Annotated in this window: 40 protein-coding genes; 18 read left to right on the forward strand and 22 right to left on the reverse strand. The window is 70.5% G+C overall.

The features are described from left to right. Positions 1-109: 109 nt before the first annotated feature. Positions 110-811: an arylmalonate decarboxylase gene (locus AC07PU_RS41335; protein ID WP_495323559.1), complete on the forward strand. Its 702-nt coding sequence runs from the start codon at positions 110-112 to the stop codon at positions 809-811. Between the two features lie 23 nt (positions 812-834). Here AC07PU_RS41335 and AC07PU_RS41340 read toward each other — a convergent pair whose 3' ends face one another. Continuing rightward, positions 835-1,995, reverse strand: a complete 1,161-nt coding sequence (locus AC07PU_RS41340; RefSeq protein ID WP_177239582.1) for an acyl-CoA dehydrogenase family protein — start codon at positions 1,993-1,995, stop codon at positions 835-837. Between the two features lie 214 nt (positions 1,996-2,209). Here AC07PU_RS41340 and AC07PU_RS41345 point away from each other — a divergent pair, with 214 nt between their 5' ends. After that, positions 2,210-2,389: a DUF3606 domain-containing protein gene (locus AC07PU_RS41345; RefSeq protein WP_057592921.1), complete on the forward strand. Its 180-nt coding sequence runs from the start codon at positions 2,210-2,212 to the stop codon at positions 2,387-2,389. A gap of 189 nt (positions 2,390-2,578) precedes the next feature. Continuing rightward, a complete protein-coding gene (locus AC07PU_RS41350) occupies positions 2,579-3,256 on the forward strand; it encodes a hypothetical protein (RefSeq protein ID WP_398499858.1) in 678 nt (225 codons plus the stop codon). On the opposite strand, the gene AC07PU_RS41355 is transcribed toward AC07PU_RS41350, so the two are convergent. Continuing rightward, entirely contained in the window at positions 3,202-4,506 is a 1,305-nt protein-coding gene (locus tag AC07PU_RS41355; RefSeq protein WP_495323560.1) for a DNA topoisomerase IB, read from the reverse strand. The two genes, AC07PU_RS41350 and AC07PU_RS41355, sit on opposite strands and share 55 nt — an antisense overlap. 133 nt (positions 4,507-4,639) lie before the next feature. On the opposite strand from AC07PU_RS41355, the gene AC07PU_RS41360 reads away from it, so the two are divergent. Continuing rightward, on the forward strand, positions 4,640-5,692 hold the full coding sequence (locus AC07PU_RS41360; protein ID WP_093356134.1) for a purine-nucleoside phosphorylase: 1,053 nt from the start codon (positions 4,640-4,642) through the stop codon (positions 5,690-5,692). A 15-nt stretch (positions 5,693-5,707) separates the two neighbouring features. Here AC07PU_RS41360 and AC07PU_RS41365 read toward each other — a convergent pair whose 3' ends face one another. Together AC07PU_RS41365 and AC07PU_RS41370 are read right to left on the reverse strand one after the other, a co-directional pair. Further along, positions 5,708-6,394, reverse strand: a complete 687-nt coding sequence (locus tag AC07PU_RS41365) for a TIGR02117 family protein (RefSeq protein WP_495323561.1) — start codon at positions 6,392-6,394, stop codon at positions 5,708-5,710. Between the two features lie 4 nt (positions 6,395-6,398). After that, positions 6,399-7,589, reverse strand: a complete 1,191-nt coding sequence (locus AC07PU_RS41370; RefSeq protein WP_495323584.1) for a Y-family DNA polymerase — start codon at positions 7,587-7,589, stop codon at positions 6,399-6,401. 420 nt (positions 7,590-8,009) lie between these two features. Between AC07PU_RS41370 and AC07PU_RS41375 the strand changes: the two genes are divergently transcribed. After that, positions 8,010-8,858, forward strand: a complete 849-nt coding sequence (locus tag AC07PU_RS41375; protein ID WP_495323562.1) for an RNase A-like domain-containing protein — start codon at positions 8,010-8,012, stop codon at positions 8,856-8,858. 23 nt (positions 8,859-8,881) lie between these two features. After that, complete coding sequence (locus tag AC07PU_RS41380) at positions 8,882-9,160, forward strand: contact-dependent growth inhibition system immunity protein (protein ID WP_495323563.1); 279 nt, start codon at positions 8,882-8,884, stop codon at positions 9,158-9,160. 15 nt (positions 9,161-9,175) lie between these two features. Here the strand turns inward: AC07PU_RS41380 and AC07PU_RS41385 are convergent, their stop codons facing one another. Together AC07PU_RS41385 and AC07PU_RS41390 are read right to left on the reverse strand one after the other, a co-directional pair. After that, positions 9,176-10,687, reverse strand: coding sequence for a TRAP transporter large permease subunit (locus AC07PU_RS41385; protein ID WP_495323564.1), 1,512 nt, complete (start codon positions 10,685-10,687; stop codon positions 9,176-9,178). Next, on the reverse strand, positions 10,684-11,178 hold the full coding sequence (locus tag AC07PU_RS41390; RefSeq protein WP_093356123.1) for a C4-dicarboxylate ABC transporter substrate-binding protein: 495 nt from the start codon (positions 11,176-11,178) through the stop codon (positions 10,684-10,686). Before AC07PU_RS41390 ends, AC07PU_RS41385 begins: the two co-directional genes overlap by 4 nt. Positions 11,179-11,271: 93 nt before the next feature. Between AC07PU_RS41390 and AC07PU_RS41395 the strand changes: the two genes are divergently transcribed. After that, positions 11,272-11,832: a putative glycolipid-binding domain-containing protein gene (locus AC07PU_RS41395; RefSeq protein ID WP_495323565.1), complete on the forward strand. Its 561-nt coding sequence runs from the start codon at positions 11,272-11,274 to the stop codon at positions 11,830-11,832. 151 nt (positions 11,833-11,983) lie between these two features. On the opposite strand, the gene AC07PU_RS41400 is transcribed toward AC07PU_RS41395, so the two are convergent. Then, positions 11,984-12,979: a Bug family tripartite tricarboxylate transporter substrate binding protein gene (locus AC07PU_RS41400; protein WP_495323566.1), complete on the reverse strand. Its 996-nt coding sequence runs from the start codon at positions 12,977-12,979 to the stop codon at positions 11,984-11,986. Beyond that, positions 12,976-13,908, reverse strand: coding sequence for a LysR substrate-binding domain-containing protein (locus AC07PU_RS41405; protein WP_431511875.1), 933 nt, complete (start codon positions 13,906-13,908; stop codon positions 12,976-12,978). Before AC07PU_RS41405 ends, AC07PU_RS41400 begins: the two co-directional genes overlap by 4 nt. A gap of 176 nt (positions 13,909-14,084) precedes the next feature. Here AC07PU_RS41405 and AC07PU_RS41410 point away from each other — a divergent pair, with 176 nt between their 5' ends. From AC07PU_RS41410 to AC07PU_RS41420, 3 genes are read left to right on the forward strand one after another with little or no spacing between them, the layout of a single operon-like run. Further along, the gene (locus tag AC07PU_RS41410) at positions 14,085-16,778 is read left to right on the forward strand and encodes a tannase/feruloyl esterase family alpha/beta hydrolase (RefSeq protein WP_495323585.1); all 2,694 of its coding nucleotides are present in this window, start codon (positions 14,085-14,087) and stop codon (positions 16,776-16,778) included. A 2-nt stretch (positions 16,779-16,780) separates the two neighbouring features. After that, on the forward strand, positions 16,781-18,151 hold the full coding sequence (locus AC07PU_RS41415) for an alpha/beta hydrolase family protein (protein ID WP_495323586.1): 1,371 nt from the start codon (positions 16,781-16,783) through the stop codon (positions 18,149-18,151). 40 nt (positions 18,152-18,191) lie between these two features. Further along, on the forward strand, positions 18,192-19,184 hold the full coding sequence (locus tag AC07PU_RS41420; protein ID WP_495323567.1) for a tripartite tricarboxylate transporter substrate-binding protein: 993 nt from the start codon (positions 18,192-18,194) through the stop codon (positions 19,182-19,184). A 201-nt stretch (positions 19,185-19,385) separates the two neighbouring features. Here the strand turns inward: AC07PU_RS41420 and AC07PU_RS41425 are convergent, their stop codons facing one another. The 3 genes from AC07PU_RS41425 to AC07PU_RS41435 all read right to left on the reverse strand — a co-directional run bounded on the left by AC07PU_RS41425 (position 19,386) and on the right by AC07PU_RS41435 (position 23,121). Further along, positions 19,386-20,726 carry an MFS family transporter gene (locus AC07PU_RS41425; protein ID WP_093348443.1) on the reverse strand — a complete coding sequence of 447 codons (1,341 nt, stop codon included), beginning with the start codon at positions 20,724-20,726 and terminating at the stop codon, positions 19,386-19,388. Between the two features lie 161 nt (positions 20,727-20,887). Then, positions 20,888-22,045, reverse strand: coding sequence for an alpha-hydroxy acid oxidase (locus AC07PU_RS41430; protein ID WP_208513188.1), 1,158 nt, complete (start codon positions 22,043-22,045; stop codon positions 20,888-20,890). Between the two features lie 191 nt (positions 22,046-22,236). Continuing rightward, on the reverse strand, positions 22,237-23,121 hold the full coding sequence (locus AC07PU_RS41435; protein WP_296784151.1) for a LysR substrate-binding domain-containing protein: 885 nt from the start codon (positions 23,119-23,121) through the stop codon (positions 22,237-22,239). Positions 23,122-23,383: 262 nt separating this feature from the next. On the opposite strand from AC07PU_RS41435, the gene AC07PU_RS41440 reads away from it, so the two are divergent. Continuing rightward, on the forward strand, positions 23,384-25,045 hold the full coding sequence (locus AC07PU_RS41440) for an L-lactate permease (RefSeq protein ID WP_495323568.1): 1,662 nt from the start codon (positions 23,384-23,386) through the stop codon (positions 25,043-25,045). Here the strand turns inward: AC07PU_RS41440 and AC07PU_RS41445 are convergent. Further along, positions 25,023-25,631: a TetR/AcrR family transcriptional regulator gene (locus tag AC07PU_RS41445; RefSeq protein ID WP_093349248.1), complete on the reverse strand. Its 609-nt coding sequence runs from the start codon at positions 25,629-25,631 to the stop codon at positions 25,023-25,025. The two genes, AC07PU_RS41440 and AC07PU_RS41445, sit on opposite strands and share 23 nt — an antisense overlap. 136 nt (positions 25,632-25,767) lie before the next feature. Here AC07PU_RS41445 and AC07PU_RS41450 point away from each other — a divergent pair, with 136 nt between their 5' ends. Both AC07PU_RS41450 and cynS read left to right on the forward strand, forming a co-directional pair. Next, complete coding sequence (locus AC07PU_RS41450) at positions 25,768-26,199, forward strand: nuclear transport factor 2 family protein (RefSeq protein WP_057595284.1); 432 nt, start codon at positions 25,768-25,770, stop codon at positions 26,197-26,199. A gap of 64 nt (positions 26,200-26,263) precedes the next feature. Then, on the forward strand, positions 26,264-26,707 hold the full coding sequence (gene cynS, locus AC07PU_RS41455; RefSeq protein WP_093348453.1) for a cyanase: 444 nt from the start codon (positions 26,264-26,266) through the stop codon (positions 26,705-26,707). A 1-nt stretch (position 26,708) separates the two neighbouring features. Here the strand turns inward: cynS and AC07PU_RS41460 are convergent, their stop codons facing one another. Beyond that, positions 26,709-27,491 carry an SDR family oxidoreductase gene (locus tag AC07PU_RS41460; protein ID WP_093348456.1) on the reverse strand — a complete coding sequence of 261 codons (783 nt, stop codon included), beginning with the start codon at positions 27,489-27,491 and terminating at the stop codon, positions 26,709-26,711. Positions 27,492-27,859: 368 nt separating this feature from the next. Between AC07PU_RS41460 and AC07PU_RS41465 the strand changes: the two genes are divergently transcribed. Next, entirely contained in the window at positions 27,860-28,555 is a 696-nt protein-coding gene (locus tag AC07PU_RS41465; RefSeq protein ID WP_495323569.1) for a TetR/AcrR family transcriptional regulator, read from the forward strand. Here AC07PU_RS41465 and AC07PU_RS41470 read toward each other — a convergent pair whose 3' ends face one another. From AC07PU_RS41470 to AC07PU_RS41485, 4 genes are read right to left on the reverse strand one after another with little or no spacing between them, the layout of a single operon-like run. Continuing rightward, a complete protein-coding gene (locus AC07PU_RS41470; protein ID WP_495323570.1) occupies positions 28,556-29,953 on the reverse strand; it encodes a coniferyl aldehyde dehydrogenase in 1,398 nt (465 codons plus the stop codon). It abuts the gene before it with no gap. Between the two features lie 52 nt (positions 29,954-30,005). Beyond that, entirely contained in the window at positions 30,006-31,301 is a 1,296-nt protein-coding gene (locus AC07PU_RS41475) for a DSD1 family PLP-dependent enzyme (RefSeq protein WP_495323571.1), read from the reverse strand. Continuing rightward, positions 31,298-32,737 (reverse strand): D-arabinono-1,4-lactone oxidase, encoded by a 1,440-nt coding sequence (locus AC07PU_RS41480; protein ID WP_495323572.1) that lies wholly within the window; start codon positions 32,735-32,737, stop codon positions 31,298-31,300. The genes AC07PU_RS41475 and AC07PU_RS41480 overlap by 4 nt, the downstream gene beginning before the upstream one ends. Positions 32,738-32,751: 14 nt before the next feature. Further along, positions 32,752-33,933: a porin gene (locus AC07PU_RS41485; RefSeq protein ID WP_495323573.1), complete on the reverse strand. Its 1,182-nt coding sequence runs from the start codon at positions 33,931-33,933 to the stop codon at positions 32,752-32,754. Positions 33,934-34,370: 437 nt separating this feature from the next. Between AC07PU_RS41485 and AC07PU_RS41490 the strand changes: the two genes are divergently transcribed. Continuing rightward, positions 34,371-35,162: a hypothetical protein gene (locus AC07PU_RS41490; protein WP_495323574.1), complete on the forward strand. Its 792-nt coding sequence runs from the start codon at positions 34,371-34,373 to the stop codon at positions 35,160-35,162. Between the two features lie 9 nt (positions 35,163-35,171). On the opposite strand, the gene AC07PU_RS41495 is transcribed toward AC07PU_RS41490, so the two are convergent. Both AC07PU_RS41495 and AC07PU_RS41500 read right to left on the reverse strand, forming a co-directional pair. Beyond that, the gene (locus AC07PU_RS41495; protein WP_093348473.1) at positions 35,172-35,882 is read right to left on the reverse strand and encodes a response regulator; all 711 of its coding nucleotides are present in this window, start codon (positions 35,880-35,882) and stop codon (positions 35,172-35,174) included. An 18-nt stretch (positions 35,883-35,900) separates the two neighbouring features. Next, entirely contained in the window at positions 35,901-37,478 is a 1,578-nt protein-coding gene (locus tag AC07PU_RS41500) for an ATP-binding protein (protein WP_490879146.1), read from the reverse strand. A gap of 179 nt (positions 37,479-37,657) precedes the next feature. On the opposite strand from AC07PU_RS41500, the gene AC07PU_RS41505 reads away from it, so the two are divergent. Genes AC07PU_RS41505 through AC07PU_RS41515 form a run of 3 tightly spaced genes read left to right on the forward strand, consistent with a single transcriptional unit; the run spans position 37,658 to position 38,352 of the window. Continuing rightward, on the forward strand, positions 37,658-37,810 hold the full coding sequence (locus AC07PU_RS41505) for a hypothetical protein (RefSeq protein ID WP_177239448.1): 153 nt from the start codon (positions 37,658-37,660) through the stop codon (positions 37,808-37,810). Continuing rightward, positions 37,807-38,022, forward strand: coding sequence for a hypothetical protein (locus AC07PU_RS41510; RefSeq protein WP_495323575.1), 216 nt, complete (start codon positions 37,807-37,809; stop codon positions 38,020-38,022). Before AC07PU_RS41505 ends, AC07PU_RS41510 begins: the two co-directional genes overlap by 4 nt. 3 nt (positions 38,023-38,025) lie before the next feature. After that, positions 38,026-38,352, forward strand: coding sequence for a hypothetical protein (locus AC07PU_RS41515; RefSeq protein WP_495323576.1), 327 nt, complete (start codon positions 38,026-38,028; stop codon positions 38,350-38,352). Between the two features lie 3 nt (positions 38,353-38,355). Here AC07PU_RS41515 and AC07PU_RS41520 read toward each other — a convergent pair whose 3' ends face one another. The 3 genes from AC07PU_RS41520 to AC07PU_RS41530 all read right to left on the reverse strand — a co-directional run bounded on the left by AC07PU_RS41520 (position 38,356) and on the right by AC07PU_RS41530 (position 42,181). Next, positions 38,356-39,039, reverse strand: coding sequence for a response regulator (locus tag AC07PU_RS41520; protein WP_093348480.1), 684 nt, complete (start codon positions 39,037-39,039; stop codon positions 38,356-38,358). Positions 39,040-39,044: 5 nt separating this feature from the next. Further along, on the reverse strand, positions 39,045-41,444 hold the full coding sequence (gene bamA / locus AC07PU_RS41525) for an outer membrane protein assembly factor BamA (RefSeq protein ID WP_495323577.1): 2,400 nt from the start codon (positions 41,442-41,444) through the stop codon (positions 39,045-39,047). A gap of 65 nt (positions 41,445-41,509) precedes the next feature. Further along, on the reverse strand, positions 41,510-42,181 hold the full coding sequence (locus tag AC07PU_RS41530; RefSeq protein ID WP_093348486.1) for a nuclease-related domain-containing protein: 672 nt from the start codon (positions 42,179-42,181) through the stop codon (positions 41,510-41,512). Positions 42,182-42,243 lie beyond the last annotated feature (62 nt).

The following is a 42,243-nucleotide window of genomic DNA, read 5'->3' on the forward strand; positions in this document are numbered from 1 at the left end:
TCCCGCAGCGAAATCAAGGAGGAGGCCGCAGGCCGGGGGACATTCGCGGAGGGAAGTACCCGCTGTCCTGTGCACGCACCCCGAACCCTAAAAACGAAGGCAACCAAAAATGCCCCACCTGGGCCTCATAGTCCCCCCGAAAGCAGGCGAAGTCCCCATCGACGGCCCACTTCTCTACGGCACCCGCATCCGCTTCAGTGCACGCGGCCTGGGCCTCGGAGAAATCTCGACGCGCGGCTACACCGAAGTCATCGACTCGGTGATCGGCAAGGCGCTGGAACTCAAGGAGGAGGGCGTCGGCGCCATTTCCCTCATGGGCACTTCGCTGAGCTTCTTCCGCGGTGCCGCCTTCAACCGGCAACTCGAAGTCGAGATGTCGCGCGCCACCGGCCTGCCCTGCACCACCATGAGCAACGCCATCGTCGAAGGACTGCGCAGCCTCGGCGTGAAGCGCGTCGCCGTGGCCACCGCCTACATCGACGAGGTCAACGTGCAGCTGCGGCGCTACCTCGAACAGAGCGACTTCGAACCGCTGGCCATCGAAGGCCTGTCGATCTCCGATGTGCAGCAGGTCGGCCAGGTCGGCACGCAGGTGCTGGTGGACCTGGGCCGCCGGGTGTTCGAGGCACGGCCGGGGGCGGACGGCATCCTCATCTCCTGCGGCGGACTCGTCACGCTCGACGCCGTGCGCGAGCTCGAGTCGATGCTGCAGGTGCCCGTGGTCTCGAGTTCGCCCGCGGGCTTTCGCGACCTGGTGCGCAAGGCCGGGCTCGATGCGCGCTCGCCCGGCAATGGCCGTCTGTTCGACTGAGAAGACGGCGGCGGACCCGTCGCTCAGAACGAACGCGGCAGGCCGAGCATGTGCTCGGCCACATAGCTGAGGATCAGGTTGGTCGAGATCGGCGCCACCTGGTAGAGCCGCGTCTCGCGGAACTTGCGCTCGATGTCGTATTCGCAGGCGAAGCCGAAGCCGCCGTGGAACTGCAGGCAGGCGTTCGCCGCCTCCCAGCTCGCCTTGGCCGCGAGGTACTTCGCCATGTTGGCTTGCGCGCCGCAGGGCTCGCGTGCGTCGAACAGGCGGCAGGCCTCGTAGCGCATCAGGTTCGCGGCCTCGACCTCGATGAAGGCCTCGGCGATCGGGAATTGCACGCCCTGGTTCTGGCCGATCGGGCGACCGAACACCACGCGCTCCTTGGCATAGGCCGTCACCTTGTCGATGAACCAATAGCCGTCGCCGATGCATTCGGCCGCGATCAGCGTGCGCTCGGCATTGAGCCCGTCGAGGATGTACTTGAAGCCCTGGCCTTCCTCGCCGATCAGGTTCTCGGCCGGGATCTCGAGGTTCTCGAAGAACAGCTCGTTGGTCTCGTGGTTCACCATGTTGAGGATCGGCCGCACCGTCATGCCCTGGCCGATGGCCTCGCGCAGGTCGACGATGAAGATCGACATGCCCTCGGATTTCTTCTTCACCTCGGCCAGCGGCGTGGTGCGCGCCAGCAGGATCATCAGGTCGGAATGCTGGATGCGCGAGATCCACACCTTCTGGCCGTTGACGACATAGCGGTCGCCCTTCTTCACCGCCGTCGTCTTGATCTTCGTGGTGTCGGTGCCCGTGGTGGGCTCGGTCACGCCCATCGACTGCAGCCGCAGTTCGCCGCTCGCGATCTTCGGCAGGTACCGCTGCTTCTGCGCCTCGCTGCCATGGCGCAGCAGCGTGCCCATGTTGTACATCTGGCCATGGCAGGCGCCCGAGTTGCCGCCGCAGCGGTTGATCTCTTCCATGATCACCGAGGCCTCGGTCAGGCCCAGGCCCGAGCCGCCGTACGCCTGCGGGATCAGCGCGGCCATCCAGCCGGCCTGGGTGAGCGCGTCCACGAACTCGGCGGGATAGCCGCGCGCCTCGTCGATCTTGCGGAAGTATTCGTCGGGAAACTGCGCGCAGAGGTCGCGCACGGCGTCGCGGATGTCGGGGAAGCGGGTGTCGTTGCTGTGCATCGCCTGAATCTATCCGCGCGCGCGGCGCGCGTCTCTCGGATTTCGGAAGCCTCCCTTCGGCCAAGGCGGATGCCCGGTCGCGGCCGTCGATTGCGCGCGACTCGCCGCGCTTCGGACATGTCCTGCAACGGGACGCGCTGCGGTCTTTCCGGCGCCTTCATCGAACGGACGCAATCTGCTGCCCATTCCCTGAACCATCCTGGAGGACAGCACCATGGCAGACGACCTGAGCAAGCGCGGACAGCCCGACCGCTCGCGCATCAACGTGAACGAGGCGCACGAGATGCGCTACTGGACCCAGACCCTGGGCGTGACCGAAGCGCAACTGCGCTCGGCGGTGGCGGCCGCCGGCGTCGAGGTCAAGGACGTGCGCACCTACCTCGGCAAGCCCTGAGCGACGGTGAACGGGAACCTGCGTAGGCAGGTTCCTACACCCGGGCGGCGAGGCGCGGCCGATACTCTGTCGCTTGCCTCGCACCGGGACATTTCCCTTGAACCTCCCCCCCTTCCTCGCTTCCCTCCCTGGCCCGACGCTCGGGCATCGTTCCTTGCAAGCCGCCCCCGCGGCGGGAGCCGTAGCGCGATGAAGAGCTCTCCCGGAGCCCGCAGCTGGATCGCCGCCGGCGTGCGCCACGAACTGCTGACCCGCGCCTTGCCCGCGCTGCGCCACGACATGGCGGCGCCGGTGTCGGTGATCCGCATGGCGCTGCTGATGCTCAAGCGCCAGCTCGGCGCCGAGACCATCGACCGCGCCGTCAGCGAGGAGCGCATGGGCCTGGTCGACGGCCAGGTGTCCGAACTGGTCGAGGGCATCCGCTCGCTGCGCGACTGGGAGCTGGCCACCACCGACGACGGCATCACGCGCGCGGCGCTGGTGGCGCGCTGCGTCGCGCTGATGCGCGCCGCCTTCGACCTGCATGGCGTGTCGCTCGAGGTGGATGATGCGCTCGCCGCCGGCGAGGACGAGAAGCGCTGGCCCTCGGCGGCCGCGCTGCGCTACCTGTTCCTCGGCGCGCTCGGCTACCTGCACGACGGCGCGCCCGAGGCTGGCGCGATCCGGATCGAGGCCGATGGCCCCGAAGGCCTGCGCTTCGCGGCATTGCCGCGCGAGGCCAGCGCCGTCAATCCGGTGCTCGATGCGCACCGCGCACCACGCGCGCTGGCCATCGACGCGGTCGCGCTGCAGAGCCTGGCCGAGGACCTCGGCTACCGCATCGCGCTCGAGCGCGACAGCGTGCGCTTCTCGCTCGGCGCGGGCTGAGCACGCGGCCGCGCCGGCGCGGCCTTGCGCACCGGCAGCGGTGCGTGCTTCGTTTCCTTCTTCGAGGCCGTTGAACCCGATGCGGGCTTGGCGCTCTTGCGCTGCCGCGTCGCGGCCTGGGCTTCGCGCCGATGCGCCTGCAGAAAACCCAATAGCCGCCGCTCCGCCGCGTGCAGCCCGCGCGACGGCCGCGCGCTGCGGCGCCCCGCGATGCGTTCGAGCAGGGCCGACGCCGCATCGGCCTCGGTGCTCGCGAGCGCACTGCCCAGCGACAGCACCGCGGGATGCACATAGGCTTTCTTGCAGACCGCGGGCGTGTTGCCGAGCTGGCGCGCCACGGTCGCGAGGATGTCCTTCGCGGTGTAGCGGTTGCCGTCCGAGGCGACCCGACCCGGCTCGCAGGCCAGCCGCGTGAGCTCCAACGCCTGCACCGTGCCATGCCAGGTGCGGAAGTCCTTCGCGGTGAAGCGCTCGCCGTCCAGGCCCTTCTGGCCCTCGACCACCTCGCCGAGGTAGTCGTTGACGTCGGTCGACGAGACGCTGTGCGGCTCGCCGTCCTCGCCCACGTACTGGAACAGCGCCTGCCCCGGCAGTTGCTGGCAGCCGCGCACGATCTTCGCCACGCGCGGGTCCTCGAGCGTGGCCTCGTGCATCACGCCGCTCTTGCCGCGAAAGCGCAGCCGCAGCGCCGCGCCCTTCACCGCCGCATGCCGGTTGCGCAGCGTGGTGAGGCCGTAGGAACCGTTGCTGCTCGCGTACTCCTCGTTGCCCACGCGCATCAGGGTGGTATCGAGCAGCCGCACCAGCGCGGCCAGCACCTGCGCGCGGGCCGGCGCGCCCGTGACCTTGCCGGCCTGGAGGTCGCGCTGTACCCGCGCGCGGATGCGCGGCAGCGCGCGCGCGAAGGCCTCAAGCCGGTCGAACTTGGTCTCGTCCTTCAGCGCCCGCCAGTCGGCGTGGTAGCGGTACTGCTTGCGGCCGCGCGCGTCGAGGCCCGTGGCCTGCAGGTGACCGTTGGGCAGCGGGCAGATCCACACCTCGTCGTAGGCCGGCGGAATCGCCAGCATGCGGATGCGCGAGAGTTCGTCCGCGTCGCGCACCCACTGGCCGCGCGCGTCGCGGTAGCGGAACTTCGCGCCGTGCCGCAGGCGCCGGATGCCCGGCATGTCGGGGTTCACGTAGACCAGCCCGTTCGCGATCGGCGTGGGCTTGGACGGAGGCCGTCTCGCGGAGGATGCTGTGTCCGGCATGGTGGTTGCGTGGTGTAGACAGGCCCGTTGTGCCAGCGCCGACAATGCGCGGCTGTAGGACGCCGCGAGCGCCGCCGGTGCGATGGCCGCGCTTGCGTGTCCTGCCCTCATCCTCGAACCCACGGAGTCCCCCATGCCGTCTTCCTCCTCCCTGTGCTTCGCCCGCCTCTCGGCGCTGGCCGCCGCCGCGCTGCTGGCCGGTGCCGCCAGTGCCGCCACCATGCCGCCCGCGCCCGGCGCCGAGGCCCGCGCCGAACTGCCCGTGAAGGTGAAGGTGTTCGTCGCCGCCATGTTCGAGATCGGCCAGAACAGCGGCGATCGCGCGGGCGAGTTCCAGCACTGGTACGAGCGCTACTGGAAGGGCGCGAAGCCGATGGCCGTGCCCGGCGCGCTCCAGCCCGTCTACTGCAATGCCGACGGCGTCTGCGGCGCGGTGCTCGGCATGGGCAAGGTCAATTCCTCGGCCTCGATGCAGGCGATCCTCTTGAACCCGCAGTTCGATTTCTCGCAGGCCTACTACGTGATCTCGGGCGTGGCCGGCACGCCGCCTTCGCGCGGCACCATCGGCGAGGTGAGCTGGGCCACCTGGCTGGTCGACTACGACCTCGGCCACCGCTGGGCACCCGAGGAGAACAAGCCCGGCGAGCCCACCTTCATGCCGCGCAAGGGCTACGAGTCGTACCGCCGCTTCAAGCTCAACCCCGACCTCGTCGGCTGGGCCATGAAGCTCACGGCCGACACGCCGCTCAAGGATTCCGAATCGGCGCGCAGCTACCGGCTGCGCTATCCCGATGCCGCGGCGCGCCGCGCGCCCTTCGTCGGCACCGGCACCCACATGACGGGCGACACCTTCTTCCACGGCCCCGGCATGTCGAACCAGGCGCAGTACATCGCGAAGCTCTATGGCGCCGACGACTACGTGATCACCGAGATGGAGGCCGCCGCGATCACGCTCGTGATCCAGCGCACCCACGGCACCGACCGCGTGATGAGCCTGCGCGGCGCGGTCAACTTCGACCAGGGCAATCCCAACGAGACCACCTTGCAGCATCTCGACCCCGCGCCCGGCGAAACGGCCGGCGGCTTCGCCGAGACGGTGGAGAACATCGCGCTGGTGGGCACGCGCGTGGTCGACCACATCGTGGCGAACTGGGGGCAGTGGCAGGGCGGCGTGCCGCGGCCTTGAGGCACGGGGCCGCGCTCAGGGCGCCGGCTGCAGATGCCAGGTCACCGTGAAGTCGAACGGCGTCCAGCGGCTGACCTTCACGCCCGCGCGGCGCAGGCCGCGGCCGGTCCAGGTGTTGCAGGTCTCGAACAGGTGGTAGGCGCCGTTGGCCTCGTAGAAGGCGTCCTGCGCGTTGTAGTGCGCGCCCGCGATGGCCGTCGCCTGGCCCGCGGGCAAGGTGCTGCGCACATGCTCGATCAGGCGCAGGTACTGCGGCATCGACAGCGGCAGTCGGAACGCGCCGGGCCCGAACTGGTCGCGCCGCAGATAGCTCACGTGCAGCAGCGCGCGGTTGCGGCCCGACAGCGCGCCCAGCGCGCGCGCGGCCGTGAGGTCGGCCCAGGTCGGCGTGTGCAGGTAGAACTCGCGGTCGCCCCAGCCCAGCGCCACGTATTCGGCACCGGGCGGCACGGCCGGGAAGTCCGCGAGCGGGAACAACTTCTGCCAATCGATCAGCGCCGAGCGCACCGGGAACACGTAGTCGGTGTGCACGCCGTTGCTCAGCACCCAGGCCTCGACATAGGGCGCGGCCGGCGCCGTGGCCTTCGCATGGCTGGGCCAGAACACCAGCGCGAAGGCCGTTCCCACGTAGAGCCCGATCAGCACCACGAGGCCGAGCAGCAGCAGCGAGAAGCGGCGCAGCCAGCGTGCGATGAAGGCCATGGCGTCAGAACAGCGAAGCGGTGGCCGACTCGGGCGCGGCGGCCGGGCGCTGCGCGCCGCCGGCCGGTGCCAGCGCCTCGGGGCTGCCCGCGCGCGCCAGCGCGCCCACGCGCACGCCCAGGAGGCGCAGCGGGCGTTCGAGCGGCACGCGCTTCAGGCACAGGCCGCCCGTGCGGCGGATGGTCTTCGCGTCGTCGGTGAAGCGGTCGATGGTCTGGTCGCGCGTGGCGATCTTGAAGTCGTCGTAGCGCAGCTTGATGCCGATGGTCTTGCCCACATAGCCCTTGCGCTGCAGGTCCTCGGCGAGCTTCTCGCACAGCCGCGTGAAGATCTCGCCGAGCTCCGCGCGGTCGCGCACCGCATGCAGGTCGCGCTCGAAGGTGGTCTCGCGGCTCATTGAGACCGGCTCGCTCTCGGTCACCACCGGGCGGTCGTCTCGGCCCCACGCCACCTCGTGCATCCAGGCGCCGGTGGACTTGCCGAAGTTGTCGATCAGCCAGCCGCGCTCGCAGGCCGCGAGCTGGCCGATGGTCTCGATGCCCAGGCGCTTGAGCTTCTCGTCGGCCTTGGGCCCGATGCCGTTGACCTTGCGGCAGGGCAGCGGCCAGATGCGGGTCTCGATGTCGTCCTGGTAGACCACCGAGATGCCGTTGGGCTTGTTGAATTCGCTCGCCATCTTGGCGATCAGCTTGTTGGGCGCCACGCCGATCGAGCAGGTCAGGCCGGTGGCCTGGAAGATCGACTTCTGGATCAGCCGCGCCAGCGTGCGCCCGCCCTCGCGCTGGCCGCCGGGCACCTCGGTGAAGTCGATGTAGACCTCGTCCACGCCGCGGTCCTCCATCAGCGGCGCGATGTCGGTGATGATCGACTTGAAGCCGCGCGAGTACTTGCGGATTTCCTCGAAGTCCACGGGCAGCAGGATCGCGTCGGGGCACAGCTTGGCGGCCTTCATGAGCCCCATGGCCGAGCCCACGCCGAACTGCCGCGCCGGGTAGGTCGCGGTGGTGATCACACCACGGCCCACGTAGTCCTTGAGCCGCGCGAAGGCATCGACCGGAATGTCGGCCAGCGTGCCGCCGGGCGGCAGGTGGCGGATCGCCTCGTCCACGCTGCGCCGGCCGCCGCCGATCACCACCGGCAGGCCCTTGAGCTGCGGATAGCGCAGCAGCTCGACCGACGCGTAGAAGGCGTCCATGTCGAGGTGGGCGATGCGGCGGATCGGGGGCGTGGCGGCAGGCTTGGAACTCACGGTAACGATTGTCTCGCGCTGCGCCGATGTTCGCCCGGGCCGTGCAAGAATGCTTCGGAATTTCAATCCTCCGCAAGGGCCAAGAACGTGTTCATGATCTTTTCATGGTGCCCGTTGCCCCGCAAAGCTGGCAGGTGCAAGGCGCAAAGCGCAGCCGGGCTGGTGGCCCGACGAGCATTTGCAACGCCGCAGATGCCAGCTTTGCGGGGCAACCCGAAGGGCAAGGCAGCAAAGCGCCGCACTCGTCGTTGCGCACCTTGTCCAGGCATCAGCCTGGACGGCGGCGCGCGCCTAGATTGCGACGCTTTGCTGCCTTGCGGGCACCATGAAAAGATCATGAACACGTTCTAGGGAAAGGAATCCACCATGGGTGACGACGACGAAGGCGGCCTCTCGGTCGCGCTGACGCCGGTGCAGCTGGCGGCGGTGCTCGGTGGCGAGGACGTGCCCGAGTCGGCGAGCCTCAGCAACCGGCTCTGGGGCACCGCGGCGCTGGTCGGCGGCGTCATCGAGCTGGTCGGCGCGGGCGTGCTGTGCGTCGCGCCCGAACCCACGATGGCGAGCAAGGTCGGCTGCGTGGTGCTCGGTGCCCACGGCAGCGACGTCACCGCCACCGCCGCGCGCCAGATCTGGACCGGCCGCTCGCAGCGCACCGCCACCTCCATGACGGCCGATGCCGCCGCGCAGGCCATGGGTGCCTCGCCCGAGACCGGCGCGCAGGTGGGGCTCGCGGTCGACGTCGCGGTGCCGCTGTTCGTGGCCGGCGGCCTCGCCGCATCGCGCGTCATCGCGGTGCGCGCGAGCCGCTTCAAGCTCGAGCCCGTGCGCCTCATCGAGCACGAAGGCGTGGCCGGCTCCAAGGCCGGCGGCCACACCATCCGCGAACACGTCGGCAAATCGGCGCAGGACCTGTTCGACCGCTTCGCGAAGAAGCCCAGCCTGCAGAAGTCGTCGTCGTTCTTCGACCTCGCCACCGCCGAGTCGGCCATCAGCCAGACGGTGCGCGCCAATGCGCGCGCGATCCGCGCCTGGTCGCGCTCGGCGCAGGTGGGCTCCAAGCCGATGGCCTTCGAGCACGACATCGGCACCGTGGTCGGCATCGGCGTGCAGCGCGGCAGCACGGCCGTGAGCCAGCTCACCAAGGTGCGCGTGACGCTCAACATGAAGGCCTACAACGGCAAGCCCTTCTACATCCTCACCGCCCATCCGTTCTGACAGCCAGCACGAAAAATCCCACGATGCGATTCGAACTGATCGACCACTTGACCAAGGTCTATTTCGGCCAGGATGCCGACATCCTCTTCGGCGAGACCGGCGCCGAGATCATGGCCTCGTACCGCGAATCGAGCACCCCGGCCGAGCTGGCCGCGCTGCGTGCCGAGATCACCGACTACCGGGGTTCGCACGACGACGTCGAGGCCGCGTTCGCGCGCGACTTCGAGCGCGACTACCTGCCCGAGGATTTCGGCCGCACGGCGGCGGAGTTCTTCGATCGCGTGCTGGCGGCGGTGCAGTAGCGCCCGCGGCTTCGTTCAGGGCGATTCGGTGGCGGGCACGCCGTCGGCCGGATCGGGCGGCGGGGCCATCTCGCGCATCAGGCGGTCGACCGTGTCGGCGTCCATCGGTGCCTGCGCGGCCGCCGACTCGGGCGCATCGCGCAGCCAGCGCGTGCTGCCGGGCCAGGCCATCGCCGCGGCCATCACCAGCGCGAGCAGCACGAGGTAAGGGGCCAGCGCGAGCGCCACCGCGCGCAGCGGCGGGCGCGGCACGGTCTGCCCGCGCGCGAGCACCAGCGCATAGCCGAAGGGCGGCAGCAGGAAGCCGGCCTGCAGCACCAGCAGCGCGAGCGTCGCGATCCAGGCCGCGTCGGGGAGTTGCGCGAGCACCGGCGGCATCACGATCGGCACCACCAGGAAGATCAGCTCGAAGGCATCGAGCACGAAGGCGCAGGCCAGCAGGATGGCGAGCACGGCGCCCAGGCCGATCATCGGATGGCCCTGCAGCGCGAGCATCAGCCGCATGACCAGCGCATCGGTGCCGAAGCCGCGCAGCAGCAGCGAGAAGGTGGTGGCCGCGACCAGCAGCGCATAGAGCGCGCCGGTCAGTGCCATCGCGTCGTCGAGCACCTGGCGCAGCAGCCCCGCGCGCAGCAGCTGGCCCGAGACCAGTCCCCAGCCCAGCAGCAGCATGCAGGCGGTGGCGGCGCCTTCGACCGGCCGCACGCGGCCGAGCGCGATCAGCACCAGCAGCGTGCCGATCACGGGCGGCACGATCGAAAGGGTCCAGCGCTGCGGCCTCGTGAGCGGCTCGCGCGCGGTCGGTGTGGCCGACAGGACGGGCCGCTCGCGCCGCGCGCTCCAGGCGGCGATCGCGAGCCAGCCCGCGAACAGCGCCGCGGCCGGCAGCAACGCGGCCTGCAGGATGTCCTGCGTGTTGACGATGCGTTCGGCCGCGGCGCCCGGCAGGCCCAGGCTGCGCGCCATGTTCACGCCCTCGGTGTGGGCACGCAGCATCGCGTCGGCAAGCAGCAGCAGGACCAGCGAGGGCGGCACGATCACGCCGAGCGTGCCGGTCACCGCCACCAGCGCCGTGCGGCGCGGGGCCGGCAGGCCTTCGCGTGCCCAGCCCTCGCCCGCGGTGCGCGCCAGCGTGAGCAGGCTTGCGCCGACCGAGCCGTTCATCGGCGCCAGCAGCAGGCCGAGCACCATGCCCGCGATCTCGGCGGCCGCGCGCGGCGCGATGCGCGCGAGCAGGCGGCGCAGGCCCTCGTACAGGTGCTGCGCGAGCGCGAGCCGGTTGAGCAGCGCACCCACCAGCGCATAGAGCGCGAGCGCCTGCAGCAGGTCGTGCTCGAGCAGGCCGACGATGCGCCATGGCAGGTTCTGCAGCAGCGCCATGTCGAAGGCGCCGAGCGCCAGGCCCGTCACCGCGCCGAGCGTGGACACGCCGAGCAGCACCGCATAGGTCGGCCAGCCCGTGCTCATCATCAGCGCGAGCGCCACCGCGAGCAGCGCCAGGCCGAGCCAGCCGGTACCGGCGCTCATCGCGTGCGCCGCCACGGCCAGGCCTGCCAGAGCTCGAGCGCCGCCTGCAGCGCGAGCAGCACGGCGAGCAGCAGCAGCGCGATCTTGACCATGAAGTAGCCCGCGTTGAAGGTGTCGGGAAAGCGCTCTAGCGCGGCCACCGAGCCCAGCACCGGCCGTGCCGACACGGCCACCAGGAACAGCGCCCACGGCAGCACGCACAGCGCGGCACCGGCGCGGCGCCAGCGCGCGGGACTGCCCGCGGCAAGGTCGGGCCGCGCCACCAGGTGCGCGCCGCGGCGGCCCGCATGCCGCAGCGCCACCGCCACGTAGAGCGCGAACAGCCACTGCGCGAGGTCGTTGGCCTGCGTCGGTCCGAAGCCGGCCCCGGCGAGACCGCGCAGCGGCCACTGCAGGAACAGCAGCAGCGCGATCGCGAGCGCCAGCGGCATCGCCAGCCGATCGAGGCGGTCGAGCAGGCGGGTGGCGAGGCAGGCGTCGGGCGGCGTCATGGCGAGCGACGCTAGTTCCCGAACCTGACCAGCACCTGCGGCGTGGCGGGGCAATGCTTGCGCCGCCCCACCGCCCGCGCCATCATCCGCCCCATGCAAACCATCGCTTCCATCCTCTGGCGCAGGCTCGACGTCCCGGGCCACGATGCCTGCCGTCTCGAACGCAATGCCAGCGCCTGGCAGCTCGACGGCGCCTCGGCCTTCCGCGCCGAGGACGGCCGGGTGGCGCAGCTGCACTACCGCGTGCGCTGCGACCTGCACTGGCATGCGCAGTGGGGCACGGTGCGCGGCTGGCTCGGCGACAGCACGGTCGACCTCTCGATCACGCGCGACGCACAGGGCCGCTGGAAGCTCAACGACGAACCGGTGCCCGATCTCTCGCACTGCGTCGACCTCGACCTGGGCTTCACGCCCGCGACCAACCTGCTGCAGCTGCGTCGCCTCAATCTCTCGAAGGGCGAGGGCGCCGATGCGCCCGCGGCCTGGATCGACCTCGATGGCGGCAGCCTCGGCGAGCTGATGCAGCGCTACGAGCGCAGCGGCGACAACGCGTACCGCTACGTGGCGAAGCGCTTCGATTACGAGGCAGTGCTGGGCGTCACGGCCGATGGCTTCGTGCACGACTATCCGGGGCTCTGGGTCGCCGAAGCCTGACAAGATGTGAACAAACCCTGCTGCGCGCCCCGATCTCGCACCTCCGGTCCTCACCGTACGGAGTACGGCTCCGGTCCTCAGCGCGACCTCGGCGCGCTCGCTACGGTTTCTTCACACCTTGTGAGCACCGCGCCGGCCGCGCGATGCGGCCTCAATCGAACTGCGAGCGATCTCCCGCCACCAGCGCCCGGTTGCGCCGCCGGTCGAGCGCGATCTCGCGCGCGAAATCCTCGCTGCTGCCGCCGGCCGGCAGGTTGTAGGCCTCGCGCAGCCGAAGCCGCAGCGTCTCGCCGCGCAGCAGGCGCTGGATCTCGGCGTTGAGCCGCTGCACCACGGGCTGCGGCGTGCGCGCCGGCGCGAACAGGCCGAACAGCGAATCGCGGTTGGCGCGCTCGTAGCCGAGCTCGGCGAGCGTGGGCACCTCGGGCAGGGCCTCGATGCGGCGCGGCGCGCCGACCGCGAGGGCCTGGAAGCGGCCGCTCTCGATGTACTGCAGCTGCTGCGCCGCGACGTTGGTCGACAGCACCTCGAACTGGCCGCTCAGCGCATCGTTGAGCTGCGGGCCGCCGCCCTGGTAGGGGATGTGGGTGATGTCGGTGCGGCTCTGCATGCGCACCTGCGCGAGCACCAGGTGGCCGATGGTGGCCACGCCCGAGCTGGCCCAGCGCACCGCGCCGGGCTGGGCGCGCGCCTGCGCGATCAGGTCGCCGAAGCCGCGGCCGGTGAAGGCCTGGGTGCCGACCACCAGCACCGGCGTGCGCATCAGGCTGGCCACCGGCACGAAGGCGCGCAGCGGGTCGTAGGCCACGCGCGCGAGCAGCGGATGCAGCGTGAGCGGGCTGATGGCCGAGAAGGCCAGCGTGTGGCCGTCGGGCACGGCGCGCGCGAGCGCATCCATGCCCACGCTGCCGCCGGCGCCGGGCCGGTTCTCGATCAGCACCGGCACGCCGAGCGACTGCGCCAGCGGCTCGGCCAGCACGCGCGCCATGCCGTCGCTGACGCCGCCCGGCGGGTAGACCACGATCAGCCGCACCGGCCGACTGGGCCAGGCCGGCGCGGTGCTGGCGCGCGACACGCCGAGCGTGGCGAGGCCGACGAAGGACGCGCCCGCGCCCAGCAGCACGCGGCGATGCAGCGCCCGCGTCATGGCCGGCCCTTCGCGTCGCCGGCCGCGAGGCCGCGCAGCAGCGCGGCGAAACGGCGCGCGGGCAGGTTGTCCTCGTCGGCGCGCGACACCAGCGTGAGCGGCGCGTCGAGCGCGCCGCCGTCGGCCAGCGGCGCATAGGCGATCGCGTGCGCATGCACGCCGGTCATCGAGGCCGGTACCACCGACAGCCCGACGCCCGCGGCCACGAGGTTGAGGTTGGTCATCATGCGTTCGACCTCGGCCACCACGCGCGGGCGCAGGCCCTTGGCATGGCACAGCGCGAGCAGCTCGGCATAGAGGCCGGGCGCGCCGGGGCGCCGCACCAGGATCAGGTCTTCCTCGCAGAGTTTTGCCAGCGGCAGCGGGCGGGAAGCCGTGCGCTGGCTGCGCGCGGTGGCGAAGCGGTGGTCGCTGGGCATCGCCACCAGCACCGGCTCGCGCAGCAGGGTCTCGAACGCCAGGCCCGCGGGCCGGTCGACCGGCACGCGCAGCAGGCCGCAATGCACGCGGCCCGCGGCCAGCGCCTCGGTGATCTCGGCGGCGTTGTTCTCGCTGAGCTGCAGCTCGACGTCGGGGTACTCGCGCCGGAACGCGCGCAGCGCCTCGGGCACGAAGCGGTGCGCGGCGGCCGAACTGGTGAAGCCCACGGCCAGGCTGCCGGCCTGGCCGCTGGCCACGCGCGCCATGCGCTGCCGCATCGCGTCCATGTCCTGCAGCATGCGCAGCGCCTCGGCCTGGAACTGGCGGCCGGCGTCGGTCAGCGTCACGCCGCGCGGATGGCGCTTGAACAGCAGCACCCCGAGTTCGCGTTCCAGCGCCTTGATGGTCAGGCTCAGCGGCGGTTGCTGGATGCCCAGGCGCTCGGCGGCGCGCGTCATGTGGCCGGTCTCGGCGACGGCCACGAAGTAGCGCAGCGGTCTTATCTCCATACTTTTTTCATATTGAAAGTGCCTTGTTATTTTATTTGACCCTAGGTCAGGCTGCTTCTATCGTCCGGCCGCCTATTCAATGAGCGGCCCCACGAGGCCGTGTTCCGGAGACAAAGACCATGCGCCCACCGCGCCCCTTGCCGACATCCGTGCCGACCCGACTCGGCCTTCCCTCCATGCTGCGCGCCGGTGCCACCGCACTGGGCCTCTCGCTGATCCTGGCCGCCTGCGGTGGCGGAGGAGGAGGGGGCGGCGGCTTTCCGTTCCTGCCCGTCAATCCGCCCGCGAATGGTGGCGACGGCGGCAACCCGCCGGTGGAGCCGCCGCCGGCCCAGACCGCGAAGGCCTGCGCCGAGCTCGCCGGCATGACCCTGGCCGCCGCGCAGATCAGCCTGCCCACGCAGGGCGCCACCGTGACCAGCGCCACCGCGGTGGCCGCGGGCGATGCCGGCAACAACTACGGCGACTACTGCCGCGTGCGCGGCACCATCCAGCCGGTGGACCCGAACTCGCAGCTGATCAACTTCGCGCTGAACCTGCCCGAGAAGTGGAACCAGAAGACCATCCACTTCGGCGGCGGCGGCTTCGACGGCGTGCTGATCGACGGCACCGAGGTGATCCGCTTCGGCCCGCGCGAAAAGCCCGCGCCGCTCGCGCTCGGCTATGCCACCTACGGCGACGACTCGGGCCACCAGGCCAGCAGCATCACCGACGGCCGCTTCGCCGCCAACGACGAGCAGCTCGCCAACTACGGCGGCCAGTCGCTCAAGAAGACGCGCGACGTGGCGCAGGCGCTGGTGCTCGCGCGCTACGGCAGCAAGCCGAAGAAGGCCTACTTCCTCGGCACCTCGACCGGCGGGCGCGATGCGCTGAGCTACATCCAGCGCTGGCCGCTCGACTACGACGGCGTGATCGCCAACGAGCCCGCGCTCAACTACACGGGCACGCGGCTGTCGAATGTGGCCGTGGGCCGCGCGCTCTACAACAACGGCGGCGCGGGCTGGATGAACGTGGCCAAGACGCTGCTGGTGCAGCGGACCGTGCTGCAGGCCTGCGACAAGCTCGACGGCGCGGCCGACGGCATCGTGAGCAACGTCGAGAGCTGCCGCCAGCTCAACACGCAGATCCTCGCCTCGCTGCGCTGCACCGGCGGCACCGACACCGGCGACGGCTGCCTGTCCGACGCGCAGCTCGATACCGTGCGCACGATCGAGTCGCCGCTCGAGTTCACGAGCTACGCGCTGGGCAACGGCGTGAAGCGCGCGGGCGGCTACAACCTGCTCGAAGGCGCGCTGGTGGCGGGCCCGTACACCACGCGCGACCTCGGCACGCGCAAGGTGCCGGCCAACCCGGCCACCTCGGCCGACGCCAACATGTACGTCACCGGCGACCAGTGGGTGAAGTACTTCGTGACGCGCATCGAGGGCTTCGACACGCTGACCTTCGATCCACTGAACCCCGGCGCCTACGCGGCGCGCGTGACCGAGGTGTCGAACCTCACCGACGCCACCAACCCGGACCTCGCGCCCTTCTTCGCGCACGGCGGCAAGCTGATCATGCTGCACGGCCTGGCCGACGAGGTGATCAGCCCGAACTCGACCATCGACTACTACAAGCAGCTGATCGCCACCGTGGGCCAGGCCTCGGTCGACCAGAACGTGCGCTTCTACACCGTGCCCGGCATGGGCCATGGCACCGGCGTGTTCATCCCCAACTGGGATTCGCTCGCGGCGCTCGAGGGCTGGGTCGAGGGCGGCCTCGCGCCCGCCACCGGCGTGGCGGTCGATGCGGTGGCCGGCACCTATGGCCGCACCCGTCCGCTGTGCCAGTTCCCGGCCTGGCCCAAGTACCGCGGCAGCGGCAGCCTCGATGCGGCCGTCAACTACAGCTGCGTGACCGAGGTTGGCGATCCGCTGGCCTGCCCGAACCTGCCCGCGGCCGTTGCCACCTACAAAGGCGGCGACAGCTTCGGCGAAGAGCTGCGCGTGCAGATCGACCCGGCGACCATGGCCTACACCGTCACCGTCGATGCCAGCCTGCAGCGCACCGCCGGCACCACGCGCAGCGGCACGCTGGTGTCGCAGGGCCAGTGCAGCTACACCAGCGGCGAGAGCGGCGCGGTGTTCGCCTTCGCGCCGGGCGGCGTGCTGCTGGGCGGCGTGAACGCGCCGAGCGGCGGCGGCTTCGCACCGCTGCTCGCGTTCCAGAACACCTTCGAGAACTCGGCCTCGCCCGCGGTGTTCAACCCGGTCGCGAACATCTTCAACACGGTCGGTGTGCAGCAGGGCAGCGGCAGCGCCGTGCCCTATGCCGGCGCGGTGCGGCTGCGCAACGCGGGCACCTTCCAGTACTGCCGCAGCGCGGCGGGCAATGCCGGCAGCTTCATGGTCTACGACGCCAACTGCACCGAGACCGAAAAGGGCTACATCAGCTGGAACGGCACGCGCAATGCCTTCGACCTGCGCACCACCGCGCCGACCGGCGGCGCCACCACCACCGGCGGCACGCTCACCGGCTCGATGGTGATCGGCCTGGTGAACGGCGCCGCGGTGCCGATGCACCTGGTGCGCGAATCGGCCACCAGCTTCGGCCTGCGCCTGCACGCGACGCAGCTGAGCCTGACCGCGGGCGCGGCCGACGGCAGCTACGTGATGGCCAGCGTGAAGGGCGAGAACGCCGCGGCCACCGTGACCGGCACCGGCTTCAACCTCGCGGGCACGACCGCGACGCTGAGCTACGACAAGCCGGTGCCGGGCGTGGTGGAATCCAGCCTCGGTGCGCTTGACCACTTCCTCTTCAACAGCGGCGTGCTCGGCTTCGTGTCCGGCGCGGGCACGAGCGCGGCGCTGCAACTCGGAGTACGCCATTGACGATGCATCTCGAGCGGCGGGCGCGGCCCGCCTTCGCGGCGGCGCTGGCCGCGGCTACCGCCTTGTTCGCCACGCTGCCGGCGCAGGCCGCGCGCGTCGAAGGACCGCGCGCCGCCACCTGCCCGGCCCCGGTCCCCGAGGGCGCCCGCTGCTACACCGGCGCCGACGGCACCGGCGCGCTCTACTGGATCGCGATCCCCAAGGACTGGAACCGCGGCGTGCTCGTGATGCACGCGCACGGCGGCCCTGAAACCGGCCCCCCCAAGCTCGAGCGCAGCGAGGAGGACCTCAAGCGCTGGGCCGTCACCGTGAAGGCCGGCTATGCCTGGGCCGGTTCCACCTACCGGCGCGGCGGCTATGGCGTGACGATGGCGGCGGAGGACACCGAGCGCCTGCGCCAGCTCTTCGTGCGCCAGTTCGGCGAGCCGCGCCGCACCCTGCTGCACGGCCAGAGCTATGGCGCGGGCGTGGCGGCGAAGGCGGCCGAGCTCTATGCGCCGGCCGGCGGTGCCAAGGGCCCCTACGACGGCCTGCTGCTGACCAGCGGCGTGCTCGGCGGCGGCAACAGCGCCTACGACTTCCGGCTCGACCTGCGCGTGGTCTACCAGTACGTCTGCCGCAACCATCCCAAGCCCGACGAGCCGCAGTACCCGCTGTGGCAGGGCCTGCCGCTCGATGCGAAGCTCACGCGCAAGGAACTGGCCGACCGCGTGCGCGACTGCACCGGCGTGGGCTTGCCCGCGGCGCAGCGCACGCCCGAGCAGGCCGCGCGGCTCAAGACCCTCCTCACCGCGGTGAAGATCCCCGAGCGTTCGCTGGTCGGCCACCTGAACTGGGCTACCTGGCTGTTCCAGGACCTGACGCAGCTGCGGCTGCAGGGCCGCAATCCCTTCGGCAATGTCGGCGTGAGCTACGCCGCGGCGCCGGCCGAGGCCGCCGCGCTCAATGCCGGCGTGCTGCGCTACGCGGCCGATCCGCAGGCCAAGGGCGCGCTCGCGGCCGACAGCCAGCCCACGGGCCGCACCGCGCTGCCCACCGTGGGGCTGCATGCCATCGACGACCCGACCGCCTTCGTCGAGCTCGAGAGCGCCTACCGCCGCATCCGCGACGCGGCCGGCACCGGCGAGCTGCTGGTGCAGAGCTTCAGCGACGAGCGCGAGCACAGCTACCTCAGCGATTCGGAATACCCGGCGCTGTTCGCCGCGCTGCTCGACTGGATCGACAAGGGCGAGAAGCCCACGCCCGCGGGGCTCGCGCAGCGCTGCGCCGCGCTGATGCCGCGCTACGACACCGACGGCAAGAACGGCTGCCACATTCAGCCGGCCTGGCAGCCGCCGCCGCTCGAGCAGCGCGTGCCGGCACGCGCGCCCTGACCCTCTTTTCGCATTCGACCTTTCAATACCCGGAGACTCCATGACCCAGCGTTCCGCTTTCGCCTTCGCCCTCGCCACGGTGGCCGCCGCCTGCGCCTTCACCGTGCAGGCGCAGGACTTCCCGGCGGGCAAGCCCGTCACCATCGTCGTGCCCTTCGCGGCCGGCGGCCCCACCGACCGCGTCGCGCGCGACCTCGCCGAGGCGCTGCGCAAGCCGCTGGGCGGTGCCAGCGTGATCATCGACAACGTGCCCGGCGCGGGCAGCTCGATCGGCGCGGCCAAGGTGGCGCGCGCGGCACCCGACGGCTATACCCTGCTGCTCAACCACATCGCCATGGCCACCGTGCCGACGCTGGTGCGCAACGTGCTGTTCAAGGTCGAGACCGATTTCGAATACCTGGGCATCGTCAACGACGTGCCGATGACCCTGATCGCCAAGCCCAGCCTGCCGGCCAACAACTACGCCGAGCTGTCCTCGTGGGTGACGGCCAACAAGGGCAAGATCAACATCGGCAATGCCGGCGTGGGTTCGGCCTCGCACCTGTGCGGCCTGCTCTACCAGAGCGCCACCAAGACCGAGATGACGCCCGTGCCCTACAAGGGCACCGCGCCGGCCATCACCGACCTGATCGGCGGCCAGATCGACCTGCTGTGCGACCAGACCACCAACACCTCGCCGCAGATCGAGGCCAAGAAGGTCAAGGCCTATGCCGTGACCTCGCCCAAGCGCCTGACCACGCCGCTGCTGAAGGACCTGCCCACCCTGCAGGAAGCTGGCCTGAAGGACTTCCAGGTCACGATCTGGCACGGCCTGTATGCGCCCAAGGGAACGCCGGCACCGATCCAGAAGAAGCTCAACGAAGCCCTGAAGGCCGCGTTGAAGGACGCCGACTTCATCAAGCGCGAGGAAGCGCTGGGCGCCGTGGTTGCGACCGACGGGCGCATCGAGCCCGAGGGCCACAAGAAGTTCGTGGCGGCCGAGATCGCGAAGTGGAGCCCGATCATCAAGGCCGCGGGCGTGTACGCGGATTGAGCACCGCGCGGTGCAGTCGGTGCGTCAGAGGTGCTGCGAGATCAGCACCGCGGCGCCCGCGAGCGAGATCGCGCCGCCGACGAGTTTTCTGAGGTTGTTAAGCGTCATGGTGGTTCTCCTGGCTGAGGCTCCATGGTGCCGCGCTTCACCCCGGCGCGGGTTTGGAAATCCTCATGCCGGGGATAGCCACGGCCACGCAGGTCAATGGTCGTGGTGCAGATAGCTGGCCTGCCGCGGCAGCCGCAGGCTTACGAGGAAGGCGATCACCATCATCGCGCTCACGTACCAGAAGAAGGCCGACTCGTGGCCCAGTGACTTGAGCCCCAGCGCCACGTACTCGGCCGAGCCGCCGAAAATCGCGTTGGCCACCGCGTAGGCCAGGCCCACGCCCAGCGCGCGCACCTCGGGCGGGAACATCTCGGCCTTCACGATGCCGCTGATCGAGGTGTAGAAGCTCACGATGGCCAGCGCCACGATGATCAGCACGAAGGCCAGCACCGGGCTGGTGGTGTGCTGCAGCGCGGTGAGGATCGGCACGGTGGCGATCGCGCCCAGGCCGCCGAACAGCAGCATGTTGTTGCGCCGGCCGATGCGGTCCGACAGTGCGCCGAACAGCGGCTGCATGCACATGTAGGCGAACAGGGCGCCGGTCATCACGTAGCTCGCGGTCTTGATCGGCAGGTGCACCGTGTTCACCAGGTACTTCTGCATGTAGGTGGTGAAGGTGTAGAAGATCAGCGAGCCGCCGGCCGTGTAGCCCAGCACGGTGAGGAAGGCCGGCGTGTGGTGCCTGAACAGGCCGCCGATGCTGCCGGCCTCCTTGTTCTTCTTCGCTTCGTCGCTCTGGGTCTCGTGCAGCGTGCGGCGCAGCAGCAGCGCGACCACCGCGGCGATGGCGCCGATCACGAACGGGATGCGCCAGCCCCAGGCCTTGAGCTCGGCCTCGCTCAGCAGCTGCTCGAGCACCACGATCACCAGCACCGCGAGCAGCTGGCCGCCGATCAGCGTGACGTACTGGAACGAGGAGAAGAAGCCGCGCTGGCCGCGCAGCGCGACCTCGCTCATGTAGGTGGCGGTGGTGCCGTATTCGCCGCCCACCGACAGGCCCTGGAACAGCCGGCACATCAGCAGCAGGAACGGCGCCCAGGCGCCGATGGCCGCGTAGGTCGGCAGGCAGGCGATGACCAGCGAGCCGCCGCACATCATCGTGACCGAGATCAGCATCGAGGTCTTGCGCCCGAGCCGGTCGGCGATGCGGCCGAACAGCCAGCCGCCGATCGGCCGCATCAGGAAGCCGGCCGCGAACACGCCCGCGGTGTTGAGCAGCTGCGCGGTGGGATCGGACTTGGGGAAGAAGGCCGGCGCGAAGTAGAGCGCCGAGAACGCGTAGACGTAGAAGTCGAACCACTCGACCAGGTTGCCCGAGGAGGCCGCCATGATCGCGAACACGCGGTGGCGTTTTTCTTCCGCGGTGTAGTGGGGTGGGGATGCGGAAGCCGCCGGGCTTCCCGGGCTCGCGTGGAGGGGCGTGGTCGCGCTCATGGTGCCTGTGGGCCACCGAACGGGCCGGCGGCCGTGTTGTTGTTGCCGGACCATTCTGCGCCGCACGATGACCGGGTCGTGTCAGCCGGTGCCGCATCGGCCTATCGCCGATGGGGCCTTGCGCGCGGCCCGCGCCCCCGGAACGGACCCATGGCAGCCGGCTAGAACGTGCCCGGCAGCAGGATGCCCGAATCCACCGTGTTGATGTCGGTATGGCCGCAGAAGGCCATGGTCACGTCGAGTTCCTTGTGGATGATCTGCAGCGCGCGCGTCACGCCGGCCTGGCCGTAGGCGCCGAGGCCGTAGAGGAAGCTGCGGCCGATCATCGTGCCGCGGGCGCCGAGGGCGCGCGCCTTGAGCACGTCCTGGCCGCTGCGGATGCCGCCGTCCATCCAGACCTCGATGTCGCGGCCCACGGCGTCGGCGATGGCCGGCAGCGCGCTGATCGAGGAGGGCGCGCCGTCGAGCTGGCGCCCGCCGTGGTTCGACACGATCAGCGCGTCGGCGCCGCTGTTCGCGGCCAGCCGCGCGTCTTCCGCGTCGAGGATGCCCTTGAGGATCAGCTTGCCGCCCCAGCGCTTCTTGATCCACTCGATGTCGCCCCAGTTCAGCGCCGGGTCGAACTGCTCGGCGGTCCACGAGGACAGCGAGGACAGGTCCTTCACGCCCTTGGCATGGCCCGCGATGTTGCGGAAGGTGCGGCGCTTGGTGCCCAGCATGCCGAGGCACCAGTGCGGCTTGGTCGCGAGGTTCAGCAGGTTCTTGATGGTGGGCTTGGGCGGCGTGGTCAGGCCGTTCTTGATGTCCTTGTGGCGCTGGCCGAGGATCTGCAGGTCGAGCGTGAGCTGCAGCGCCGACACGTTGGCCGCGCGCGCGCGGTCGATCAGGCGCTCGATGAAGTCGCGGTCCTTCATCACGTAGAGCTGGAACCAGAACGGATGGCGGTCGGTGTTCTCGGCGATGTCCTCGAGCGAGCAGATGCTCATGGTCGAGAGCGTGAACGGGATGCCGAAGGCCTTGGCCGCGAGCGCGCCCAGGATCTCGCCGTCGGCGTGCTGCATGCCCGTGAGGCCCGTGGGCGCGATCGCCACCGGCATCGCCACGTCCTGCCCGATCATGGTGGTGCGGGTGGAACGGCCCTCCATGTTGACCGCCACGCGCTGGCGCAGCTTGATCTTCTGGAAGTCGCTCTCGTTGGCGCGGTAGGTGCCCTCGGTCCACGCGCCGGAGTCGGCGTAGTCGTAGAACATCTTCGGCACGCGCCGCTTGGCGACCACCCGCAGGTCTTCGATGCAGGTGATCTTGGAAAGGTCGGGCACGGGGAGTCTCCTGTGGAACGGGGTTGTTGTCGTGGGCGGGCCTGGGGGCCGGGCCGCCGCCATTATTGGGCAGCAGCCCCTCCCGCAGCGCAACGCGCGGCGCCGTGAGTGTGGCCGCGGCGGGCCCCGGCGGGGCTGAAAAACGCTGCGCGGCGATCTGAAAAAAATTCAGGCGGCCGCTTCCCGCCTCGTCAGCCCTCGAGCGACTGCCGGGCCCAGGCCACGAAGGCCGCGCATTCGGGGCGCTCCAGCGCGCCCGGCCGCCAGCACAGGAAGTAGTGGTTGGGCGAGGGCACGCTGACCGGCGACAGCCGCACCAGCCGGCCGCCGTCGATCCAGGCGCGGCCCAGGTGCAGCCGCATCAGCGCCACGCCCAGGCCCTCGGCGGCCGCCTCGAGCAGCAGGCCCAGGTCGGTGAACTGGGCGCCGCTGGCCGGCTCGGGCAGGCCGATGCCGTGGGCCGCGAACCAGATGCGCCAGTTCTCGAGCGGGGTGCGCAGCAGCTGGGCGCGTTCCACCTCGGCCCGGGTCGCGAAACCCTCGAACGGGCCGTGGCGCTTCAGGTAGGCCGGGCTGCACACGGGCGTGAGCGCATCGGCCGGGAACTGCAGGAACTCGCGCTGGCGGAACGGCCCGGCGCCGAAACGCAACTCGATGTCGGCCTCGTCGAGCGCGTTCTCGCGCATCGGCGCCGTCACCTGCATCACCAGCTCGACCTCGGGATGGGCCTCGCAGAAACGCGCGAGCTGCGGCATCAGGATCTGGCGCGAGAAGGTGGGCGTGACGGCCACGCGCAGCCGGCGGGTGTGGGGCGCGGCCTCGCGGCCCGGCACCTGCTCGAGCGCGAAGATGGCCTCGCGCACCCGCGCCAGGTAGACGATGCCGTCGGCGCTGAGGCTGAAGTCGCTGCCCGCGAAGAAGCGCAGGCCGAGCTGCGACTCGAGCTGGCGGATGCGGTGGCTCACGGCGCTGGGCGTCACGCTGAGCTCCTCGGCCGCCAGGTTCACGCTGCGCAGGCGCGCGACGGCCTCGAAGGCGAGCAGGCCCTGGGTGGACGGGAGGCGCGTGGAAGCCATGAAGGTGTGGAGGGCAGTGCGTAGAAGGAGGTTGTACCCGAGGGCGCGGGGCGGCCCACGGTTGTCCGCAGGTGGTGCGCCGCGGGGCCCGCGGGCGTACGATGGTATCGAAGCGCCGCGGGCCCGACCGCCCCGGCGCTTCGTTTCGCCGCGCCGCAATGCAGTGCAGAGGGGACAGGTGGAAAGGAACAGGGGGTCTGAGCGATCGCAGTGTGTTGCAGCGCATCCGTTACATCGAATACAACAGTACGGAGACAGACACATGGTTTGGCAACAGGTTTACAACCCGTTCGGGAACATGGTGGTATCGACGGCGCTCGCCGCGATACCGGTGGTGGTGATGCTGGTGTGCCTCGGCCTCCTGCACGTCAAGGCCCACTTCGCGGCCGGGCTCGGCCTCCTCAGCGCGCTGGCGATCGCGGTCTTCGCCTTCGGCATGCCGGCCGACATGGCGGGCAAGGCCGCCTTCCTCGGCGGCATCACCGGGCTGCTGCCGATCGGCTGGATCGTGCTCAACATCATCTTCCTGCAGCAGCTCACGCAGCAGAACGGCAGCTTCCAGGTGCTGCAGGATTCCATCGCCGGCATCACCGAGGACCGGCGGCTGCAGCTGCTTTTGATCGCCTTCGCCTTCGGCGCCTTCTTCGAGGGCGCGGCCGGCTTCGGCACGCCGGTGGCGGTCACGGCCGCCATCCTGATCGGGCTGGGCTTCTCGCCGCTCGCGGCCTCGGGGCTCTCGCTGATCGCCAACACGGCGCCGGTGGCCTTCGGCGCGCTCGGCACGCCGGTGCTCACTTTGGCCAAGGTGCACGGCTACGACCTGATGGCCGTCACCGCGATGATCGGCCGGCAGCTGCCCTTCTTCTCGGTGCTGGTGCCGTTCTGGCTGATCTGGGCCTTCGCGGGCCGCAAGGGCATGTGGGAGGTCTGGCCGGCGATTCTGGTCACCGGCGTCTCGTTCGCGATCCCGCAGTACCTGGTGTCGAACTTCATCGGCCCCGAGCTGGTGGACATCATCGCGGCCATCGTCTCGATGGTCTGCCTGGTGCTGTTCCTGCGCGTGTGGAAGCCCGCCAAGGCGTGGACCTCGGTCTCGCTCAAGGGCCACGAGGCCGACGGCGGCGAGGCCGCGCCGGTGGGCGCGCCCGCCAAGCACCCCACCGCTGCGGTGGTGCGGGCCTGGACCCCGTGGCTGATCCTCACGGTGTTCGTGTTCATCTGGGGCCTGCCCTCGGTCAAGACCTGGCTCAACGGCATCTTCGCGCCCAACTTCCCGATCGAGGGACTGCACAACATGATCGAGAAGGTGGCGCCGGTGGTGCCCAAGCCGACCAAGGAAGGCGCGGTCTACCAGCTGCTGCTGCTCTCGGCCACCGGCACGGGCATCCTGGTGTCGGCGCTCGTGGGCGGCCTGGTCATGAAGTACAACCCGGTCCAGCTCGTGGCCGCCTACGGCCGCACGCTGTGGCTGGTGAAGTTCTCGCTGCTCACCATCGTGCTGATGCTCGCGCTGGGCACGCTCACGCGCTACTCGGGGCTCGACACCACGCTGGGCCTGGCCTTCGCCAACACCGGCGTGCTCTATCCCTTCTTCGGCACCCTGATGGGCTGGCTGGGCGTGGCGCTCACGGGGTCCGACACGGCCTCGAACGTGCTGTTCGGCGGCATGCAGAAGGTGGCGGCCGACCAGCTCGGGCTGAGTCCCAACCTCATGGGCGCGGCCAACAGCTCGGGCGGCGTGATGGGCAAGATGATCGATGCGCAGTCGATCGTGGTGGCCTCGACCGCCACGCGCTGGTTCAACCACGAGGGCGAGATCTTGCGCTACGTGTTCTTCCACTCGATCGCGCTGGCCTGCCTGGTCGGCATCCTCGTGACCCTGCAGGCCTATGTGTGGCCGTTCACCGCGATGGTGGTGAAGTAGGCGCCGCGGCGTCGGCCAGCGCGCGCAGCAGCCGGCGCAGGTCCTCGACCGCCTCGCGCACCAGCTCGGCGCCGCCCATCTGCGCCTTGACGATCGCGCCGTCGATGCCGATGGCGGCGGCCTGCGCGAGCGCCATGCGCTGTGGCAGCGTGGTGGGCAGCAGGTCGGCGATCACCTCGACCATCTCGCGCTTGTGATCGCGCGCGCGCTCGGCCGCGCCCTCGACGCTGCCGCCGACCTCGGCCACGGCGTTGATGAAGGCACAGCCGCGGAACACCGGGTCGGTGAACCATTCGGCCATCACGTCGGCCAGCAGCAGCAGGGCCTGCGCGTCGCCGCTGCGCTCGTGCGCGCCGCGCCGCCCCAGCGCATCGACGAACCAGGCCATCCAGCGCGCATGCCGGTGGTCGAGGAAGGCGCGCACCAGGTCGTCCTTCGAGGGGAAGTGGCGGTAGAAGGTGACCTTGGTCACGGCCGAGGCCGCGATCACGCGGTCGATGCCGGTGGCGCGGATGCCGTCGGCATAGAAGAGGTCGTGCGCCGTGAGCAGGATGCGCTCGCGCGCGGGCAGGGCGGAAAGGTCCAGGTCCATGGCGCGATTGTAGGCACTCCCGCGGCCATGTAGACAGGTCTGTCTACATGTGGCACATTGCGGCCGGGCTACACCGCCTTTTCCTTCCAACCTTCCCTTCCAACGTTCCCCTCTTCACCGAAAGACCGCCATGGAATCCGAATCCCGCCCGCCGCTGCCCCCGTTCACGCTCGAGACCGCGCTCAAGAAGGTCCAGGCCGCCGAAGACGCCTGGAACACGCGCGACCCGGTGCGCGTGAGCCTGGCCTACACGCCCGACACCGAATGGCGCAACCGCGCCGACTTCGTCAACGGCCGCGAGCAGGTGGTGCAGTTCCTGCAGCGCAAGTGGGTGCGCGAGCTCGACTACCGCCTGAAGAAGACGCTCTGGGCCTTCATGGACAACCGCATCGCGGTGCGCTTCGAGTACGAATGGCACGACGACTCGGGCCACTGGTTCCGCAGCCATGGCAACGAGAACTGGGAGTTCGCGCCCAACGGCCTGATGCAGCGGCGCTACGCGAGCATCAACGACCAGCCCATCGCGGAGTCGGAGCGCAAGTTCCGCTGGGAACGCGCCTGATCGCGCCGGGCCGGGCGGCACGCCTGTTGCTTGCCCGTGTCCGGCACTCAAGGAGCACCTGAACATGAACCGCAACGACGTCACCGAGAAGATCATCGCCACCAAGGTGGCCAAGGGCCTGCAGTGGGCCGATGTCGCGAAGAAGCTCGGCCTCTCGAAGGAATGGACCACCGCCGCCTGCCTCGGCCAGATGACGCTCGACGAGAAGCAGGCCAAGATCGTCGGGCGCATCTTCGGCCTCAGCGCCGAGGAGCAGAAGTGGCTGCAGGTGGTGCCGTACAAGGGCTCGCTGCCCTCGGCGGTGCCGACCGATCCGCTGATCTACCGCTGGTACGAGATCGTCAGCGTCTACGGCACCACCATCAAGGAGCTGATCCACGAGGAGTTCGGCGACGGCATCATGAGCGCCATCGACTTCAGCATGGACATCCAGCGCCAGCCCGATCCCAAGGGCGACCGCGTGAACGTGGTGCTCTCCGGCAAGTTCCTGCCCTACAAGACTTATTGAATCAGAAGGCGTAGTCGGCCGGCTCCTCGGGCGCGCTGTCCGAGCGGCCGCCCGGCGAGCGCAGCAGCGCGGGCACGGGGTGCGCCGCGTAGTAGCCGCCCTCGATCGCGCCGACGATCGAACGCGCCACCGCGTCGGCCGGTGCCAGCAGGCGCCGCCGCGTCGACATGCGCTCGCCGGCCAGGCCCGCGGCGATGCGCTCGAGGCGCGGGTCGCCCGGCGGTGCCAGCTCGGGATGGAGCACGCTCACGCGCACGCGGCCCGCATGCTCCTGGCGCAGGCCCTCGGAGATCGCGTCCACCGCGTACTGCGTGCCGTGGTAGACGGCCGACTCCGCCGTCACGCCCGTGACGGACACCGGCGCGAGGTTCACGATGTGGCCCCAGCCCTGCTCCTGCATCGTCGGCAGCACGGCCGCGATGCCGAGCAGCACGCCGCGCAGGTTGACGTCGATCATGAGCTCCCACTCCTCGATCTTGCGCATCCACAGCGGCGAGCGCGGCATCACGCCCGCGGCGTTGACCAGCGCGTCGATGCGGTCGTGGCGCTCGAGCGCGAGTTCGGCGAAGGCCTCCATCTCGGGGCGCAGCGTGACGTCGAGCCGCTGGAAGCTCGCCGAGCCGCCGATGGCCCGGATCTCGGCCGCGAGCGCCGCGAGCCGGTCGGTGCGGCGCGCACCGAGCACCACGTGGGCACCGCGCCGCGCGAGCAGCCGCGCGGTCGCTTCGCCGATGCCACTGCTCGCGCCGGTGATGAGAACGACTTTGTCCTGGATTGCGGTCATGGAAAACTCCTCGTGCTGAAGGGGATGCACAGGCGCCATGGGGGCTCCCGGCATGGTGAGAAGTTTCGCGCCCGGCGCGCTCCAGGCGGTATCCGGATCGAACGCGGTTCTTGCCTTTTTCTCCGAAACAAGGGGGCCGGCGCCGACAGCGCCGAGGCGCGCGCGAACTTTCTTCTCGCAGAGCCCATCTTCGGTGCATGGCCGTTCCGGGGCTGGCCGTTTCCGGCCCTGTGTCCGCCGGTTCTTGCCCGATCCTTCGCCGCGGCGGTGGCCCCGGCGGGCCGCAGGGCATCGCGCGGGGGCGCGGGCGCTGACTATAAGATGCCCGCATTCCGAACCGCCCGTACCCGACCCGCACCGCATCTCCCATGGTCAAGAACAACCTCCAGGAGCGCAAGCAGCGCGAACTCGAGCAGCGCCGCAAGGACATCCTGAAGGTGGTGCGCAAGCTGATCATCCGCGACGGCGCGCGCGAGGTGACGATGCGCAAGGTGGCCGAGGAATCGGGCTTCTCGAACACGGTGGTCTACACGCTGTTCGGCGACAAGGCCAGCATGATCACCAACGCGATCGACGAGGACATCATCCGCATGCACAAGCTGGTGCAGGCGGCGATCGCGAGCGGCGAGGGCGCTTTGGTGCGCGTGCGGCTGGCCTGCCGGGCCTACGTGGAGAACGGCCTGCGCCATCCCGACCAGTACTTCCTGGTGTTCATGGAACGCCGGCCCGCGGCGCCGGTCGAGACCTCGACGCTGGTGTTCGGCGATCCCGAGCGCGACCCCTATGCGCTGGTGCGCGGCCTCGCGGCGGAACTGGTGCGCGAGGGCTTCGTGGCAGCCGACGACACCCAGCTGCACGTGATCACGCAGCTGCTGTGGGAAGGCATCCACGGCATGACCTCGCTGCGCGTGTCGGGCGGCGACGATCCCTGGATCGAGCGCATCGACGCGATGGCGCACCTCGAGCTGCTGGTCGACGTGCTGCTGCTGGGCATCGTGCACCGCTTCGCGGGGCCGAAGGCGAAGGCGGCGCTGGCGCAGCTCGCGCCCGCCGCCAAGGGCTGATCAGCGCGCCAGCAGCCTGAGCATCCGCTCGAAGGTCTTGCCGTAGGGCGGCTTGAACAGGCCGAGCCCGTTGAGGCCCGACTGGTGGAACACCGGCTTCATCTTCGAGAAGGTCTGGAAGCCGAACTCGCCGTGGTAGGCGCCCATGCCGCTCGCGCCGACGCCGCCGAACGGCAGGTCGTCCTGCGCGATGTGCAACAGCGTGTCGTTGACGGTCACGCCGCCGGCCACGGTCTGGGCCAGCACGCGGTCGATGTCGGCGCGCTGCTTCTCGAACAGGTAGAGCGCGAGCGGCCGCGGCCGGGCGTTGACGTAGCCGATGGCCTCCTCGAGCGTGTCGTAGGGCACGAGCGGCAGCACGGGGCCGAAGATCTCCTCCTGCATCACGCGCATGCCGTCGCCCACGCCCGTGAGCAGCACCGGCGGCAGCCGCCGCGACGCGGGATCGGCCGGCGCATCGCCGAGCCGTTCCACCGCGGCGCCCTGCGCCTCGGCCTCGTCCACCAGCGCCTCGAGCCGCGCGAAATGGCGCGGGCTCACGATGCTCGTGTAGTCGGCATTGCGCGCCAGGTCGGGGTAGAGCGCGGCGAACACGCGCCGCGCGGCCTCGACGAAGCGCGCTTGCTGCTCGCGCGGCACCAGCACGTAGTCGGGCGCGATGCAGGTCTGGCCGGCATTGAGCGTCTTGCCCACGAGGATGCGTTCCACCGCCTTGTCGAAGGCGGCGCCGCGGCCCACGATGGCCGGCGACTTGCCGCCGAGCTCGAGCGTGACCGGCGTCAGGTGCTCGCTCGCGGCGCGCATCACGTGGCGGCCGACCTCGGTCGAGCCGGTGAACAGCAGGTGGTCGAAGGGCAGACTCGCGAATTCGCGCGCCACCTCGGCGTCGCCGTTGACCACCGCGATCTCGTCGGCCGCGAAGGCCGCGCCCACCAGCCGCGCGAACAGCTCGGCGAAGCGCGGCGTGTACTCCGACTGCTTGAGCATCGCGCGGTTGCCCGCGGCCAGCGCCGCCGTGAGCGGCCCGGCCGCGAGGTACAGCGGGTAGTTCCAGGGCACGACGATGCCGACCACGCCGAGCGGCTGCGGCATCAGCCGCGAGGACGCGGGCTTGAACCACAGGCCGGTGCTGCGGCGGCGCACGCGCATCCAGCGCTTGCCGTGGCGCAGCGCATGGTCGATGCCCTCGAGCGTGGGAAAGACCTCGGCCAGCTCGGTCTCCTGGCGCGGCCGGTTCGAGAAGTCGGCGCTGATCGCGGCCGCGATCGCGGCGCGGTGCTCGCGCACCAGCGCGCGCAGCCGGCGCAGGCGGTCGGCGCGCACGCTCCAGGGCGGGGCCTGGTCGCGCAGGCTGGCGGCGCGCTGGGCGTCGAAGAGGGGGCGCAGCTCTGGGGTCATGGAGGCCTCGGCGTGTCGGGGAATGGTCGGCGGCAAGTATGCCGGCCGGGCGTCAGCCGGTCTGGTGATAGACCGGCCAGGCGTCCTGGATCTTGCCGCCGCGCACGGTGATCAGGTCGCCGAACTGCAGCAGCACGCCCTCGGCGATCGCGGGCCGCAGGAAGACCTGGTCGTCGACCCGCAGGCCCACCGAGGGCGAGGCGTTGACGTTCTCCTGGTTCGCGCTGTGGCCCAGGATGCCGTTGAATTGCAGGCCGCGCGGCGAGGCGTAGTCGGCCAGCCACCAGCCGCCGTAGATGTAGAAGGTCTGGCGCTGGTTCACGTCCCACCACGAGAAGATCCTCGACTTCGCATCGAGCGCGGGAATCTGCACCGGCCCCGTGGCCTTGAGCACCGGCGTGGCGATGAAGGCCGCGGGCTCGTGCTCGGCCAGGGTCTCGATGTCGTAGTGCGTGGGCTTGAGCAGCGCGGTGCCCACGCTGATCTCGGTGCTGAGCTTCTCGGCGCCGTGCAGCGTGTAGCTCGGGCTGCCGCCGGCATTGAGCGTGAGCCGCTCGTTCCACAGCGCGGGCCGGTGCGTGCGCGCGAAGTCGGCGAAGCCCTGGTAGATCGCCATCGCGCGCGCCAGCAGCTCCTCGGGCGTGCCGAGCACCTTGGGCACGCCGAAGCCCACGTGCGCGTCGTAGCCCATGAAGCCCGCGAACTCCAGCGCCGCCGGGTTGGCGTCGATCATCTCGAGCATGCGCGCGAGCGTCGCGTTGTCGGCCACGCCGCCGCGGTGCAGGCCGACGTCGATCTCGATGTTGACGCGCAGTCGCGTGCCCAGGCCGCCGGCCAGCGCGAGGTACTGCTGCAGCCGCTCGGGCGTGTCGACCAGCCACTGCAATTGGCGCGCGGCATCGAACGGGCCCTTGAGCTGGCGGTAGAACAGCGCCGCCGACTGCACCGGCAGCGGCTTGCCCAGCAGCAGGTCGAAGTCGGGGAACACGGCCGCGTCGACGTTGAGGAAGGGCTGGTGGAAGGACATCAGCCGGCGGCTGCCCGAGCGCTTCGCCACGTAGGCGATCAGCGACTGGCAGGGCAGCGACTTTTCGACGATGCGGTAGTGCTTGCCCGCGCGCTGCAGGCCGCCGGCCACGCGCTCGATGTTGGCGTCGAGCCGGTCGAGGTCGATCACCATGCAGGGCCGCATCGGCCCGTTGCGGCGCAGCTCGTCGTTGAGCACGCGGAAGTAGGGTTCGTGCGGCGCGCCCGCGTCGCCGGGGCGCAGCGCGAACGCGGCGGCCGCGCCCAGCCCGACGGTGCCGAGCGTGCCCAGCAACAGCTTTCTTCTCCGGCGTCCACTCATGATGCGATCCCGAACAGTTGCCGCAGATAGGGGTTGAGCAGGCGGCCCTGCGGATCGAGCCGTGCGCGCAGCGCGAGGAAATCGTTCCAGCGCGGATAGAGCGCGGCGAGCTCGGCGGGGCCGCGGTCGTGCAGTTTGCCCCAGTGCGGCCGGCCCTGGTACTTGCGGAAGATCGGGCCGATCTGCGAGAGCAGGTAGTCGTGCGGTTCGCCCACTGCCGCATGCACGGCGATCGAGCAGCTGTCGCGGCCATGGAAGGGGCTGAGCCAGGCATCGTCGGCCGGCACGAAGCGGAACTCGAGCGGAAAGAACACGTCGTTGCGCCGCTCGAGCGCCGCGATCACCTCGCGCAGGCAGGCGATGCCCTGGGCCTGCGGCACGTGGTACTCGGTCTCGTTGAAGCGCGTGGGCCGCTGGGTCGAGAGCAGCCGCCACGAGCGGTTCTTCGCCTCCTCGGTCTGGTCGCCGTCGATCAGCGCCGCGGCGACGCGGCGGCGCAGCGCCGGGAACCAGCCGAGCCAGTCGCGCAACCGGCGCAGGTCGCGCAGCATGTCCTCGTCGGCCGAGGGCGGTTGCACGGTGTCGCTGCCTTCGTAGAGGTCGTTCGCGATGCCCGCGGCATAGCCGGTGAAGGGCAGCACGTAGAACTCGAAGTTGCGATGCCGGCGCGCGAGCGCCGGTGCCTCGTCGAGCATGGCCGCGAGCGGGCGCAGGAACACGCGGCGGTGCAGGTTGAAGGCCGGCACGGTGCGCACCGTGGCCTCGCTGATCACGCCGAGGCAGCCGAGCGAGACGCGTGCCGCCGCGAACAGCTCGGGCTCGCGCGTGGCGCTGCATTCGATCGCTTCCGCGTTGGCGGTCACGAGGCGCAGCGCGGTCACTTCGGCATGCATCGCGGGCAGCGCGAGGCCGGTGCCGTGGGTGCCGGTGCTGATCGCGCCCGCGAAGGACTGCACGTCGATGTCGGGCAGGTTGCGCAGCGCGAGGCCGCGCACATCGAGCTCCTGCGACAGCACGGCGAGGCGCATGCCGGCCTGCAGGGTGGCGGTCTGCGCGGCGGCGTCGGTGCCGACGAAGGCCGACATGGCGTCGAGCGAGAGCAGCGTGGCGTCGGTGGGCACCAGCGCGGTGAACGAATGGCCCGCGCCGACGCAGCGCAGGCCGGTGCCGGCCGAAGCGCGCAGCACGGCGCGCAACTCGGTCTCGTCGGCCGGCGTGGCGAGCAGGCGAGGCTGGCAGTGCTGCAGGCCGGACCAGTTGCGCCAGGGCAGCGCGGCGGTGGCCGCGGCGGGCGTGGCGGGTGAAGCAGGCACGGGCGCGGGCACATCGGCCGCGCGCGCGCCGAGTCCGCTGGCGAGCAGCGCGCCGGCGCCGGCCTGCAGCACGGTGCGGCGGCGTGGTCCGCGCGTGTCGATGGAGGAGTGGCGGGGAGGCATCGCGTCGACGGGTCCTAGAAGCTGTGGCGCACGCCGAAGGTGACGCCGGTCTGCGTGCGGTCGACCGTGGGGCTCTGCGCATTGAGGCCCACGAGCTGCGCGCCCACCAGCCCGCCGCGGTAGATCGAGCGGTCGACCTCGGCATAGAGCATGGTGCGCTTCGACAGCAGGTAGCCCGCCACCACCTGGTACTGGCTGGCCGAGCCGTCGAAGTCGCTGGTGTGGCCGCGCTGCCGCGTGAACCAGGCGTTGAAGGCCAGCGTGAGCCAGGGCGTGGCCTTCCAGGTGAGGCCACCCAAGGCCATGCGGCGCTTGGCGAAGCCGCCTGGGAAGTTGGCGTCGAGCACCTGGACCGGCGAGATGATGCCGAGCCCGGCAAGATCGACCGGCGTGAACGGTCCGTTGGCGAAGGAGGTGAAGGCGTTGTCGCGCCGGTTGCCGATGTAGCCGGCCTGCAGCGTGAGGTTCTCGCCGATCAGGAACTGGGCACCGGCGGTGGCGATGTCGAAGCGCGCATGCGAGGCATCGTCGGTGCTGCGCATGAAGGCCGCCGCGAGCTTCACCGGGCCCTTCTCGGGAATGTAGGCCAGCCCCGCGCCGACCTGGCTGCCGCGGCGCGCCGAGCCCTCGCCTTCGCCGATCGCATACTGCGCGAGCAGCACCACGTCGCCGAGCTGCGCGCCGTAGTGGACCATGTTGTTGGTCTTGCTCGCGGCCAGCAGGGTGTGCTCGGGTTTGAAGGCGTTGAAGTAGTCGCCCCAGAGGTTCGAACCATAGGCGAGCGAGGCCGCTTCCATCGCCACGTTGTACTGGCGCCCGAAGGTCAGCTGGCCCCAGCGGTCCGACTGCAATCCGACCGAGGCGATCTGGAAGTGCTGCGGATCGCCCTCGGGCACGCGTTCGCCGTTGCGGATGTCGAAGTGGCTCTCGACCTGGAACAGCGCCTGCAATCCCCCACCGAGGTCCTCGCTGCCCTTGAGGCCCCAGAAGCTCTCGGAGAGCCCGCCGCCGCGGCTCATGCGCAGCCGCGAACGGCTTCGATAGGGAACGCCCTCGGCGGTGTACTCGGCGCCATGGCTCTCGTAGCGCAGGCTGGCATCGACGGTGCCGTACAGGGTGACGCTGCTCTGCGCCTGGGCCGCGGTTCCCGCGAGCACCAGCAATGCCGCCGATGCGATCGCGATCTGCTGTCTCATGTTGTGTCTCCTCCTGCCGGGTGGCTTGGAGCCCGGGCGTTGGCCGCGGGCTGGAAGTGCGCCGTCTTTGCGGCGCGGGCGGATGATAGAACGATGTTCTTTAATAAATCAACGTTTCTTTTCGTGGACGTTGTTTTTGATCAGGAGTGGAGGTCGTAGCGGGCTCACGCCGATGGGGTACTCCCCTCCGCGAATGTCCCCCGCCTTCGGCTCCTCCTTTATTTCGCTGCGGGGAGTACCCCATCGACGTGAGCCTGGACGCAGCGGTTGTTGAACCGCCGGCACCACCACTGCGCCTCCCGTGCACAGGGCAGTGGGTGCTTCCCGCAGCGAAATAAAGGAGGAGGCCGAAGGCCGGGGGACATTCGCGGAGGGAAGTACCCGCTGTCCTGTGCACGCCCCCCGAACCGCAACAAGCCCGCCCTAAGATCCTCGCCATGCCCTCCATCCGAACCTGGCGAACCGCCATCGCCGCCCTCTCATTCGTGGCAACAACAGCAGCGACGGCCGCCCCCACAGCCCAGGTCTTCGATCGCGTCGCCAAACCCGAAGCGGTCGATGCCCAATGGCGCCCCACGTTGTGTGCGCTGCTCTCGAAGTCCTGCAGCGCCGAGGAGCTCGGCCTCTACCGGCCGCGCGGCAGTGCCGAGGGCGAGTACGTGGTGCTGTCGGTGAAGCCGCTCGCGATGGCGCACGTGCAGAGAAATGCGGACGGAAGCTGGCGCCTGCAGCGGCTGCATGACTTCTCGGCCTACCAGGGCACGCCCTCGAAGCTCGGCGGTGGCCGCGAGCCGCAGCGCTCGCTTGCGCCGGCGCTCTATCCGCTGGCCGACGGCCGCTGGGCGGTCGCGGTGCAGAGCGCGTTCAGCGACATGTACTCGGGCGGCGGCGCCAGCTTCGTCGTCGCCGACTTCGTTCCGCTGGAAGGGGACCCGGCCACCGCCAAGCCGGCCTACGAAGACATCCCTTTCTGGTGCTCGCAGATGATCCGCGCCTGCTTCTCCGAGAAGGAATACAAGACCTCGCCGCACTGCCACGACGAGACCGCGGGCAGCCTGCGCATCGCCTATGCCGATGCCGCGCGGCCCGGCGCCCCCCATGGCTGGAGCTTCAGCTGGACCGAGAGCGAATGGCCCGCGCACAAGCCGCGCAGCGCGCGGCGCAGCGGCACCACGCGCTTCACCGCGGCCGACACCTCGGCCGTGCCGTTCTGCGGCGGTCCGCAGTAGCGGGGCGGTTCAGTCCGCGGGCGGCGGTGCTTCCCACGCGAAGCCCACGCCGTACACCGAGCGGATCCAGTCATGCCCGGGCGTCACCGCGCCGAGTTTGCGGCGCAGGTTCTTCACGTGGCTGTCGATCGCGCGCTCGGTCACGTCCACCGTGTCGTCGTAGGCCAGCTCGAGCAGCCGCGCGCGCGAGAAGATGCGCCCCGGATGGCGCGACAGCACCTGCAGCAGCCCGAACTCGCGGCGCGTGAGGTTCAACGGCGTGCCCTCGAGCGAGGCGCGCCAGTGCACGTCGTCGAGCACCAGCCCGGGCGCCGCCTCGTTCGCGGCGCGGCCCGGCGCTCCTTGTTCGGACACGCCCGGCGCCGCGCGGCGCAGCACCGCGCGCACGCGCGCCACCAGCTCGCGCGGCGAGAAGGGCTTGCAGACGTAGTCGTCGGCGCCGAGCTCCAGGCCCAGCAGCCGGTCGACCTCCTCGATGCGCGCCGTCAGCATGATGATCGGATGGGCCGTGTGCTCGCGCGCGCGCCGCAGCACCTCGATGCCGTCGAGCCGCGGCAGCATGATGTCGAGCAAGGTCAGGTCGGGCGGCGAGGCCACGATGCTCTCGAGCGCGCTCTGGCCATCGGCGAAGTGCGCGGTTTCGTAGCCTGCGTGGCGCAGGTAGTCCTGCACCACCGAGGCGATGTCGGCTTCGTCCTCGACGATCACGATGCGGGTCATGGGCAGCTCATGGGGAGGTCAAGGTGAGTTGGCCAGCGGCAGGGTGAGGGTGACGCGCAGCCCGCCCATCGGCGAGGGCGAGGCATCGATGGTGCCGCCATGCGCCTCGATGGTGGCGCGGCAGATCGAGAGTCCCAGGCCCGAGCCGCCATGCTCGCGGCTGCGCGAGGTCTCGCCGCGGAACAGGCGGTCGAACAGGCGTGGCAGCTCGCTCTCGGGCACGCCCGGCGCGCTGTCGTCGAACAGCAGCGTGAGGCTGTGGCCGGTCCATGGTCCTTCCACCGTGACGTCGATGCGCAGCACGCCGCCGGGATCGGTGTAGGCCAGCGTGTTCTCGAGCAGGTTCATGAAGACCTGGTGCAGCCGGTGCGCGTCGCCCTCGATCGCCGGCTGCTTGCGCGCCGCGATCAGGTCGATGGCGCGGCGGTCCACCGCGATGCCGCGCTGCGCGAAGCGGTCGCGCGTGTGGTCCAGCGCCTCCTTGAGCAGCGACAGCGGATAGACCGTGGTGGTCGGCAGGTCGCTCTGCGGCGCGCGCATGCTGCTGCGCAGGTCGTCCACCAGCTGGCCGAGACGGATCACCTGGCGGTGCAGCCGCAACGCCGTGCGTTCGTCGAAGGTGCGCACGCCGTCCTGCAGCGCCTCGATCTCGGCGCGCATCGCGGCCAGCGGCGTGCGCAGCTCGTGCGCGGCATCGGCCAGCCAGGCGCGGCGCGAGGCCTCAACCGTGTCGAGGCGCTGCGCCATGTCGTTGAAGGTCTTGCCCAGCAGCGCGAGTTCGTCCGAGCCCTGCACCACCACGCGCGTCGACAGCCGGCCGCGCGCCACGTCCTGCGCCGCCTGCGTCAGGTCGTCGACCGGCTTGAACCAGCGCCGCGCCAGCAGGTACGACAGCGCGAGCGCGAACATCAGGCCCGCGAGGCCGGTGAGCACGATCACGCCCGACTGCCGCGCCAGGAAGGCACGGTCGGCCTCGCTCTCCAGGCCCTGCAGCGGCGCCAGCGCGAGGTAGCCGATGACGGCCCGGCCGCGCCGTATCGGCAGGCGTGCCGCGTTCTCGGGATCGATGGTCGCGCCCACCACGCGTGCGCCCTGCGCGTCGAGCACCGCGAGCCGCTGGTAGATCGAGTCGGCCATCGCGCGCGGATCGGCGAAGAAGAAGGGCGGCGGCATGGCCGGGATCGCGCGCCGCGGCAGCAGCTCGAGCTGGCCCGGCGGCATCGGCGGTGGGCCGTTGTCGGCGGCGCCCTCGGGCGGGTCGACGCGCAGCGTGCGGTACTCGTACCACGGCGGCAGCCGGCGGTCGTCGGGCGCGCTGGCGTTGTCGAGCACGGTCGCCACGCGGCCCATCTGCAGCCGGTGCCAGGCCTCGTCGTTGTCGCGCAGGCTCTTCCAGTCGCCGTTGAGCACGTAGTGCTTGAGCACCAGCTGCGAGAGCCAGTCCATGCGGCGGATCTCGATTTCGGCCACGTAGGCGCCGAGGCCGCGCTGCAGCGCGAGGATCGAGAGCCCCGCGAAGCTCAGCAGCAGCACGATCAGCAGCGCGGCGAGCGCCAGGAAGATCTTGCGGGAGAGGGTCAGGCGCAGACGCGGCATGGTCTCGGGAGGTGAGGGCCGCATTCTGCGACAGGCGATGCGGGTGGCGCGGGCATGGCAGGCGGTGCGGCGGACGGAGGCGTCATCGGCAAGCCGTCGATCATGACCGCCAAATGTGGAGGAATCTGGGAGGGCCGATCTCCCATTTTTCTCCCGAATCGGCACGCACGATGGCGGCCATGACACCGTGCATCGACCTCCTGTGGCCCGCGCTCCTCGCGCTGTTCGGGCTGTTCGCTCCCGCCTGGATCTTCGCGATCCACTGGGCCGAGGGCCGCGCCACGCGGCCTGGCGTGGTCGGCGGCACGGCCGTCGGCGAGGAGTCGGCATGACCTCCGCGGAGCGTTCACCGTCGCTGGACCGGCGCGCGCTGCTGGCCATGCTCGGCGCGATCGGCCTGTCGGCCTCGGCGGGTTTCGCCGCCTCGGCCTGGCCGGCCCGCGCGCTCGGGCATGGCCCCGTGAAAGCGGTGCATGGCCCCCGGGCGCCCGAGGCCATGGCGTTGCCCGAGGAAGTCCCGCCGCCACCGCGCGCCGGAGGCTGAGCCATGCGGGGCACGACGATGCTTCCCGCGGCGCCCGCCGAGCGCCGCACCCGGCGCATGCAGCGCCTCGCGGGCGCGCTGGCCTTCTGCGGCCTCGCGGCCGGCACGGTGGTCGCGGTGCGCGACGAATGCCCGCCCGAGCCCGGCGGACGCGGCACGGCGCGCCGCATGCCGGTCTCCACGCTCGCGCCGATCATGGACGTCGAGCGCACCGCGCTGCCGCAGCAGGCCCGCCCCCGGCCCGGCCAGCCCGTCGACATCTACAGCCCCACCGCGCCGAAGCCGGGCACGCGCCGCGGCGCGGGGGCCTGCCGCTACCAGGCACGTTGAAACTCAGGCCGGCCGCTCCGCGAAGCTGAAGCCCACGCCGTAGATCGAGCGGATCCAGTCGTGCGCGGGCGCGGCGGCCGAGAGCTTGCGGCGCAGGTTCTTGATGTGGCCGTCGACCGCGCGCTCGTTGACTTCGAGTGCCTCGGGGAACGCGGCCTCGAGCAAGGTCGAGCGGCTGAACACCCGGCCCGGGTCGCCCGAGAGCGCGCGAAGCAGCAGCAGTTCGCGTCGCGTCAGCGCCAGCGGCCGGCCCTCGAGCCGCGCGCCGCCGTCGGCCTCGGCGAAGGCCACGGCCGCCGAGGGCCGTGCCGCGTGCCGGCGTTGCGCATGGCGGCGCAGCACCGTGTTCACGCGCGCCACCACCTCGCGCGGCGAAAAGGGCTTGCAGACGTAGTCGTCGGCCCCGAGGTCGAGCCCGCGCAGCCGGTCGGCCTCGCGCGTGCGCGCCGTCAGCATGATGATCGGATGGTCGCTCAGCGAGCGCACCGCCTCCAGCACCCGCAGGCCGTCGATGCGCGGCAGCGCCACCTCGAGCAGCGTGAGCGCGGGCGGCGCATGCAGGATGCGCTCGAGCGCGGCCGCGCCATCGGCGATCTGCTCGACCTCGTGGCCGGCGTCGTGCAGCAGGCCGTGCAGCACGGCGGCACTGCTGTGCCGGGCGTCTTCCACCAGCAGGATGCGGGCCATGGCGTTCAGAACGAGGTGCCGATCTGGAACTGCAGCCGCTGCGTGCGGTCGGCCGCGATGCCGTTGGCCGTGTCCGCCTTCTGGTAGAGCAGCGGCACCGCGTAGGCCAGCCGCAGCGGCCCGAGCGGCGAGATCCAGCTGATGCCCAGGCCGGCCGAGGCGCGCAGCTTGTTCTGCGCCTTCCATTGCGCATCGCTCATGCTGGCCGTGCGGTTCGCGAAGACGTTGCCCGCGTCGAGGAAGGTGTACAGCCGCAGCGAACGGTCGTTGCCCGCGCCCGGGAACGGCGTGCTGAACTCGAGGTTGAAGATCGCCTTGCGCGTGCCGCCCAGCGAACCGCCCGACACGGCATCGACCGGCCCCAGCGAGTTCTGCTCGAAGCCGCGGATCGAGCCCAGCCCGCCCGCGTAGAAATTCTTGAAGATCGGAAAGGCCGCGTCGCCGAGCGCGCGCGCATAGCCGAGCTCGCCGTTGAGCGCCAGCGTGTACTGCTTCGACAGCGGGAAGTACTGCTGGTACTGGTAGTTGCTCTTCAGGTAGCGCAGCGCGCCGCCCACGCCCACCTCGAGGTTCGCGCTCTGCAGCCGGCCCTGGGTCGGGATCAGCGCGCTGTCGCGGTCGTCGCGCGACCAGCCCAGCGTGGCCGGAAACGCCACCATGCTGCGGTTGGCGCAGCTCACGCTCGGTGCCGTGCCGGTGCACTGAAAGTAGTCAAGGTAGGCCTGCGGCGTGCCGGTGTAGACGTAGGAGCCGTCGACCAGCGTGTAGGTGCCGTTGCTGCCGGGCGTGAACGCATAGCGCTCGACGCCGATGCCCAGGTAGATGCGGTCGAGCTCGCCCACCGGGATGCCGAAGCGCACCGAGCCGCCGTCGCTCGCGAGCTTGTAGTTGCCGTCGGCCTCGTAGTAGGGCCGCGTGGTGGTGTGGAACAGGTTGACGGTGCGCGAGATCCCGTCCTTGGTGAAGTAGGGATCGGTGGCGGTCAGCGAGATCGTGCGGTTGTACGAGCTGGTGTTGACCTGCAGGCCCAGGTAGTTGCCGCTGCCGAACACGTTCTCCTGCGTGATGCCGAAGCTCAGCGAGATCTTGTCGGTCGACGAATAGCCGGCGCCGAGCTGCAGCGAGCCGGTGGGCTTCTCGGCCACCGTCACCGCGATGTCGACCTGGTCGGGCGAGCCGGGGATCTCCTGCGTCTCGACGTTCACCTCGGTGAAGAAGCCCAGCCGGTCCACGCGGTCGCGCGACAGCTTGATCTTGTTGCCGTCGTACCAGGCGCCTTCGTACTGGCGGAACTCGCGGCGGATCACCTCGTCGCGCGTGCGCGCGTTGCCGCCGATGTGGATGCGCCGCACATAGGCGCGGCGCGAGGGCTCGGCCTTCAGCACCATCGTCACGCGGTTGTTCGCGCGGTCGATCTCGGGCTCGGCCTGCACGCGCGCGAAGGCATAGCCGAAGATGCCGAAGTAGTCGGTGAAGGCCTTGGTGGTCGCCGTGACCTGCTCGCCGTTGTAGGGCTGGCCGGGCTTGATGGCGACCAGCGTCTTGAATTCGTCGTCGCGGCCCAGGTAGTCGCCCGCGAGCTTCACGCCCGCCACCGTGAACTTCTCGCCCTCGCTGATGTTGACCGTGACCGTGAGATCCTCGCGGTCGGGCGAGATCGCGACCTGGGTCGAGTCGACGCGGAACTCGAGGTAGCCGCGCGTGACGTAGTAGCTCTTCACCGTCTCGAGGTCGGCGTTGAGCTTGCTGCGCGAGTACTGGTTCGACTTGGTGTACCAGCTGAGCCAGCCGCCGCTGTCCTGGTCGAACAGGTCGAGCAGCGTGCTCTCGCTGAAGGCCCGGCTGCCCACGACGTGCACCGCGCGGATGCGCGCGGGCTCGCCCTCGGTCACGCCGAAGCTCAGGTTCACGCGGTTGCGTTCGCTCGGCGTGGCGGTGGTGACCACCTGCGCGTTGTAGAGGCCGCGGCCCAGGTACTGGCGCTTGAGCTCCTGCTCGGCGCGGTCGGCCAGCGCCTTGTCGTAGGGCCGGCCCTCGGCCAGCCCCACTTCGCGCAGCGCCTTCTGCAGCGCGGCCCTGTCGAATTCCTTGGTGCCGACGAAGTCGACGTCGGCGATGGTCGGGCGTTCCTCGACGATCACCACCAGCACGCGGCCGGTGACGTCGATGCGCACGTCCTTGAACAGGCCCAGCGCGAACAGCGCGCGGATGGCCTCGCTGCCGCGTTCGTCGCTGTAGGTGTCGCCGGCGCGCAGGCCGAGGGTCGCGAAGACGGTGCCCGCCTCCACGCGCTGCAGGCCTTCGAGACGGATGTCCTGCACGGCGAAGGGCTCGGCGGCCCGGGTGGAGGGTGCGATCAGCGCAGCGAGCAGCGCCAGGCCCGCGAGGGACTTCGGAGAGTTCATCGGCGCATGGTTTCGTCCAATGTCGGAGAAATTTGGGACGCCGCGCCGAGTTCACTTTCTCTCCTTTATTGCAGCCCGATGGCGTTGGCGGTCGGCCAGGCCGGGGCCGCCATCGGGGCCCGCGCGCCGGGCTCGCCGCAGGCGCGGCAGTTGCGCAGGTGGTCCTCGAGGCTCAGTTCGCCCTGCACCTCGAGCAGCCGCTGCACCGTGCGTTCGACCGCCTGCGCATCGAGCAGCGGATAGCTGCGCGCGGTGCGGCCGTTGTTGCGCACCAGCCGCGCGATGTAGGGCAGGTCCTGCTGCGTGATGACGGCCGCGGGCATCACGCCCTCGAGCGCCACGCCTTCGCAGGGCAGCAGCACGAAGTACTGCAGCCGCAGGTCGTCGGGCAGCAGGCTGCGCAGCTGCGTAGTCTTGCGCCCGCCCTGCCAGGCCGGGTCCTTCACCTCGCGCGCGCGGTTGCAGCCCTGCAACCGCAGGAACCAGCGCGGCGGCGCCTGGTCCGATTTCTTGCGGTAGACGAAGGCGTTGCGCCAGGCCTTGATCTCGAACAGGTAGACGCCGGTCTCGCAGACCACCACCGCGTCGATGCGCGCGGTGCGCACCGCGCAGCCCTCGGGCATCGGGATGATCAGGTTGCGAAGAATGCGCAGGTGGTCGAACGCGGGGCTGAATGCGTTGGCGAGCTGTTGCACGCCGAGCGAGGCGGCGAGGGTGCTTTGCAATGCGATGGTCATGGTGGCTCCTTCGAGTTAGGGCCTGTTGACGCTATGCAAGGGGTCGCGTTGCCCCGCAAAGG

The sequence above is a fragment of the Variovorax sp. GW821-FHT10D07 genome (assembly GCF_059415325.1).

Excerpts from the sequence above, each read along its gene's own strand:
- AC07PU_RS41335 (WP_495323559.1), top strand. The coding sequence starts at position 110 with ATGCCCCACCTGGGCCTCATAGTCCCCCCGAAAGCAGGCGAAGTCCCC.
- AC07PU_RS41340 (WP_177239582.1), bottom strand. The coding sequence starts at position 1,995 with ATGCACAGCAACGACACCCGCTTCCCCGACATCCGCGACGCCGTGCGC.
- AC07PU_RS41345 (WP_057592921.1), top strand. The coding sequence starts at position 2,210 with ATGGCAGACGACCTGAGCAAGCGCGGACAGCCCGACCGCTCGCGCATC.
- AC07PU_RS41350 (WP_398499858.1), top strand. The coding sequence starts at position 2,579 with ATGAAGAGCTCTCCCGGAGCCCGCAGCTGGATCGCCGCCGGCGTGCGC.
- AC07PU_RS41355 (WP_495323560.1), bottom strand. The coding sequence starts at position 4,506 with ATGCCGGACACAGCATCCTCCGCGAGACGGCCTCCGTCCAAGCCCACG.
- AC07PU_RS41360 (WP_093356134.1), top strand. The coding sequence starts at position 4,640 with ATGCCGTCTTCCTCCTCCCTGTGCTTCGCCCGCCTCTCGGCGCTGGCC.
- AC07PU_RS41365 (WP_495323561.1), bottom strand. The coding sequence starts at position 6,394 with ATGGCCTTCATCGCACGCTGGCTGCGCCGCTTCTCGCTGCTGCTGCTC.
- AC07PU_RS41370 (WP_495323584.1), bottom strand. The coding sequence starts at position 7,589 with ATGGACGCCTTCTACGCGTCGGTCGAGCTGCTGCGCTATCCGCAGCTC.
- AC07PU_RS41375 (WP_495323562.1), top strand. The coding sequence starts at position 8,010 with ATGGGTGACGACGACGAAGGCGGCCTCTCGGTCGCGCTGACGCCGGTG.
- AC07PU_RS41380 (WP_495323563.1), top strand. The coding sequence starts at position 8,882 with ATGCGATTCGAACTGATCGACCACTTGACCAAGGTCTATTTCGGCCAG.
- AC07PU_RS41385 (WP_495323564.1), bottom strand. The coding sequence starts at position 10,687 with ATGAGCGCCGGTACCGGCTGGCTCGGCCTGGCGCTGCTCGCGGTGGCG.
- AC07PU_RS41390 (WP_093356123.1), bottom strand. The coding sequence starts at position 11,178 with ATGACGCCGCCCGACGCCTGCCTCGCCACCCGCCTGCTCGACCGCCTC.
- AC07PU_RS41395 (WP_495323565.1), top strand. The coding sequence starts at position 11,272 with ATGCAAACCATCGCTTCCATCCTCTGGCGCAGGCTCGACGTCCCGGGC.
- AC07PU_RS41400 (WP_495323566.1), bottom strand. The coding sequence starts at position 12,979 with ATGACGCGGGCGCTGCATCGCCGCGTGCTGCTGGGCGCGGGCGCGTCC.
- AC07PU_RS41405 (WP_431511875.1), bottom strand. The coding sequence starts at position 13,908 with ATGGAGATAAGACCGCTGCGCTACTTCGTGGCCGTCGCCGAGACCGGC.
- AC07PU_RS41410 (WP_495323585.1), top strand. The coding sequence starts at position 14,085 with ATGCTGCGCGCCGGTGCCACCGCACTGGGCCTCTCGCTGATCCTGGCC.
- AC07PU_RS41415 (WP_495323586.1), top strand. The coding sequence starts at position 16,781 with ATGCATCTCGAGCGGCGGGCGCGGCCCGCCTTCGCGGCGGCGCTGGCC.
- AC07PU_RS41420 (WP_495323567.1), top strand. The coding sequence starts at position 18,192 with ATGACCCAGCGTTCCGCTTTCGCCTTCGCCCTCGCCACGGTGGCCGCC.
- AC07PU_RS41425 (WP_093348443.1), bottom strand. The coding sequence starts at position 20,726 with ATGAGCGCGACCACGCCCCTCCACGCGAGCCCGGGAAGCCCGGCGGCT.
- AC07PU_RS41435 (WP_296784151.1), bottom strand. The coding sequence starts at position 23,121 with ATGGCTTCCACGCGCCTCCCGTCCACCCAGGGCCTGCTCGCCTTCGAG.
- AC07PU_RS41440 (WP_495323568.1), top strand. The coding sequence starts at position 23,384 with ATGGTTTGGCAACAGGTTTACAACCCGTTCGGGAACATGGTGGTATCG.
- AC07PU_RS41450 (WP_057595284.1), top strand. The coding sequence starts at position 25,768 with ATGGAATCCGAATCCCGCCCGCCGCTGCCCCCGTTCACGCTCGAGACC.
- cynS (WP_093348453.1), top strand. The coding sequence starts at position 26,264 with ATGAACCGCAACGACGTCACCGAGAAGATCATCGCCACCAAGGTGGCC.
- AC07PU_RS41460 (WP_093348456.1), bottom strand. The coding sequence starts at position 27,491 with ATGACCGCAATCCAGGACAAAGTCGTTCTCATCACCGGCGCGAGCAGT.
- AC07PU_RS41465 (WP_495323569.1), top strand. The coding sequence starts at position 27,860 with ATGGTCAAGAACAACCTCCAGGAGCGCAAGCAGCGCGAACTCGAGCAG.
- AC07PU_RS41470 (WP_495323570.1), bottom strand. The coding sequence starts at position 29,953 with ATGACCCCAGAGCTGCGCCCCCTCTTCGACGCCCAGCGCGCCGCCAGC.
- AC07PU_RS41475 (WP_495323571.1), bottom strand. The coding sequence starts at position 31,301 with ATGAGTGGACGCCGGAGAAGAAAGCTGTTGCTGGGCACGCTCGGCACC.
- AC07PU_RS41480 (WP_495323572.1), bottom strand. The coding sequence starts at position 32,737 with ATGCCTCCCCGCCACTCCTCCATCGACACGCGCGGACCACGCCGCCGC.
- AC07PU_RS41485 (WP_495323573.1), bottom strand. The coding sequence starts at position 33,933 with ATGAGACAGCAGATCGCGATCGCATCGGCGGCATTGCTGGTGCTCGCG.
- AC07PU_RS41490 (WP_495323574.1), top strand. The coding sequence starts at position 34,371 with ATGCCCTCCATCCGAACCTGGCGAACCGCCATCGCCGCCCTCTCATTC.
- AC07PU_RS41495 (WP_093348473.1), bottom strand. The coding sequence starts at position 35,882 with ATGACCCGCATCGTGATCGTCGAGGACGAAGCCGACATCGCCTCGGTG.
- AC07PU_RS41500 (WP_490879146.1), bottom strand. The coding sequence starts at position 37,478 with ATGCCGCGTCTGCGCCTGACCCTCTCCCGCAAGATCTTCCTGGCGCTC.
- AC07PU_RS41505 (WP_177239448.1), top strand. The coding sequence starts at position 37,658 with ATGACACCGTGCATCGACCTCCTGTGGCCCGCGCTCCTCGCGCTGTTC.
- AC07PU_RS41510 (WP_495323575.1), top strand. The coding sequence starts at position 37,807 with ATGACCTCCGCGGAGCGTTCACCGTCGCTGGACCGGCGCGCGCTGCTG.
- AC07PU_RS41515 (WP_495323576.1), top strand. The coding sequence starts at position 38,026 with ATGCGGGGCACGACGATGCTTCCCGCGGCGCCCGCCGAGCGCCGCACC.
- AC07PU_RS41520 (WP_093348480.1), bottom strand. The coding sequence starts at position 39,039 with ATGGCCCGCATCCTGCTGGTGGAAGACGCCCGGCACAGCAGTGCCGCC.
- bamA (WP_495323577.1), bottom strand. The coding sequence starts at position 41,444 with ATGAACTCTCCGAAGTCCCTCGCGGGCCTGGCGCTGCTCGCTGCGCTG.
- AC07PU_RS41530 (WP_093348486.1), bottom strand. The coding sequence starts at position 42,181 with ATGACCATCGCATTGCAAAGCACCCTCGCCGCCTCGCTCGGCGTGCAA.